This window comes from Pseudomonas mandelii, assembly GCF_900106065.1.
GTDB classification, from domain to species: domain Bacteria; phylum Pseudomonadota; class Gammaproteobacteria; order Pseudomonadales; family Pseudomonadaceae; genus Aquipseudomonas; species Aquipseudomonas mandelii.
This window is the reverse complement of the sequence record NZ_LT629796.1, coordinates 3,753,651-3,810,539: the sequence shown is the minus strand read 5'-3', so window position 1 is coordinate 3,810,539 and position 56,889 is coordinate 3,753,651. Positions and strand designations below refer to the sequence as shown.

General features: G+C 60.6%; 51 protein-coding genes and 3 pseudogenes (2 of these 54 running past the window's edge). 31 read left to right on the top strand and 23 right to left on the bottom strand.

What is annotated here, in order from left to right; all coding sequences use genetic code 11:
- A protein-coding gene (gene sbcB, locus BLU63_RS17575) for an exodeoxyribonuclease I (RefSeq protein WP_010457539.1) crosses the window boundary here: on the bottom strand, positions 1-834 show its 5' portion. The gene continues 597 nt to the left of window position 1, outside the view; only the first 834 of its 1,431 coding nucleotides appear in the window; its start codon is at positions 832-834; its stop codon lies off the left edge, out of view.
- A 182-nt stretch (positions 835-1,016) separates the two neighbouring features.
- Between sbcB and BLU63_RS17570 the strand changes: the two genes are divergently transcribed.
- The 7 genes from BLU63_RS17570 to BLU63_RS17540 all read left to right on the top strand — a co-directional run bounded on the left by BLU63_RS17570 (position 1,017) and on the right by BLU63_RS17540 (position 8,058).
- Positions 1,017-1,742, top strand: coding sequence for an RDD family protein (locus tag BLU63_RS17570; protein WP_010457542.1), 726 nt, complete (start codon positions 1,017-1,019; stop codon positions 1,740-1,742).
- Positions 1,739-2,716 (top strand): stage II sporulation protein M, encoded by a 978-nt coding sequence (locus BLU63_RS17565; RefSeq protein WP_083375880.1) that lies wholly within the window; start codon positions 1,739-1,741, stop codon positions 2,714-2,716. Before BLU63_RS17570 ends, BLU63_RS17565 begins: the two co-directional genes overlap by 4 nt.
- Positions 2,703-4,247 carry a DUF4129 domain-containing protein gene (locus BLU63_RS17560; protein ID WP_083375879.1) on the top strand — a complete coding sequence of 515 codons (1,545 nt, stop codon included), beginning with the start codon at positions 2,703-2,705 and terminating at the stop codon, positions 4,245-4,247. Before BLU63_RS17565 ends, BLU63_RS17560 begins: the two co-directional genes overlap by 14 nt.
- Complete coding sequence (locus tag BLU63_RS17555; RefSeq protein ID WP_010457547.1) at positions 4,244-5,407, top strand: DUF4350 domain-containing protein; 1,164 nt, start codon at positions 4,244-4,246, stop codon at positions 5,405-5,407. Before BLU63_RS17560 ends, BLU63_RS17555 begins: the two co-directional genes overlap by 4 nt.
- The gene (locus tag BLU63_RS17550; RefSeq protein WP_010457549.1) at positions 5,404-6,405 is read left to right on the top strand and encodes an AAA family ATPase; all 1,002 of its coding nucleotides are present in this window, start codon (positions 5,404-5,406) and stop codon (positions 6,403-6,405) included. Before BLU63_RS17555 ends, BLU63_RS17550 begins: the two co-directional genes overlap by 4 nt.
- Entirely contained in the window at positions 6,402-7,733 is a 1,332-nt protein-coding gene (locus BLU63_RS17545) for a DUF58 domain-containing protein (protein ID WP_010457551.1), read from the top strand. Before BLU63_RS17550 ends, BLU63_RS17545 begins: the two co-directional genes overlap by 4 nt.
- 106 nt (positions 7,734-7,839) lie before the next feature.
- Positions 7,840-8,058, top strand: a complete 219-nt coding sequence (locus tag BLU63_RS17540) for a hypothetical protein (protein ID WP_010457552.1) — start codon at positions 7,840-7,842, stop codon at positions 8,056-8,058.
- Positions 8,059-8,311: 253 nt separating this feature from the next.
- On the opposite strand, the gene BLU63_RS17535 is transcribed toward BLU63_RS17540, so the two are convergent.
- The gene (locus BLU63_RS17535) at positions 8,312-9,613 is read right to left on the bottom strand and encodes an ISL3-like element IS1411 family transposase (RefSeq protein ID WP_011920678.1); all 1,302 of its coding nucleotides are present in this window, start codon (positions 9,611-9,613) and stop codon (positions 8,312-8,314) included.
- A gap of 137 nt (positions 9,614-9,750) precedes the next feature.
- On the opposite strand from BLU63_RS17535, the gene BLU63_RS33040 reads away from it, so the two are divergent.
- Entirely contained in the window at positions 9,751-10,134 is a 384-nt protein-coding gene (locus BLU63_RS33040; protein WP_010457553.1) for a DUF6124 family protein, read from the top strand.
- Positions 10,135-10,281: 147 nt separating this feature from the next.
- Here the strand turns inward: BLU63_RS33040 and BLU63_RS17525 are convergent, their stop codons facing one another.
- Together BLU63_RS17525 and BLU63_RS17520 are read right to left on the bottom strand one after the other, a co-directional pair.
- Positions 10,282-10,641, bottom strand: coding sequence for a PilZ domain-containing protein (locus tag BLU63_RS17525; RefSeq protein WP_010457554.1), 360 nt, complete (start codon positions 10,639-10,641; stop codon positions 10,282-10,284).
- A 244-nt stretch (positions 10,642-10,885) separates the two neighbouring features.
- The gene (locus tag BLU63_RS17520; protein ID WP_010457555.1) at positions 10,886-11,263 is read right to left on the bottom strand and encodes a tetratricopeptide repeat protein; all 378 of its coding nucleotides are present in this window, start codon (positions 11,261-11,263) and stop codon (positions 10,886-10,888) included.
- A gap of 157 nt (positions 11,264-11,420) precedes the next feature.
- Here BLU63_RS17520 and pyk point away from each other — a divergent pair, with 157 nt between their 5' ends.
- Complete coding sequence (gene pyk / locus BLU63_RS17515; RefSeq protein WP_010457556.1) at positions 11,421-12,872, top strand: pyruvate kinase; 1,452 nt, start codon at positions 11,421-11,423, stop codon at positions 12,870-12,872.
- Between the two features lie 91 nt (positions 12,873-12,963).
- On the opposite strand, the gene BLU63_RS17510 is transcribed toward pyk, so the two are convergent.
- The 3 genes from BLU63_RS17510 to BLU63_RS17500 are packed head-to-tail and all read right to left on the bottom strand — an operon-like array spanning position 12,964 to position 15,779.
- Positions 12,964-13,713 (bottom strand): enoyl-CoA hydratase-related protein, encoded by a 750-nt coding sequence (locus BLU63_RS17510; protein ID WP_010457557.1) that lies wholly within the window; start codon positions 13,711-13,713, stop codon positions 12,964-12,966.
- Positions 13,714-13,744: 31 nt separating this feature from the next.
- Complete coding sequence (locus BLU63_RS17505; protein ID WP_010457558.1) at positions 13,745-14,680, bottom strand: iron-sulfur-binding ferredoxin reductase; 936 nt, start codon at positions 14,678-14,680, stop codon at positions 13,745-13,747.
- A complete protein-coding gene (locus BLU63_RS17500; protein ID WP_010457559.1) occupies positions 14,673-15,779 on the bottom strand; it encodes a GGDEF domain-containing protein in 1,107 nt (368 codons plus the stop codon). The genes BLU63_RS17505 and BLU63_RS17500 overlap by 8 nt, the downstream gene beginning before the upstream one ends.
- Positions 15,780-16,349: 570 nt before the next feature.
- On the opposite strand from BLU63_RS17500, the gene BLU63_RS17495 reads away from it, so the two are divergent.
- From BLU63_RS17495 to BLU63_RS17460, 8 genes and pseudogenes are all read left to right on the top strand, one after another.
- On the top strand, positions 16,350-17,873 hold the full coding sequence (locus BLU63_RS17495; RefSeq protein WP_010457560.1) for a fumarate hydratase: 1,524 nt from the start codon (positions 16,350-16,352) through the stop codon (positions 17,871-17,873).
- A 162-nt stretch (positions 17,874-18,035) separates the two neighbouring features.
- Complete coding sequence (locus tag BLU63_RS17490) at positions 18,036-19,802, top strand: sensor histidine kinase (RefSeq protein WP_083375878.1); 1,767 nt, start codon at positions 18,036-18,038, stop codon at positions 19,800-19,802.
- On the top strand, positions 19,796-21,121 hold the full coding sequence (locus tag BLU63_RS17485; RefSeq protein ID WP_083375877.1) for a sigma-54-dependent transcriptional regulator: 1,326 nt from the start codon (positions 19,796-19,798) through the stop codon (positions 21,119-21,121). Before BLU63_RS17490 ends, BLU63_RS17485 begins: the two co-directional genes overlap by 7 nt.
- Before the next feature lie 121 nt (positions 21,122-21,242).
- A pseudogene (locus BLU63_RS17480) lies at positions 21,243-21,443 on the top strand (helix-turn-helix domain-containing protein); the annotation flags it as partial.
- Positions 21,444-21,564: 121 nt separating this feature from the next.
- Positions 21,565-21,765, top strand: a pseudogene (locus tag BLU63_RS17475) (helix-turn-helix domain-containing protein); the annotation flags it as partial.
- Between the two features lie 121 nt (positions 21,766-21,886).
- Positions 21,887-22,087, top strand: a pseudogene (locus BLU63_RS17470) (helix-turn-helix domain-containing protein); the annotation flags it as partial.
- A 311-nt stretch (positions 22,088-22,398) separates the two neighbouring features.
- On the top strand, positions 22,399-23,718 hold the full coding sequence (locus tag BLU63_RS17465; protein WP_010457563.1) for an MFS transporter: 1,320 nt from the start codon (positions 22,399-22,401) through the stop codon (positions 23,716-23,718).
- Between the two features lie 241 nt (positions 23,719-23,959).
- A complete protein-coding gene (locus BLU63_RS17460) occupies positions 23,960-24,589 on the top strand; it encodes a flavin reductase family protein (RefSeq protein ID WP_010457564.1) in 630 nt (209 codons plus the stop codon).
- Here BLU63_RS17460 and BLU63_RS17455 read toward each other — a convergent pair whose 3' ends face one another.
- Both BLU63_RS17455 and BLU63_RS17450 read right to left on the bottom strand, forming a co-directional pair.
- Positions 24,590-24,820: a hypothetical protein gene (locus BLU63_RS17455; RefSeq protein WP_083375873.1), complete on the bottom strand. Its 231-nt coding sequence runs from the start codon at positions 24,818-24,820 to the stop codon at positions 24,590-24,592.
- A 41-nt stretch (positions 24,821-24,861) separates the two neighbouring features.
- Positions 24,862-25,215 carry a putative quinol monooxygenase gene (locus BLU63_RS17450; RefSeq protein ID WP_010457568.1) on the bottom strand — a complete coding sequence of 118 codons (354 nt, stop codon included), beginning with the start codon at positions 25,213-25,215 and terminating at the stop codon, positions 24,862-24,864.
- Between the two features lie 335 nt (positions 25,216-25,550).
- Here BLU63_RS17450 and BLU63_RS17445 point away from each other — a divergent pair, with 335 nt between their 5' ends.
- Complete coding sequence (locus BLU63_RS17445; protein WP_010457570.1) at positions 25,551-26,480, top strand: AraC family transcriptional regulator; 930 nt, start codon at positions 25,551-25,553, stop codon at positions 26,478-26,480.
- 153 nt (positions 26,481-26,633) lie between these two features.
- On the opposite strand, the gene BLU63_RS17440 is transcribed toward BLU63_RS17445, so the two are convergent.
- The 6 genes from BLU63_RS17440 to BLU63_RS17415 form a co-directional block, all read right to left on the bottom strand.
- Entirely contained in the window at positions 26,634-27,689 is a 1,056-nt protein-coding gene (locus tag BLU63_RS17440; protein ID WP_010457573.1) for an ABC transporter ATP-binding protein, read from the bottom strand.
- A gap of 15 nt (positions 27,690-27,704) precedes the next feature.
- The gene (locus tag BLU63_RS17435; RefSeq protein ID WP_010457574.1) at positions 27,705-28,553 is read right to left on the bottom strand and encodes an ABC transporter permease; all 849 of its coding nucleotides are present in this window, start codon (positions 28,551-28,553) and stop codon (positions 27,705-27,707) included.
- A complete protein-coding gene (locus tag BLU63_RS17430) occupies positions 28,550-29,458 on the bottom strand; it encodes an ABC transporter permease (protein ID WP_010457577.1) in 909 nt (302 codons plus the stop codon). Before BLU63_RS17430 ends, BLU63_RS17435 begins: the two co-directional genes overlap by 4 nt.
- A 194-nt stretch (positions 29,459-29,652) precedes the next feature.
- Positions 29,653-30,756 carry an extracellular solute-binding protein gene (locus BLU63_RS17425; protein WP_010457579.1) on the bottom strand — a complete coding sequence of 368 codons (1,104 nt, stop codon included), beginning with the start codon at positions 30,754-30,756 and terminating at the stop codon, positions 29,653-29,655.
- Positions 30,757-30,973: 217 nt separating this feature from the next.
- Positions 30,974-32,422 (bottom strand): aldehyde dehydrogenase family protein, encoded by a 1,449-nt coding sequence (locus BLU63_RS17420; RefSeq protein ID WP_083375872.1) that lies wholly within the window; start codon positions 32,420-32,422, stop codon positions 30,974-30,976.
- Positions 32,419-34,056: a 5-guanidino-2-oxopentanoate decarboxylase gene (locus BLU63_RS17415; protein WP_083375871.1), complete on the bottom strand. Its 1,638-nt coding sequence runs from the start codon at positions 34,054-34,056 to the stop codon at positions 32,419-32,421. The genes BLU63_RS17420 and BLU63_RS17415 overlap by 4 nt, the downstream gene beginning before the upstream one ends.
- Positions 34,057-34,215: 159 nt before the next feature.
- Between BLU63_RS17415 and BLU63_RS17410 the strand changes: the two genes are divergently transcribed.
- Positions 34,216-35,097, top strand: a complete 882-nt coding sequence (locus BLU63_RS17410; RefSeq protein WP_010457585.1) for a LysR substrate-binding domain-containing protein — start codon at positions 34,216-34,218, stop codon at positions 35,095-35,097.
- A 129-nt stretch (positions 35,098-35,226) separates the two neighbouring features.
- On the opposite strand, the gene BLU63_RS17405 is transcribed toward BLU63_RS17410, so the two are convergent.
- Together BLU63_RS17405 and BLU63_RS17400 are read right to left on the bottom strand one after the other, a co-directional pair.
- On the bottom strand, positions 35,227-35,841 hold the full coding sequence (locus tag BLU63_RS17405; protein WP_083375870.1) for an NAD(P)-dependent oxidoreductase: 615 nt from the start codon (positions 35,839-35,841) through the stop codon (positions 35,227-35,229).
- Between the two features lie 212 nt (positions 35,842-36,053).
- Positions 36,054-36,941, bottom strand: a complete 888-nt coding sequence (locus tag BLU63_RS17400; RefSeq protein WP_083375869.1) for an MBL fold metallo-hydrolase — start codon at positions 36,939-36,941, stop codon at positions 36,054-36,056.
- A 115-nt stretch (positions 36,942-37,056) separates the two neighbouring features.
- Between BLU63_RS17400 and BLU63_RS17395 the strand changes: the two genes are divergently transcribed.
- Both BLU63_RS17395 and BLU63_RS33035 read left to right on the top strand, forming a co-directional pair.
- Positions 37,057-37,962 (top strand): LysR family transcriptional regulator, encoded by a 906-nt coding sequence (locus BLU63_RS17395; RefSeq protein ID WP_202979502.1) that lies wholly within the window; start codon positions 37,057-37,059, stop codon positions 37,960-37,962.
- Positions 37,963-38,724: 762 nt separating this feature from the next.
- Positions 38,725-38,901, top strand: a complete 177-nt coding sequence (locus BLU63_RS33035) for a hypothetical protein (RefSeq protein WP_010457594.1) — start codon at positions 38,725-38,727, stop codon at positions 38,899-38,901.
- Between the two features lie 9 nt (positions 38,902-38,910).
- On the opposite strand, the gene BLU63_RS17385 is transcribed toward BLU63_RS33035, so the two are convergent.
- Positions 38,911-39,807: a helix-turn-helix domain-containing protein gene (locus BLU63_RS17385; RefSeq protein ID WP_083375868.1), complete on the bottom strand. Its 897-nt coding sequence runs from the start codon at positions 39,805-39,807 to the stop codon at positions 38,911-38,913.
- A 188-nt stretch (positions 39,808-39,995) separates the two neighbouring features.
- Here BLU63_RS17385 and pobA point away from each other — a divergent pair, with 188 nt between their 5' ends.
- Entirely contained in the window at positions 39,996-41,180 is a 1,185-nt protein-coding gene (gene pobA, locus BLU63_RS17380) for a 4-hydroxybenzoate 3-monooxygenase (RefSeq protein ID WP_174604248.1), read from the top strand.
- 79 nt (positions 41,181-41,259) lie between these two features.
- Entirely contained in the window at positions 41,260-42,777 is a 1,518-nt protein-coding gene (locus tag BLU63_RS17375; protein ID WP_083375866.1) for an MDR family MFS transporter, read from the top strand.
- A 136-nt stretch (positions 42,778-42,913) separates the two neighbouring features.
- On the opposite strand, the gene BLU63_RS17370 is transcribed toward BLU63_RS17375, so the two are convergent.
- The 4 genes from BLU63_RS17370 to BLU63_RS17355 form a co-directional block, all read right to left on the bottom strand.
- On the bottom strand, positions 42,914-43,762 hold the full coding sequence (locus tag BLU63_RS17370; protein WP_077750482.1) for a cache domain-containing protein: 849 nt from the start codon (positions 43,760-43,762) through the stop codon (positions 42,914-42,916).
- 93 nt (positions 43,763-43,855) lie between these two features.
- The gene (locus BLU63_RS17365; RefSeq protein ID WP_010457604.1) at positions 43,856-44,731 is read right to left on the bottom strand and encodes an ATPase; all 876 of its coding nucleotides are present in this window, start codon (positions 44,729-44,731) and stop codon (positions 43,856-43,858) included.
- A 121-nt stretch (positions 44,732-44,852) separates the two neighbouring features.
- The gene (locus BLU63_RS17360; protein WP_010457606.1) at positions 44,853-45,845 is read right to left on the bottom strand and encodes an NAD-dependent epimerase/dehydratase family protein; all 993 of its coding nucleotides are present in this window, start codon (positions 45,843-45,845) and stop codon (positions 44,853-44,855) included.
- 96 nt (positions 45,846-45,941) lie between these two features.
- Entirely contained in the window at positions 45,942-46,841 is a 900-nt protein-coding gene (locus tag BLU63_RS17355) for a LysR family transcriptional regulator ArgP (RefSeq protein WP_083375865.1), read from the bottom strand.
- A 95-nt stretch (positions 46,842-46,936) separates the two neighbouring features.
- Between BLU63_RS17355 and BLU63_RS17350 the strand changes: the two genes are divergently transcribed.
- The 3 genes from BLU63_RS17350 (at position 46,937) to BLU63_RS17340 (ending at position 48,720) form a co-directional block, all read left to right on the top strand.
- On the top strand, positions 46,937-47,338 hold the full coding sequence (locus BLU63_RS17350) for an ACT domain-containing protein (protein WP_010457610.1): 402 nt from the start codon (positions 46,937-46,939) through the stop codon (positions 47,336-47,338).
- Positions 47,339-47,344: 6 nt separating this feature from the next.
- Entirely contained in the window at positions 47,345-47,947 is a 603-nt protein-coding gene (locus BLU63_RS17345) for a LysE/ArgO family amino acid transporter (RefSeq protein WP_010457612.1), read from the top strand.
- A gap of 176 nt (positions 47,948-48,123) precedes the next feature.
- Complete coding sequence (locus BLU63_RS17340) at positions 48,124-48,720, top strand: superoxide dismutase (protein ID WP_010457614.1); 597 nt, start codon at positions 48,124-48,126, stop codon at positions 48,718-48,720.
- Between the two features lie 216 nt (positions 48,721-48,936).
- Here BLU63_RS17340 and BLU63_RS17335 read toward each other — a convergent pair whose 3' ends face one another.
- Complete coding sequence (locus tag BLU63_RS17335; protein ID WP_083375864.1) at positions 48,937-49,293, bottom strand: DUF6124 family protein; 357 nt, start codon at positions 49,291-49,293, stop codon at positions 48,937-48,939.
- A 1,302-nt stretch (positions 49,294-50,595) separates the two neighbouring features.
- Between BLU63_RS17335 and BLU63_RS32790 the strand changes: the two genes are divergently transcribed.
- The 5 genes from BLU63_RS32790 to BLU63_RS17310 form a co-directional block, all read left to right on the top strand.
- On the top strand, positions 50,596-50,958 hold the full coding sequence (locus BLU63_RS32790; RefSeq protein ID WP_144443421.1) for a hypothetical protein: 363 nt from the start codon (positions 50,596-50,598) through the stop codon (positions 50,956-50,958).
- A 4-nt stretch (positions 50,959-50,962) separates the two neighbouring features.
- Positions 50,963-53,014, top strand: a complete 2,052-nt coding sequence (locus BLU63_RS17325; protein WP_010457618.1) for a putative bifunctional diguanylate cyclase/phosphodiesterase — start codon at positions 50,963-50,965, stop codon at positions 53,012-53,014.
- Positions 53,015-53,247: 233 nt separating this feature from the next.
- Positions 53,248-54,591, top strand: coding sequence for an imelysin family protein (locus BLU63_RS17320; RefSeq protein WP_010457619.1), 1,344 nt, complete (start codon positions 53,248-53,250; stop codon positions 54,589-54,591).
- Positions 54,592-55,342: 751 nt separating this feature from the next.
- Positions 55,343-56,770 carry a di-heme oxidoreductase family protein gene (locus tag BLU63_RS17315; RefSeq protein ID WP_083375862.1) on the top strand — a complete coding sequence of 476 codons (1,428 nt, stop codon included), beginning with the start codon at positions 55,343-55,345 and terminating at the stop codon, positions 56,768-56,770.
- 26 nt (positions 56,771-56,796) lie between these two features.
- A protein-coding gene (locus tag BLU63_RS17310; RefSeq protein ID WP_010457623.1) for an imelysin family protein crosses the window boundary here: on the top strand, positions 56,797-56,889 show its 5' portion. Its footprint extends 972 nt past the window's final position; the window shows 93 of its 1,065 coding nt (coding positions 1-93); the start codon lies at positions 56,797-56,799; the stop codon falls past the right edge of the window.

The window sequence follows — 56,889 nt, the reverse complement described above, 5'->3', positions numbered from 1 at the left end:
ACGGCGGGTATACAGGCGCTGACGCAAGGTTTCTGCGTCCAGATCAAGCAACCCCTGGGGATCCAGATGCAGGTCACAGACAATCAGGGCGTTCTTGTTGCGTGGATGCCAGGCCAGTGGCAACACCACACCGACATAACTGCGAGCCGCCGAGAATCGTCCGGAAATGTGCACCATCGGCTGTAACAGCCGAATCTGATCCATCACCTTTTGTTTGCCGCGCAACTGGAACAACCAGTCATACAACTTCGGCTGCTTCTCGCGAATAAGCCGAGCCAGGGCGATGGTGGCGCGAACGTCCGACAGCGCCTCGTGGGCATTGCCGTGGTCAATGCCATTGGCGGCGGTCAGCCGTTCGAGTTTAAGCGTCACCCGCCCTTCATCATCGGTTGGCCAGACAAGGCCATCGGGGCGCAAGGCGTAGGCCGCACGTACCACATCAATCAGGTCCCAGCGGCTGTTGCCGCCCTGCCACTCGCGCGCATACGGGTCGAAAAAGTTTCGGTACAGGCTGTAACGGGTCATCTCGTCATCGAAGCGCAACGTGTTGTAACCCGCGCCGCAGGTCCCCGGTGCCGCCAGTTGAGCGTGCACCCGGGTCATGAAGTCGGCTTCGCTCAAACCGTGTTCGGCCAGCTGGCTGGGCGTAATACCGGTGATCGCGCAGGCTGCTGGATGCGGCAGGATGTCGTCGCTGGGCTGACAGAAGAGGTTGACCGGCTCGTCTATTTCATTGAGATCGAAGTCGGTGCGAATCCCCGCCACCTGGAGGGGGCGGTCGCATCGGGGATTGATGCCGGTGGTTTCGTAGTCGTACCAGAAGATCGAGGTCACGGGCTGTTCCTGAACTGAAGATCGGCAAAGTCTAGGCGTTCACATCCCGCCCCGGCCAGTAACTTGTCATTCAATCACTTCTGGTTTCGCAACGTGCAATACATAGTTATGTCGTTTTCCCCCGAGAGGCTGCTAGCATCGGACAGACATCGAATCCCGAACAGGCCACATCAAGGTTGCCCATGCTCGAGACCACAGCACTGCCAAGGAATGCGACGCTGCCCCCACCACTGGACACGCGGTATCAAGTCGAAACGCCCGAAGGCATCGACTTGCCACTGCGCCCGGCCGGGTTGATGGTTCGTGCGCTGGCGTTCTCCATCGACCTCGGGTTGCGCGGGCTGATACTCGGCGTGCTGTTTATCGTGTTGGCGTTTCTGGGAAAACTCGGTGCCGGGCTGGGCTCGATTCTGCTGTTCGGGGTCAGCTGGTGGTACATGGTGCTGTTCGAGGTCCTCAATCAGGGCCGTTCGCCGGGCAAACAATGGATGGGGTTGCGCGTGGTACATGACGACGGCACCCCGATCGGATGGTCCGCCTCGCTGTTGCGTAACCTGTTGCGATTCGTCGACCTGTTGCCGTTTGGCTACTTCCTCGGCGCCATCAGTTGCCTGCAACACCCCTCCTTCAAACGCCTCGGTGACCTGGCCGCCGGCACGCTGGTGATCTACCGCGAACAGCCATTGACCCGACCGCAACTGCCCGACGTCCAGCCTCGGCGCCCGGCCTTTGCCCTGACGCTACCCGAGCAACGTGCCGTCCTCGGGTTTGCCGAGCGCCAGGGCGAACTTTCCGAGGCGCGCAGCCATGAACTCGCGTCCATCCTTGCCCAACCCTTGCAGGTTCCCGCGCCACGCGCCGTGGCGGAACTTAACGCCATCGCTCGTGGTTTGTTGGGGCCCGCATGAAGCAAAGCCTTTTCGAAAATCGCCACAAGGCCGAATGGGCGCGGTTTTCCCTGGTGCTCGAACAGCTGGAGCGCGGCAAGGACGCTTCCGGTATCGCCAGTTTCCCGAAAGACTATCGACGGCTCTGCCAACAACTGGCACTGGCTCAGGAACGGGGCTACAGCAGTTTCCTGATCGACTCGTTGCAGCAACAAGTGCTGCGCGGGCATCAACAGCTTTACCGGCATCGCAGTCGACTGGGCACCAACATACTGAGCTTTATCCTTGCCGGCTTCCCGCGGCTGGTGCGCGAACAATGGCGCTTTGTGCTCGCCGCCAGCCTGATGTTTTTTGGCAGTCTGATCGGCTTTGCGCTGCTGGTGTATCTGTTCCCGGACCTGGTCTACAGCCTGATCCCAGCCGAGCAGGTCAGTGAGATGCAAAGCATGTATGACCCGGTCGCCGGCCACTTGGGCCGCTCGGCGGAACGCGCCGCCAGCGAAGACTGGGTGATGTTCGGTTACTACATCATGCACAACATCGGCATCGCCTTTCAGACCTTCGCCAGCGGGTTGCTGTTTGGTCTGGGCAGCGCATTTTTCCTGCTGTTCAATGGCTTGATGATCGGCGCGGTGGCGGGACACTTGACGCACATCGGTTTCGGGCAAACCTTCTGGTCCTTCGTGATTGGTCACGGCGCGTTCGAACTGAGCGCCATCGCCCTGGCCGGTGCCGCCGGCCTGCAACTGGGCTGGGCGTTGATCGCGCCGGGACGCCTGCCCCGCGCCGAAGCGTTGCGACTGGCAGCGCGCAAAAGCGTGTTGCTGATCTGCGGCGTCATGCTGTTTCTGCTGATTGCCGCGTTTATCGAAGCCTACTGGTCGTCGATGACCGCGCCGACCCCCATGACCAAATACCTGGTCGGCGCGGCGCTCTGGTTGTTGGTGGCGACTTACTTGCTGTTTGCCGGACGGAACCGCCATGCGCCTGAGTGATGCCACGGTCGTCATCCGCCCGCGCAACTCCTGGGAAGCCATGGACCTGGGCGTGCTGCTGAGCCAGCGCCATCGACGGTTGCTGATGACCAGTTGGGCCATCATCACCTTGCCGATCTTCGCGCTGCTCAGCTTTTTCCTGTGGGATTCACCCTCCCTCGCCGTGTTTATCTTTTGGTGGTTGAAACCGGCATTCGAGCGCTTGCCGCTGTATATCCTGTCCAAAGCCATGTTCGGCGAAACGCCCACCTTGAAACAGGCGCTGCGCCAATGGCCGAACCTGCTCAAGCCACAACTGTTGGCCAGCCTGACCTGGCGACGCCTGAGCCTGAGCCGCAGCTTTCTGATGCCGGTGGTGCAACTCGAAGGCCTGGCGGGTGATGAACGACAGCAGCGCTTGCGGGTGTTGCTGCAGCGCAACGCCGGTGCAGCGCAGTGGTTGACGATCATTGGCGTGCACCTGGAAAGCGCGCTGTGGATTGGCCTGATGGTGCTGTTCTATATGTTCCTGCCACAGCAGGTTGAACTCGACTGGAGCTGGCAGACCTTGATCGACGTGGCCAGCCAGGACTGGCGCTGGCTGGAACACCTGACGAATTTCTTTTACGTGCTGGTGCTGATTGTCTGGGAACCGATCTACGTGGCCTGCGGTTTCAGCCTTTATCTGAATCGACGCACGGTGCTGGAAGCCTGGGACATCGAACTGGTGTTCCGCCGATTGCGCCAACGCCTCAGCACTACGGCGGTCACTCTGCTGCTGGCAGCGATAATGCTGGTGCCGACCACGCAAAACGTCTGGGCCGCCGAGCCGGTCATTACCCCGGACAGCCCACGTCTGCTGGACCAACCACTGACCAGCCAGGCCTCGAGGGACACCATCAAGACAATCCTCGATCAGCCCCCGTTCACGAACAAGGAAATGGTGACCCGCTATCGATTTGGCGAAGACAAACCCGACACCAAAACCCCGGAGGACGGGAAAACACCCGAATGGCTGAAGGCTTTGGCCAGTCTGCTCGACAGCCAGCGTTTCGGCTTTATTGCCAACCTGATTGAAGTTCTGCTCTGGGCCGCCGTAATGAGCGCCATCGGCGTGTTGATCTGGCGTTACCGCGACTGGTTGCAGGCATTCGTCAGTCGTCGGCCGGTGTTGAACCGACGAGCCGCGCGTCCGTTACCGCAGCAAGCATTCGGCCTGGACCTGAGCCGCGAAACCCTGCCCGCCGACATTGCCGCCAGCGCTGAAAGTCTCTGGCAAACCAACCCGCGCGCGGCCCTCGGGTTGCTCTATCGCGCCCTGCTCAGCCATTTGTTGCACGACCACAACATGGTACTGAAACCCGCCGACACCGAAGGCGAGGTGCTGCAACGCGTCGAACAACTGCACCAACCGGCCTTGCTCGCTTTCAGCAAAACCTTGACCGGGCACTGGCAAAACATGGCCTACGGGCATCGATTGCCACCCGCGCATTTGCAACAGGAACTGTGTGACGGCTGGCGAACCTTGTTCGGCCCGGGAGCCGTCCGTTGAACCGGCGCTGGTGGCTTTCGGTCGGCGTGTTCATCACCGTACTGGTGGGCGCGCTGAGTGTTTATCTGTACCTGAAAGCCACGCCGTATCAGGCCGAAATCGATCACGGCCCCACGCCCGAAGCCCAGGCCAATCCCTATCTGGCCGCCGAGCATTTCCTGCGCAAACAGGGTCTGACCGTCGGCCATGCCAACAGTCTCGATGTGCTGCCCAGCCTCGATCCGCATCAGCACAGCCTGTTGTTGCTCGGTGATCGCTACAACATGACCCCACGCCAGATTGATCAAGTGATGAACTGGACCCGGGCCGGCGGGCGCCTGTTGTTTGTCGCCCAGTCGCTGTGGGATGAAAAGACCGGCCAGAGCAATGACCTGCTGCTCGATCGCGTGCAGGTGCATCAGTCGCTGAGCAAAGACCTCAAGGAGCCTCCACCGGACATCCTTGACGACCCGTTCCCCAAACTGACCAAACTGTACCTGGAAGACGAGAACGCGCCGGCCTACGCCAGTTTCGATACGGCGTTCCACCTCGAAGACCCGAATAACCTCGCGCAAGCCTGGGCCAACAGCGGCAAGGCCACGCACATGATGCAGTTGAAACACGGGCTCGGCTCGATCATCGTGGTCACCGACGCCGACCTGTGGAAAACCCCGGCCATTGCCCAATACGACAATGCCTGGCTGCTCTGGTACCTGACCGCCGACACGCGCGTGACCCTGCTGTTCAATACCGACCACGACAGTCTGCTGACCTTGCTGCTGCGCAACTTCCCTCAGGCGTTGATCGCCCTCATCGCCCTGATCGGTCTTGCGCTCTGGCATGTCGGGGTACGCAAGGGTCCGCTGCTGGCACCGGCGTCGAAAGGTCGCCGGCAACTTCAGGAACACCTGCGCGCCAGCGCAGATTTCATGCTGCGCCGCAGCGGTCAGCACAGCCTGTTGCAAGCCTTGCAGCAAGACATCCTGCGCCGTGTCCGCCACCGACACCCCGGCTTTGAACAACTCGGCGTCGCCGAACAATGGCTGGTGCTCGCGCGCCTGACCGGCCAGCCCACACGCGCCATCAGCCAGGCGATGAGCCCGCGACCGAAACAGCGGCTGTCCAGCGCTGAGTTCAGTCGACAGGTCGCCCACCTGCAAACCTTGAGGAACACGCTATGAGTCAACAGATCGAGCCCGGCAGCGCGACCCACGCCGCCCAGCAACGCCAGCGCGCCAGTCAGTTGGCCCAGGCCGTGCGCAATGAGTTGCAAAAAGCCGTGATCGGACAGAACAGCGTGATTGACGACGTTCTCACTGCACTGATCGCCGGCGGCCACGTGTTGCTCGAAGGAGTGCCGGGGTTGGGCAAAACATTGCTGGTGCGTGCCCTCGCCCGCTGCTTCGGCGGCGAGTTTGCGCGCATCCAGTTCACCCCGGACCTGATGCCCAGCGACGTCACCGGGCACGCGGTCTACGACCTGAACACCGAGCAGTTCAAACTGCGCAAGGGTCCGATATTCACTAACTTGCTGCTGGCTGACGAGATCAACCGTGCGCCGGCGAAAACCCAGGCCGCGTTACTTGAGGCCATGCAGGAACGCCAGGTCACTCTGGAAGGACGCGCCTTGGCCATCGTGCAACCGTTCATGGTGCTCGCCACGCAAAACCCGATCGAACAGGAAGGCACGTATCCACTGCCCGAAGCTGAACTCGACCGTTTCATGCTCAAGGTGCGCATGGATTACCCCGACGCCGATCAAGAGCTGAACATGGTCCGCCAGGTCAGCCGCTCGACCCGCGCCGACATGCTCGACGTGCAACCGCTGCGCACCGTGTTGCAAGCCAAGGACGTGATGGCCTTGCAGCGCATCGCCAGCGACCTGCCGCTGGACGATCAAGTCCTCGATTACGCCGTGCGCCTGGCCCGCACTACTCGCACCTGGCCAGGCCTGACCCTCGGCGCCGGGCCACGCGCGTCCATTGCCCTGGTGCGTTGCGCCCGCGCCCGCGCGCTGCTGCGTGGCGGCGACTTCGTGATCCCGGATGACATCAAGGGTTGCGCCTTGTCGGTGCTGCGCCATCGCGTCCGGATCGCCCCCGAGTTCGACATCGAGGGGCTGGATGTCGATCAGGTGCTCAAGCAGTTGCTCGATCAAGTGCCGGCGCCGCGTCTGTGAAACCGTCGCGCCTGTTGCTGATCTGGCTCGCCATCTTGCTCGCCATCGGCATCGTGCTGGGCATGTTGCGGACACTGGACATCGACATGCCCTCAACCCTGTTGTCGATCAACTGGGGATTGTTGCTGGCGCTGCTGGCCCTGGCCGTTCTCGACGCCGTTCGCCTCAAGCGTTTGCCCTCGCCACGCCTCCAACGCCAGATGCCCGGCAGCCTTGCACTCGGCCGTTGGAGCGAAGTGCGGCTGGAGGTCGAGCATGACTTTGATCAACCACTGAACATCCAGATCTTCGACCATGTTCCGGAAGGCCTGAGCTTCGAAAACCTCCCGCTGCTGGGAGCACTGCAACCCGGTCAACAGAGCCTTGTGGGCTATCGATTGCGTCCCCTCAAGCGCGGCCACTTCACCTTCGAACACTGCGAAATCAACCTGCCGAGTCCAATGGGCCTGTGGTCCGGCAAACGCCTGCTGAACGTGACCGACAGCACCCGCGTCTACCCCGACTTCGCCCGTCTCTATGGCGGTGAACTGCTGGCGGTGGACAACTGGCTCAGCCAGCTCGGCGTGCGCCAGCGCCAGCGTCGTGGCCTGGGCCTGGAATTCCATCAACTGCGCGAATTCCGTGAAGGCGACAGCCTGCGCCAGATCGACTGGAAAGCCACCGCCCGCCAACGTACACCGATCGCCCGTGAGTACCAGGACGAGCGCGACCAGCAAATCATCTTCATGCTCGATTGCGGCCGCCGGATGCGCAGCCAGGACGGCGAACTCGCCCATTTCGATCACGCACTCAATGCCTGCCTGTTGCTCAGCTACATCGCCCTGCGCCAGGGTGATGCCGTGGGCCTGAGCACGTTCGCCAGTGATCGCGCGCACTACCTCGCCCCGGTCAAAGGCACGGGGCAGCTCAATGTGTTGCTCAACACCGTCTATGACCTCGACAGCACCCAACGCCCCGCCGACTACCACGCTGCCGCCACCCAGCTACTGGCCCGCCAGAAACGCCGGGCGCTGGTGGTGCTGGTCACCAACCTGCGTGACGAAGACGACGACGAACTGCTCACCGCCGTCAAACGCCTGAGCAAACTGCATCGGGTGCTGGTGGCGAGTCTGCGCGAAGACGTGCTCGACGATTTGCGGCACGCGCCAGTGCAAACCTTGCCGGAGGCGCTGGCCTATTGCGGGACGGTGGATTACCTGAATGACCGGGCGCAACTCCATGAGCAGTTGAGTGCTCATGGAGTGCCGGTGGTGGATGCCCGGCCCTCAGAGTTGGGGGCCGGGTTGGTGACGCGGTATTTGGGGTGGAAGAAAGAAGGTGCTATGTAATAGCGATAAAAAAGGTGGCGATGTCCGGTCTCAGCAATGCAGCAAAGCTGAAGTTAATAATTTCAATGACAATCCGAAATACCAAATAGCTAGCAAGGAATAAATCATGGACGATAAATATCTATTCGCGTCAGTGCTAATCAAGATCAACCAGAACCAACTAGCGTTGGGTGCGGCTATGGATGAGCTCACTATCTGGGCTGAGAAGCAAGGTGCGAGCGATGTCGCTGGCCACATAAGAGATGCACTAGAAACGCTGGATCAAAATCAAGAGTTTATCTCGTTGGCTCTTCTCTCTGTGTCAACTGACTTCAAAGGAGAATAGGTATCCCCGCTTTATAGTCCCTTTACCCGAAGCGAAGAGTGACGGAGTGGAGAGACTCGCTTTGCTGTGGCCAATGGTCATGACCATTGGCCAAGCCTGCATTCACCCTGGTCCTACACGTATATACAAGAAGCCGTACAACGGCTACATAATCAGTTGCTTCTGCCTACAACCTGCGGTGCCCCCGACTGACTTCGGGCGAGAGTCACCCCGATTAAGGTTCTCCTATCGCTACTTATCAGGCTCTTCGCATTTAAGGGTGTAGCTGATTTCTAAACCCTCCTGACTTCAGCAAGCACCTGGCTATGTAATTGGTTAAATTTCTAAAGCCCAAGGCGGTACCTCGTAAGTGCTCAAGTCGCCCGTTGATAGCTTCTGTTGGACCGTTGCTGGTTCCTGGCCGGTCGAAGTAGGCAAGGATGCTCTCAGCGTATTTTTTCAGCGTTTCCCCCAAGCCTTTCACCTCGATGAGCGCTTTGGGCAAGTCGCTGGCTGTAATGATATTTATGACCTCTTCCATGAGTTTTTTACCACGTTTTCGATCCGGCTCGTTGTAGGCGCTGACCACCCGTTGGTACATGCTCCAGGTGCAATCCACTTCGAGGTGGTGCTCATCTGCAAACAGCTGGAACAGTTGCTTTTTGTTGGCGTCAGACAGGTAGCTGATCCGAGTCAGTAGCGTTCGACGGCTTTTGTAGAGCGGGTCATTTTTACGCCCTCTGCGGCCCAGGATGTCGTGTTGCACACGCCGGCGGCATTCATCCAGCATGTTGCTTGCCCAGCGCACGACATGGAAAGGATCCAGCACGGTTTGGGCTTGAGGCAGGGCTTCTTGCGCTGCAGATTTAAACCCCGTAAAACCGTCCATGGCAATGCTTTCGATCTGGTCACGCCACGATTTGGGGCGACTCTGTAGCCATTGCTTAAAGGCTTGTTTGGAGCGGCCTTCCAGCACATCGAGCAAGCGGGCCGGCCCGTTTTTGTTACGCACGGGCGTAAGGTCAACCACGATGGTGACGTACTTGTCACCACAGCGTGTATGTCGCCAAACATGCTCATCCACGCCCAGCACGGTCACACCGTCAAAACGTGTCGAGTCATTAAAAAGCAGGCGCCGTCCTTCGTTGATAATGGCATTATTAGCGGTGTGCCATGCAACATCAAGCTGGCTCGCAACACGAGATACCGACAGATGATCCAGCACGATGGCAGCTAATGCCCAGCGTATCGCCCCATATGAAAGCTTTGAACGTGGAGGTGCTGCACTGTTTGTATCTTCATGCCAGAAACAGCCGCAAGCACAACGCCAGCGACGGATACGCAGCAGCAATCTGGTTGGTCGTTGTCCGTAAGGTGTGTGAGCAAGATGCCTATCGACAGTACCGCGTGAAACACCAGCAGCCCCGCACTTGGGGCATGGCTCGGGTGCTTTGGTTAAACGACATTCGATGACGGCGCGCTCTGCACAAAGATGTTGTCCAGTGGCAGTCAGGCCGAGGTTATTCAGTTGGCAAAAGCTGGAAAGATCAGGGCTAGAAAAGGTAAGATTGTTCACGTCGGGGGCTTAGTTTTTGTTGGTGTGAGAGCTTACATTTTCTAAGATCCTCGACTCCTTTTCCAGCCGGTCAGATTTTTTCTACACCCTTAAATGCGAAGAGCCACTTATCAGCGATCCAATAAGGAGTTAACCCCATGTCGAAGGCTACACCTGCCCCTTCCGAGCCTACGTGCTCAGCCTATGCCACTTTCGATCCAAAAAAACTTCATACCGCCGCCCAAAAAGCGCTGAACCACCATCTCGCTCAAAAAAAAACCAAATCGTGCTTTGCTAACGAACGCACCACCGAGGAACGCGCCATGAAGATGTTCACCGTTGTCCCTGATGCCAACCCCGAAGCCTTGACCATCGAGACCTACGAAACATTCTCGACGGTCAGCATTCTGCTACTCGACCTGGCGGAAAGTCTGGACGACAAGCCGCGGCATCTGGCGATGGCGATTTATCGGATGAGTGAGTTGGGGTTGATGCTGGTGGAGCGGTCGCTGGATAACGAAAAGGCGATCAAGACGACCTGAGCTTGATTATCAGGCGCCTGAGCTGACGTCATCGCGAGCAGGCTCGCTCCTACAGGGGATTTTCAGTGACCACAAAATTTATGGACAGCCGATACCCCTGTGGGAGCGAGCCTGCTCGCGATGGCCATTGCCGATGCATCACAACACTCAGGCAGACGCCGGCATCGGCTGAAAACTGAAGTACTGCGTCAACGCCTCCACCAATTGCCCATACTCCGGCGGTGCCCGTTGCAGGCTGAACCCGGCGTCGTAATGGTGGGGGGTTTCGTCTTCGTGGCACCACAAACAACAGGCCGTCAGGTCAATGACCTGTTGGCAACCGTCGCTGGCGGGGATTTTCAAACGCAGGTCAAAGTCGACGCCCACCATCATGGGCAACTGGCTGATGAGCATCAGCCCGTCGGCGGACACATTGCCCAGAAAGCCGATGGGTTTGTCGGTGACGCTGTTGAATACTTTCAGAAAATACGGCAGTTGATGCCGCTCGATCCGGCGGTCGGTAAACATGCGCAGTTGGCCCAGCAAGGCCCTTAAGCAGGGCCGCACTAATGCTTCGGAACGTGCCGTTTTTGCTTTTGTTGAAAAGCCTGGCGCGCTCTCCCCGTTCCCGGTGCGTCAGTCCATGAATCCGCTGACGCTTACGGCTGCCGGTCACAGGTATGACCTCGGTCTAGAGACATGGCTCTAAAACCGATCCATTCGACTATAGCTCACCACCGCCGGGCGGCCAGCCTTTGCACGACAACGGCAATCAGAACCGCGTCGGGCGCACGGCGGCCGCGGCGCTGCGAGTCGGGTAATGTCCCAGGCTCTGCAAGGTTTCCAGACGGGCGCGGGCGCGGTAGGCGTATTCGCTTTGCGGGTAGGACGCCATGATGAACTGATAAGTCTGCGCCGCATCGATGAACAGCTTCTGCCGTTCCAGGCACTGGCCACGCATCATCGACACTTCCGGCCACACATAAGGCCGCGCACGGCTGGAGCGTTCGACTTTGGACAATTCGAGCATCACCTGCTCGCAATTGCCGCGATCGTAAGCGCTGTAGGCATTATTCAAATGATGGTTCATAGACCAACGGGCGCAACCCGTCACACTGAGGGCAAGGGCGGCAATGAGCACGAATCGCATGGGGGATCTCCTGTCTTGAGCTCTGTATCGACCCGTGAGCAGAAATCTTCAGGAATGTTCGGTTAAAGAAACAAACGAAAAAGTAGTGCAAACGAACAATGACTACACCCGCTGACCATAGTAGCCTCACTCAGCGCTTGAACTCAGGAGTCTTTGCATGTCCGTCCGTCGTACCAAAATCGTCGCTACCCTTGGCCCGGCCAGTAACTCGCCGGAAGTTCTCGAACAGCTGATTCTGGCTGGCCTGGACGTCGCCCGCCTGAACTTCTCCCACGGCACCCCCGACGAGCACAAGGCTCGCGCGAAGCTGGTGCGTGACCTCGCGGCCAAGCACGGTCGTTTCGTGGCCCTGCTGGGTGACCTGCAAGGCCCGAAAATCCGGATCGCCAAATTCGCCAACAAGAAGATCGAGCTGAAGATCGGTGATCAATTCACCTTCTCCACCAGCCATCCTCTGACCGAAGGCAACCAGCAAGTGGTCGGCATCGACTACCCGGATCTGGTCAAGGATTGCGGCGTGGGCGACGAGCTGCTGCTCGACGACGGCCGCGTGGTGATGCGCGTCGATACCGCCACCGCCACCGAACTGAACTGCACCGTACTGATCGGCGGCCCGCTGTCCGACCATAAAGGCATCAACCGTCGCGGCGGTGGCCTGACGGCGCCGGCCCTGACCGAGAAAGACAAGGCCGACATCAAGCTCGCCGCCGAGATGGAAGTGGACTACCTCGCCGTGTCCTTCCCGCGCGACGCTGCCGACATGGAATACGCCCGTCAACTGCGCGACGAGGCCGGCGGTACGGCCTGGCTGGTGGCGAAGATCGAACGCGCCGAAGCCGTGGCCGACGACGACACCCTCGATGCACTGATCAAAGCCTCCGACGCCGTCATGGTGGCCCGTGGTGACCTCGGTGTGGAAATCGGCGACGCCGAGCTGGTGGGCATTCAGAAGAAGATCATTCTGCACGCACGCCGCCACAACAAGGCTGTGATCGTGGCGACCCAGATGATGGAGTCGATGATCCAGAACCCGATGCCGACCCGCGCCGAAGTGTCCGACGTAGCCAACGCCGTGCTCGACTACACCGACGCCGTGATGCTCTCGGCGGAAAGTGCTGCCGGCCTGTACCCGCTGGAAGCCGTGCAAGCGATGGCGCGCATCTGCATCGGCGCGGAAAAGCATCCGACCAGCAAGACCTCCAGCCACCGCATCGGCAAAGTGTTCGAAAGCTGCGACCAGTCCATCGCCCTGGCGGCCATGTACACCGCCAACCACTTCCCGGGCGTGAAGGCGATCATCGCCCTGACCGAAAGTGGCTACACGCCGTTGATCATGTCGCGCATCCGTTCTTCGGTGCCGATCTACGCGTTCTCCCCGCACCGCGAAACCCAGGCCCGCGCGGCGATGTTCCGTGGCGTCTACACCGTTCCGTTCGACCCGGCATCGCTGCCGCCTGAGCAAGTCAGCCAGGCCGCGATCGACGAGTTGCTCAAGCGCGGCGTTGTCGAGAAAGGCGACTGGGTCATCCTGACCAAGGGCGACAGCTACCACACCATCGGCGGCACCAACGGGATGAAAATCCTGCACGTTGGCGATCCGATGGTCTGAGTGATCGGCTGCTGAAAAGCAAAAGCCCCGCCATGTGAATGGCGGGGCTTTTTGTTGATCGCTCCCACGATCTGCGTGGGAACGATCGATGTCAGTGTCGGCTGATAAAAGCCGACAATGCCGCCATCGCCTCAGGCGAGCGCAACCTTTGGGTGAACAACGCGCCCTCTTCTTCGATCACTGTGCGCAGCTGCTCCCGGTCCGGCGCTTTCATCAATTGCTTGCTGATCCGCACCGCTTCCGGTGGCAATGACTCAAACCGCAACGCCATCTCCCGCGCCTTGGCCAACGCCGCTTCGCCACTGCCCAACGCTTCGGTGGCAATGCCCCACGCCGCAGCCTGCTCACCGCTAAACCCTTCACCCAACAGCAACAGCTCCGCTGCTTTGGCATGCCCGAGCAATCGCGGCAGGATCAGGCTCGAACCAAACTCCGGGCACAACCCGAGGTTCACGAACGGCATGCGCAACCGCGCATCACGGCTGACATACACCAGATCGCAATGCAGCAACAGCGTCGTGCCGATCCCCACCGCCGCGCCCGCCACGGCGGCGATCACCGGTTTGCGGCATTCCAGCAGGTTGAGCATGAAGTGGAACACCGGGCTGTCGAGGTTGCTCGGCGGTTGCTGGATGAAATCGGCGATGTCGTTGCCGGCTGTGAAGCACTCGGCACTGCCGGTGATCAGCACGGCGTTGATGTCGGGGTCGGTGTCGGCCTGTTTCAGCGCGTCGGCCAAGTGGCTGTACATGGCGCGGGTCAGGGCGTTTTTCTTGTCGGGGCGGTTCAGGCGCAGGGTCAGCAGGCCGCGTTCGCGTTCAAGCTGGATGGCATCGGTCATGGCGAGTCTCGCGTCGTTAAACGATCAGCGCTCAACCACGGGGAACAAAGACATCCGCCAGCAGTTGGTTGCGCGGCAGTCCGGCCAGGTACAAACGCCGGGCAAAGGCGTCGACACTGTCGGGGGCTCCGCAGACTAAGGCCAGGGTTTGCCGGGAAACAAGCCGCAGTTGCGCCAACGCTTGCGGCAACTCGGCCGGGGTCCAGCATTCAATGCTGAGGTTTTCACGTACATCGGCCATGGCTTGCAGGGGCTTGGCCAGGTAATGCTCGCTGGCGTCATGGGCGAGGTGAATGACGCGGATGGCGCCTTGGTGATCTTGACGCAACGCTTCGCGCAACACACCGAACAACGGCCCCAGTCCCGTACCGGCCGCCATCAGCCACAGCGGTCGAGTGCTCCAGTCCGGGTCATATTGCAACGCTCCGCCACGCAGTTCGCCGAGGCGGATCGGGTCGCCGATTTTCAGCTGACGGGCCGCGTCGCTGAATTCACCCCGCTGCCGGCAATCGAGGTGGAACTCCAAAAAGCGGTCCTCTTCCGGCAGGCTCGCCAAGGAGTAGGGCCGTGCCACGTTGCCCGCCCACAACACCAGATGCTGCCCGGCGCTGTAGCGTAACGGTCGCTCGGTGGTCAGGCGCAACCGCAATACGCTGGTGCTCAACCAATCAACGGCGGCGACTTGCGCGGGGCGGCCGTCGACGTGTGGATCGAAGGCATGCACCTGCAAGTCCTCGACCACCTGGCACTGACACGCCAGACGCCAACCTTGCTGACGCTGTTCAGCGCTCAAGGCATCGGGACGGCTGTCGCTGGGCAAGCCTTGAACGCATTGCACCAGGCACGCATGGCAACTGCCGGCGCGACAACTGTAGGGCACGGCCACGCCGTTCTGATTCAGGGCATCGAGCAGGTTGCTGCCCGGGGCCACGGACCAATGGCGCTCGCCGACGCGCAACTCAGGCATCGACGTTCTCCCACGCCGCCGCGCAGCGATTGCGCCCGTCACGCTTGGCGCGGTAGAGCGCCTGGTCGGCGCGCTGCAAGGCGTCGTCGAGATCATCGCCCAACTCCAGCAACGTCATGCCGGCGGACAAACTGAGGTGGGCGACGTTGAGTCCGATCAACTCGACATCGGTAAAGGCGATGCGCAGCCGCTCGCAACAAGAGGTCAGGCGTTCGGCGTTGCAGTCGGGCAGCAACACCACGAACTCTTCGCCACCATAACGGGCCAACACATCGCCCTCTCGCAGGCAGGCGGTGGCCACGCCGGCAAAGGCTTGCAGCACCTGGTCGCCAGCAGCGTGGCCATGAACGTCATTGATGCGTTTGAAGTGGTCGAGGTCGATCAACGCCAGGCCGTGCACCACGCCCGCCTCCATCGCGTTCAGCTCGCGGGAAGCCAGGCGCAGGAAATGCCGGCGGTTGAACAGCCCGGTCAGTTCGTCGGTGGCGACCAGGTCTTCGAGCTGGCGCATCATCCCGCGCAGGGTGTCTTGGTGCGCCTGCAAGGCAAACCGTCGTTGGCGCATACGTTGACGCGAGGCCTGGACGTAACGGGCATAAAGCTCCAGCCACACCAACACGATAAACAGCACGCACACCTGCAACGCGGCCAGCGCCGGGTCGTGCAACTGGAAGTGGTAGCCCTCCCATAGCGTGATCGCACTGAAACTGAAAAACACCAACAGGGCACAGCGCACAAACGCACGGCGTGAAAGATGGAACAGCCCGAACAACATGATCAGCAGGTAGAACACCAGGAACGCGCCGCGCGCCTCATCCAGATTGGCAACCAGCCATGTCTGCCACCCCAGGCCCATCAATACTTGTGCTTCGGTCAGGCTCGGGTCGGAAAAGCGCAGGTTGCAGCCGCTGTAAAACACCGCGAACAACGTCCCCTGGGTGATCACCACCAGCGCGCTGCCGATGGCCACGCTGGTCAGCGGCTCATCGTAATGCCCGGTGAAAAACGCCATCCACAGCAAGACCAAAGCCAGGGCGTAGGTGCCGGCTGCGAGGGCGAAGCGTTTGAGCAAAAGCCGTTGGATGGCGTTATGGGTCAATCGTTGACTCACCGTGCGAAAGGAGGCTGATCGAGTGTCCTACTCTACAGACCGAATGCCACTTTAGTGGGGTGTCTGATAAATGACCATTCAATTTTCGGGGCAGAAAACTGGCGTCAAAAGCATGTCCCTGAATGACACAAAACCTGCGGCGAGGGAGCTTGCCTGTGGCGAGGGGATTTATCCCCGTTCGACTGCGAAGCAATCGCCCATCCGACACACGGGGTATACCTGTCTCACCGAGGTGTAGCTATCGGGGGCGGCTTCGCCACCCAACGGGGCGGGGCGACGTTTCGCTAAATCCCCACACCCCAGATAAATCCGCCTGCCGCAAGATTGACTTTCGGCGGGTGTGCCCGGAACCGAGGCGCGGTATACTGCCGCGCCTTTTTAGCGTCGCGCCAGCAGCCCCGGCGTGCCCTGACTCTTCGAGCCAGCTTCAAGTTGCAAGCTCCAAGCAGCAAGCTCAAAGCAGTACACACACTGCCCTTACTTGCCGCTTGTAGCTCAAAGCTTGAAGCTGGCTCGAAGAGCTATTGAATGTTCCCGTCTTTTAGAGGAGCGCGACTCATGACCGTGATCAAGCAAGACGACCTGATTCAGAGCGTTGCCGACGCCCTGCAGTTCATTTCCTATTACCACCCCGTTGACTTCATCCAGGCGATGCACGAGGCCTACCTGCGCGAAGAATCGCCGGCAGCTCGTGATTCGATGGCGCAAATCCTGATCAACTCGCGCATGTGTGCCACCGGCCACCGCCCGATCTGCCAGGACACCGGCATCGTCACCGTCTTCGTCCGCGTGGGCATGGACGTGCGTTGGGATGGCGCCACCATGGGCCTGGACGACATGATCAACGAAGGCGTGCGCCGGGCTTACAACCTGCCGGAAAACGTCCTGCGTGCCTCGATCCTCGCCGACCCGGCGGGCGCTCGTAAAAACACCAAGGACAACACCCCGGCCGTTATCCACTACTCCATCGTTCCGGGTAACACCGTGGAAGTGGACGTGGCAGCCAAGGGCGGCGGCTCCGAGAACAAGTCGAAAATGGCCATGCTCAACCCGTCCGACTCGATCGTCGACTGGGTATTGAAGACCGTTCCGGAAATGGGCGCCGGCTGGTGCCCACCGGGCATGCTCGGCATCGGCATCGGCGGCACCGCCGAGAAAGCCGCCGTGATGGCCAAGGAAGTGTTGATGGAATCCATCGACATTCACGAGCTGAAAAAGCGCGGCCCATCCAATCGCATCGAAGAGATGCGCCTGGAACTGTTCGAGAAGGTCAACCAACTGGGCATCGGCGCCCAGGGCCTCGGTGGCCTGACCACCGTACTCGACGTGAAGATCATGGATTACCCGACCCACGCCGCTTCGCTGCCGGTGTGCATGATCCCGAACTGCGCCGCCACCCGTCACGCGCACTTCGTATTGGATGGCTCCGGCCCGGCGACCCTGGAAGCGCCACCGCTGGACGCCTACCCGGAAATCGTCTGGGAAGCCGGCCCGTCGGCCCGTCGCGTCAACCTCGACACCCTGACCCCGGAAGACGTGCAGAGCTGGAAGCCGGGCGAAACCGTCCTGCTCAACGGCAAGATGCTCACCGGTCGCGACGCCGCGCACAAGCGCATGGTCGAGATGCTGAACAAAGGTGAAACCCTGCCGGTCGATCTGAAAGGTCGCTTCATCTACTACGTCGGCCCGGTTGATCCGGTGCGCGAAGAAGTGGTGGGCCCTGCCGGTCCGACCACCGCCACGCGGATGGACAAGTTCACCCGTCAGATCCTCGAGCAAACCGGCCTGTTGGGCATGATCGGCAAATCCGAGCGCGGCCCGACCGCGATCGAAGCGATCAAGGACCACAAAGCCGTGTACCTGATGGCAGTGGGCGGCGCGGCTTACCTGGTGGCGCAAGCGATCAAGAAATCCCGTGTCGTGGCATTCGCCGAACTGGGCATGGAAGCGATCTACGAGTTCGACGTCAAAGACATGCCGGTGACTGTTGCAGTAGACAGCAAGGGCGAGTCGGTACACATCACCGGTCCTGCCATCTGGCAGAAAAAGATCAGTGAAAGCTTGGCGGTCGAAGTGCAATAAGCGCGTCGACGACGAAAAAAAAAGGCGACAGGAGCTATGCTCTTGCCGCCTTTTTTATTTGCTTTATATATCTATGTCAAAAGGCGGTGGATTTCAGCGTGGGAATGCTTAACACCGTCGTGATATGGTTCGCGCCCTCCGCACACTTGTGTAATCCCCGGCATGCTTGAGTCTTCTCGCTCTTTGCGCATAACTCTATACACCCTCCTTATCTTCGTCGGTGCCGCACTGGCGGCCGGAATTGCCCTGCGTCACACCGAACGCCAGGCGCTGGTCGAGGACGCTGCGCGGGCCAATCAGCAACTGGCGCTCTACGCCAATTCCCTGCACACCCTGATTGATCGCTACCGCGCCCTGCCCGCCGTGCTGGCGCTGGACCCGGAGTTGCGCGCTGCGCTCAACGGTCAGGTCACGGCGGAACAACAGGACGCGTTGAACCGCAAACTGGAAAAAATCAACGGCGCCGCGCAGTCCTCGACCCTGGAACTGCTCGACCGCACCGGCCTCGCCGTGGCGGCCAGCAATTGGCGCTTGCCCAGCAGTTACGTCGGCCACAACTATGGTTTCCGCCCCTACTTCAGCCAGACCCGCACCCAGGGCACCGGGCGTTTTTATGCGGTGGGGGTGACCAGCGGCATTCCGGGCTATTTCCTGTCCAGCGCGGTCACCAGCGACGCCGGCGAGTTCCTCGGCGCGATGGTGGTGAAGCTTGAGTTTCCGGAACTGGAGCGCGAATGGCGTCAGGGCAGCGACACGCTGCTGGTCAGCGACGCACGCGGCATTATCTTCATCGCCAACCAGCCGGGCTGGCGCTACCGCTCGTTGAAACCCTTGAGCGACAGCGATCACGCCGAGCTCAAGGCCACCCGCCAATACGACAAACAACCGCTGACCCCGCTGGACTACCAATCGCTGCAGCGCTTTGACGACAACAGCGATCTGGCGCGGGTCGTCGGTCCTGATGGCACGGCCAATTACCTCTGGGAATCACTGCCGCTGAGCACGGAAGGCTGGACTCTGCACCTGCTGCGCCGCCCGCACGTCGCCTTCGAAGACAGCCGCAACGCCGCACTCGCCGCTGCCGGGCTGTGGCTGGCGCTGGTGTTTCTGTTGCTGTTCCTCAACCAGCGCTGGCGCCTGGCGAAAATGCGCCAGCGCAGCCGTGAAGAACTCGAACAATTGGTCGAAGAGCGCACCCGCGACCTGCGCACGGCTCAGGACGGTCTGGTGCAATCGGCCAAACTCGCGGCCCTCGGCCAGATGTCCGCCGCCCTCGCCCATGAAATCAATCAGCCACTGACCGCCCAGCGCATGCAACTGGCCACCTTGCGTCTGCTGCTCGATCACGGTCGGGTCGACGATGCCTACAAGGCGTTGAAACCGGTGGACGACATGCTGACGCGCATGGCCGCCCTCACCGGCCACCTGAAAACCTTCGCCCGCAAAAGCCCCAGCGGCTTGCGCGAACGTCTGGACCTGGCAGCGGTGGTGGACCAATCGCTGCAATTGCTCGACGCGCGCCTGCGTGATGAGCAGGTCAGCACCGTGCTGCACCTGACGCGTCCGGCGTGGGTGCGCGGTGATGCGATTCGTCTGGAACAGGTGTTGATCAATCTGCTGCGCAATGCCTTGGACGCGATGCAGGACAAACCCTGCAAACGCCTGGAAATCCGCCTCGAAGCCGACGAGCAACTCTGGCGCCTGACCGTCACCGACAATGGCGGCGGCATCGCCGAAGAGCATCTGCCGAACGTGTTCGATCCGTTCTTCACCACCAAACCGGTGGGTGATGGCCTGGGCCTTGGCTTGGCGGTATCGTTTGCCATCGTGCACGAATCGGGCGGTCGCCTGAGCGCCGACAATCATGCCAACGGCGCCGTGTTCACCGTGACTTTACCCATCGACCTGGAGGCCCACAGTCCATGCTGAATTCCGTGATGGTGGTCGACGACGAAAGCAGCATTCGCAGCGCCGTCGAGCAATGGCTGAGCCTGTCGGGTTTCGAGGTGCAACTGTTCAGCCGCGCCGATGAGTGCCTGGCGCAATTGCCGGGGCACTTCCCGGGCGTGATCCTCAGCGACGTGCGCATGCCCGGCATGACCGGCCTTGAGTTGCTGGCCGAGGTTCAGCGTCGTGATGCCGACTTGCCGGTGATTCTGCTGACCGGCCATGGCGATGTGCCGATGGCGGTCGAAGCCATGCGCGATGGTGCCTACGACTTTCTTGAAAAACCCTTTAGCCCGGAAACCCTGCTGAGCAGCTTGCGCAGGGCGCTGGACAAGCGCCGGCTGGTGCTGGAAAACCGCGCGCTGCACGAGCTGGCGGACAACCGCGCCAAACTCGACGCGACGCTACTGGGCGTGTCACGCGGCTTGCAGACGTTGCGCCGACAGGTGCTGGATCTGGCGGCGTTGCCGGTCAACGTGTTGATCCGTGGTGAAACCGGCAGCGGCAAAGAGTTGGTTGCCCGCTGCCTGCACGACTTCGGGCCGCGCGCGGACAAACCCTTCGTGGCGCTCAATTGCGCGGCGATTCCCGAGCAGCTGTTCGAGGCGGAATTGTTCGGCCATGAGAGCGGCGCGTTCACCGGCGCCTCGGGTAAACGTATCGGCAAGCTTGAATACGCCGATGGCGGCACGCTGTTTCTCGATGAAATCGAAAGCATGCCCCTCGCCCAGCAGGTGAAATTGCTGCGGGTGTTGCAGGAGCAGAAGCTTGAGCGGTTGGGGTCGAATCAGAGCATTCGCGTGGATTTGCGGATCATCGCCGCGACCAAGCCTGATCTGCTGGACGAGGCACGGGCCGGGCGTTTTCGCGAGGACCTGGCGTATCGCTTGAACGTCGCTGAGTTGCGCCTGCCGCCCTTGCGCGAGCGACGTGAAGACATTCCGTTGTTGTTCGAATCGTTTGCGCAGAAGGCCGCCGAACGTTTGGGCCGCACGTTTCCACCGTTGAGCGGCCCGCAGTTGAGCCATCTGCTGAGCCACGACTGGCCGGGCAATGTGCGCGAATTGGCAAACGTGGCCGAACGTCAGGTGCTGGGGCTGGGCGAGCCGGAACCGGTCGGCATCGATCCCGGCCAGTCGCTGGCGGCGCAGGCCGAAGCGTTCGAAGCGCATTGCCTGCGCGCGGCGCTGACCCGGCACAAGGGCGACGTGAAAGCGGTACTTGAAGAACTGCAACTGCCGCGCCGGACCTTCAATGAAAAGATGCAGCGGCATGGGCTGACTCGGGAGATGTTCTCGTAGTGCCTGAACGGCCCTCTTCGCGGGCAAGCCTCGCTCCTACAGGGTTTGCGTCGTTTGCAATATTGTCGAGCGACACAAATACCGTAGGAGCGAGGCTTGCCCGCGAAGAGGCCACTGCAAGGGCGAGCCGGAACCGGTCGGCATCGATCCCGGCCAGTCGCTGGCGGCGCAGGCCGAAGCGTTCGAAGCGCATTGCCTGCGCGCGGCGTTGACCCGGCACAAGGGCGACGTGAAAGCTGTACTTGAAGAACTGCAACTGCCGCGCCGGACCTTCAATGAAAAGATGCAGCGGCATGGGCTGACTCGGGAGATGTTCTCGTAGTGCCTGAACGGCCCCCTTCGCGGGCAAGCCTCGCTCCTACAGGGTTTGCGTCGTTTGCAATATTGTCGAGCGACACAAATACCGTAGGAGCGAGGCTTGCCCGCGAAGAGGCCAATGCAAGGGCGAGCCGGAACCGGTCGGCATCGATCCCGGCCAGTCGCTGGCGGCGCAGGCCGAAGCGTTCGAAGCGCATTGCCTGCGCGCGGCGCTGACCCGGCACAAGGGCGACGTGAAAGCGGTACTTGAAGAACTGCAACTGCCGCGCCGGACCTTCAATGAAAAAATGCAGCGGCATGGGCTGAGTCGGGAGATGTTCTCGTAGTGCCTGAACGGCCCCCTTCGCGGGCAAGCCTCGCTCCTACAGGGTTTGCGTCGTTTGCAATATTGTCGAGCGACACAAATACCGTAGGAGCGAGGCTTGCCCGCGAAGGGGCCAATGCAAGGGCGAGCCGGAACCGGTCGGCATCGATCCCGGCCAGTCGCTGGCGGCGCAGGCCGAAGCGTTCGAAGCGCATTGCCTGCGCGCGGCGCTGACCCGGCACAAGGGCGACGTGAAAGCAGTACTTGAAGAACTGCAACTGCCGCGCCGGACCTTCAATGAAAAGATGCAGCGGCATGGGCTGACTCGGGAGATGTTCTCGTAGTGCCTGAACGGCCCCCTTCGCGGGCAAGCCTCGCTCCTACAGGGTTTGCGTCGTTTGCAATATTGTCGAGCGACACAAATACCGTAGGAGCGAGGCTTGCCCGCGAAGAGGCCAATGCAAACAACGCACATCCACGAGCCTGATAAGCAATTTTCCGCTCACGCCCAGCCCGGCATAAGCGGATTTCCGCTCACCCAATCCCCGCAACCCCTCTAAACCAGCCCTCCTTGATCTGGCACACCTCCTGCTATAGCCCATGCAGGCTGCGTTTCAACGCGCTCCACAAAAACAATTAAACGAAGGATCCTTCAATGGATAACTCCAACGCCCTGCCCCTTGGGTCGGCTGCCGTGCCCGCCAAAGAAAGAACCACCGCCAGTCGCATCAAGTCGATCTTCAGCGGCTCTGTCGGCAACATGGTCGAGTGGTACGACTGGTACGTCTACGCTGCCTTCTCCCTGTATTTCGCCAAGGCCTTTTTTCCCAAAGGCGACACCACCGCACAACTGCTCAACACCGCCGCGATCTTCGCCGTGGGCTTCCTGATGCGCCCGATCGGTGGCTGGCTGATGGGCCTGTACGCCGACAAGGCCGGTCGCAAGAAAGCATTGATGGCTTCGGTGTACCTGATGTGTTTCGGCTCGCTGCTGATTGCCCTGAGCCCCGGTTATGAAACCATCGGCATCGGCGCACCGATCCTGCTGATTTTCGCCCGCCTGCTGCAAGGCCTGTCGGTCGGTGGCGAGTACGGCACCTCGGCCACCTACCTCAGCGAGATGGCGACCAAGGATCGTCGCGGCTTCTACTCCAGCTTCCAGTACGTGACCCTGATTTCGGGTCAGCTCATCGCCTTGGCGGTGTTGATCGTGCTGCAACAAGTCCTGACCACCGAAGAGCTGTACGCCTGGGGCTGGCGCATCCCGTTCGCCATCGGCGCGCTGTGTGCCGTGGTCGCGCTGTACCTGCGTCGTGGCATGGAAGAAACCGAGTCGTTCACCAAGAAAGAAAAGGCCAAGGAAAGCGCAATGCGCACCTTGATGCGCCACCCCAAGGAACTGATGACCGTGGTCGGCCTGACCATGGGCGGCACCCTGGCGTTCTACACCTACACCACGTACATGCAGAAATACCTGGTGAACACCGTCGGCATGAGCATCTCCGACTCCACCACCATTTCCGCCGCCACGCTGTTCCTGTTCATGTGCCTGCAACCGATCATCGGCGGCTTGTCGGATAAAGTCGGTCGCCGTCCGATCCTGATCGCCTTCGGCGTGCTCGGGACGCTGTTCACCGTGCCGATCCTCACCACCCTGCACACCATTCAATCCTGGTGGGGCGCGTTCTTCCTGATCATGGCGGCGCTGATCATCGTCAGCGGCTACACCTCGATCAACGCGGTGGTGAAAGCCGAACTGTTCCCGACCGAAATCCGTGCACTGGGCGTCGGCCTACCGTATGCGCTGACCGTATCAATCTTCGGCGGCACCGCTGAATACATCGCACTGTGGTTCAAGAGCATCGGCATGGAAACCGGTTACTACTGGTACGTGACGGCGTGTATTGCCGTGTCGTTGCTGGTGTACATCACCATGAAAGACACCCGCAAGCATTCGCGGATCGAGACGGACTGAGTCAGCCCGCGCAATAAAAACAGGGGCAGACCTTAACGGGTCTGCCCCTTTTGTTTGCAACCGACACACAAAACCCTGTGGGAGCGAGCCTGCTCGCGATAGCGGCGTATCAGCTACACATTGGCTGACTGACACACCGCTACCGCGAGCAGGCTCGCTCCCATATTTGAATCTCATCGCTGGAAATTATCCGTTCGTCCTTGCACCATGACTGCCTCCCGAGCCTCCCGGAATATATGCCATGCCCGACGACATCCACTTCTACGAACCCGCCAACGGCCACGGCCTGCCGCATGACCCGTTCAACGCCATCGTCGGCCCGCGCCCTATCGGCTGGATTTCCTCCCAAGACGCCAACGGCCGCTTGAACCTGGCGCCTTACAGCTTCTTCAACGCCTTCAATTACATTCCGCCGATCATCGGGTTTTCCAGCGTCGGCCGTAAAGACAGCCTGAACAACATCGAGCAGACGGGCGAGTTCGCCTGGAACCTGGCCACCCGGCCACTGGCCGAGCAGATGAACCAGAGCTGCGCCATGGTCCCGCCCGAGGTCAACGAGTTCGAGCTGTCTGGCCTGACCCCGGTCGCCTCGAAAGTCATTCAAGTGCCACGGGTCGCCGAAAGCCCGGTGTCCTTCGAGTGCAAGGTCACGCAGATCATTCAGTTGCAGCGGGCGGACGGGAACGTGGTGCCGAGCTGGCTGATTCTGGGCGAAGTGGTCGCCGTGCATATCGCCAAGTGGCTGTTGAAAGACGGGGTGTACGACACCGCCGCGGCAGAACCGATTCTGCGCGGCGGCGGGCCAGCGGATTACTTTCAGCTGGGGCCAGAGGCATTGTTCAAAATGTGGCGCCCGGGGGCGGTCAAGTGATTACCAGAGCAGGTCGGCGTCTTCTTTGACGTCTTTGAGGCGGGTCAGCTCTTTGGCTGCGGCCAGATCAGCCTCGTTGGCCGTCTTGAAGATTTGCCCTTCAAGTACTTTGTGAAAACGTGGCGCTCCGGTGCCACCGATGGCTTTGACGGCGATCGCGGCGTGGTAACCCCCCTCGCCCGGTACTACAGCGGAAACAGCTTCGAAATGATCAAAGGCTTTACGTGCCATGTCGCGGATCCTGGCTGATTGAGAATGCAGCCATTAAACCCTCAACCCGCCATTTTGTGTACCCACGACCCGGACTGCCCCCGCGCCTGGTCGGCCGACACGTCCTTGAAGGTATGAAAATCCAGGCTGTTGACCACCAACTCCTGCACCAGCTCGGCGAAAATCTCCATCGCCGGGGTGCCGAAATAGGCCGTCATCGCTTGCTGATTCGCCCAGAAACCGGACACCAGCCACAACTCCGGATCGCATTGCGAATGCTGCAGGGAAAAACTCAGGCAACCCGGCGCGCTGCGGGACGGCTCGATCAAGGCGCTCAGGCGCGCACCGAGTTCTGCCGAACGCCCGGCGCGGGCACGAACAAAAGCCATGTGACTGACGGGGATCTGCGTAGACATGTTCAACCCTCCCAGGGAGTCGAGTGGCAGCCGGGGGACGGGCTGCGACAGGATCAAAGGTTAAGCGCGCAGGGGGAAGCGCGGTTAGTCGATTCCTGCCGGCTTGTTGCACAATCCTGCGCGGCGTTTCGATAAACCTGTAACAACCTGTAAAAGCGTTCGTACCAACAAAACTCGGCTTTCAAGCAAGTTTCCCTGAGTTGCAGCAGCCATAGAGGCACCGCTGATCCACTCGATGCAGAATCAGGCAAGCTTGAGGCAGGATGTGTCTACCGCTCTGTCTTGCACAAACTTAAGCTGGCCTCATTACCAACGCCTCAACGAGGATGCCCGGCATGTCGTCGTTCGATCACTTTCAAGCCCCGCTGGATGCCGACATGGAGAAACAGCGCGCTGAACTGGCCACTATCATCCGGCGCAACACCACGGATGATGGCACTTATGCCACTGCCGTCGGCTCGCTGTTCATGTCCAAACACTGCAAGTCCCATGAATTTGCCCCAGTGCTGGCCCAACCCGCGCTGTGCATCATGGCGCAGGGGCGAAAAGAGGTCAGGCTGGCCGACGAATACTTTAATTACGACCCGCTGAATTACCTGGTGGTGTCGGTTTCGATGCCGTTGAGCGGGCGGGTGGTGAACGTCACGTCGCAAGAACCGATTCTCGCGGTGCGACTGGATATTGATCCGGCTGAAATCACCGCGCTGATTGCCGACGCCGGCCCTTTGGGCGTACCGACCCGTCCCACCGGACGCGGCTTATATGTCGAACGGATCGATACGGCGATGCTCGACGCGGTGTTGCGTCTGGCGCGTTTGCTCGATACCCCGAAAGACATCGCCATGCTCGCACCGCTGATTCGCCGGGAGATTCTTTATCGGTTGTTGCGCAGTCAGCAGGGCCATCGGCTGTATGAGATTGCGATTGCTAATAGCCAGAGCCACCGCATCAGCCAGGCGATCAAGTGGCTTAACGGCAACTATGAGCAACCGTTGCGCATCGATGATCTGGCGAAGGAAGTGAACCTGAGCGTCTCGACGTTGCATCACCGGTTCAAGGCGATGACAGCAATGAGTCCGCTGCAGTATCAGAAGCAACTGCGCTTGCAGGAAGCGCGGCGGTTGATGCTGGCCGAAGGGCTTGAGGCTTCGGCGGCGGGGTATCGGGTGGGGTATGAAAGCCCGTCGCAATTCAGCCGGGAATATAGCCGGTTGTTTGGGGCACCGCCGTTAAGGGATCTGGCGCGGTTGCGGTTGTCGGTTTGATCTGATTTTTGTGCTGGTTTTGCCGGCCCTATCGCGAGCAGGCTCGCTCCCACATTTGATCTGGGGTGTTCACAAATTCTGTGTTCACAGGAGATCCACTGTGGGAGCGAGCCTGCTCGCGATGGGGCCAGTACAGCCAACCCAATTCTAGTGTCAGGCGCCGAGTACGCGGCACGCCTCAGCCGGCAAGGTCACCGACACCGGGTTGCCAATGCTCAACCCAAACCCCTGACACGGCGTGCTCAGCGCCGTAAATGAAACCCCGGAACACTCCACCGTCGTTTCAATCGTCGCGCCGATATCGCGCACGAACGTCACCGTACCGAGCAACCGATTTCCCGCCGTGGCCTGCGGGTGCGACAGTTGCAGGTCTTCAGGACGAATCAGCATCTTCACCTTCTCCCCCACCACAATGCTGCTGCAAATCGGCACTTCCAGCGCGGCGCCTCCCGGCAACCCGACCTTGCCGTTGCCCAGCGCCGTGGCGGGGAAGATGTTGCCCGAGCCGATAAAGTCGGCGACAAATTCGTTGGCCGGGTGCCGGTAGATTTCAATCGGCGACCCCACCTGCTGCACCCGATGCTCACCCAGCACCACCACGATATCGGCCATGGTCATGGCTTCCCGCTGGTCGTGGGTCACCATGATCGTGGTGATGTTCAGGCGCTGTTGCAGCTGACGAATTTCCACCTGCATCGATTCGCGCAGCTTGGCGTCGAGCGCCGACAGCGGTTCATCCAGCAGGAGGATTTTCGGGTGGTTGGCAATCGCCCGGGCAATCGCCACGCGCTGGCGTTGACCGCCGGAGAGTTTGGCCACCGGGCGATCAATCATCTCGCTCAGCTGAATCAATTCCAGCAACTCCACCACCCGCGCCTGCTGATCAGCCTTGCTGACCCCGCGCAGTTTCAGCGGATAGGCGATGTTCTCCCCCACCGTCATGTGCGGGAACAGCGCCAGGGACTGGAACACCATGCCGAAGTTGCGCTGATGCGCCGGGGTGTGGCCGATGTCTTCACCGTCCAGGCGAATTTCGCCGCCGCTCAGGGTCTCAAGCCCGGCGATCATCCGCAGCAGGGTGGTTTTACCGCAGCCCGACGGGCCGAGGAAACACACCAGTTTGCCTTCCGGCAAATGCAGGTTTACATCCTTTACCGCGCAGGCCGAGCCGTAATGTTTCTCGACGTTTTCCAGAATCAGACCAGACATAAATCACCTCAAGAATCAGAACGAAACGCCACCTTCACCGACCAGCTTCTCCAGCGCCCAGATCAGGACGAAGTCGATCAGCACGATCAGCACGGCAAACGAAAATACGGTGGGGTCGAGCGACGACACGGTGCGGCTGTACATCCAGATCGGCACGGTCATCACATCGATGGTGTAGAGGAAATAGGTCACGGTGAATTCGTTGAACGAGACGATGAACGCCAGCAGCATGCCCGCCAGAATCCCCGACTTCATCAACGGCACCACCACATCGATAATCGCCCGCAGCGGTGAAGCGCCAAGCATTTGCGCGGCCTCTTCGACTTCGCTGCCGATGGAGAGCATCGCGGCGGTGCAGTTCTTCACCACGAACGGCAGGGCCAGGATCACGTGGGCAATCACCAGCCGCGAGGTGGTCATCTGGAACGGCAGGCTGTCGAACACCAGCAGCAATGCCAGGCCCAACACCACCATCGGAAACACCAGCGGCAGCGACATCAGTTGCAGCGCCACGGCCTTGCCACGGAACTCGCAACGGGTCAGCGCGTAAGCCGCCGGCACCGCCACAATGGTGGCGAAGACCATGGTCAGGCACGCCACCATCAGGCTGGTGGTCATGGCTTTGCCCAGGCTCAGCACATCGCTGGCATCGGGCGACACAAAGGTGTGCCAGGCCGCCTTGTACCATTGCAGGCTGTAACTGCTCGGCGGGAAGTCGAGGTTCGATGCGCCGCTGAACGACATGACGATCATGGTCAGGATCGGCAACACCGCCAGCAGCAGGATGAAGCCAGAGAGAATGCCGGCAAACTTGCCGGTCTCACCGGGCAGCAGCCCATAACGTTTCTTGGTCAACGTGCTCATTGGGAAGCCTCCAGCATGCGCCGACGACGGCCAGTGATGAATTCGGACAAGGTCATGATCGCCAGCGTGGTGACAATCAGCACCACACCGGCAGCGGACGCGGCGGGCCAGTTCATCAGCGGGGCGATCTGGTCATGCACCATCACCGCCAGCATCGGCACGCGCCGACCGCCGAGCAACAACGGCACCACAAAACTGCTGGCGTTGTAGGCAAACACCAACGTCGCGCCGGTGATGATCCCCGGCATGCTCATCGGCAGCACCACCTGGCGGAACACCTGGAAGCGACTTGCCCCCAGGGTGGCGGCGGCTTCTTCGTAAGTGCGGGCGACGCCGCGCATGGCGCTGGCAATCGGCAGCACGGCCAACGGGAACGCGGTTTGCACCAGGCCCATCAACACGCCGTTCTGGTTGTAGAGCAGCATGATCGGTCGCTTGATCAGGCCCAGGCCCATCAGTGCCTGATTGAGCATGCCGCCAGGGCCGAGAATCACCAGCCAGCCGTAGCTTTGCAGCAGCAGGTTGACCAGCAACGGCAGCAGCACCGCCGCGAGGAAGATCCGTCGCACGAACGGCGAGGTCAGGCGCGACATGGTGTAGGCCACCGGGATCGCCAGCAACACCGCAATCACCGCGCTGATCAGCGCCAGACGCAGGGTCAGCAGCAAGGATTTGAGGTAATAGGGTTCGAGCAATTGGGCATAACTGGCCAGGCTGAACCCGGTCCACTCTGCGCCTTTGGTGCCCACGCTCATGCGCAGTACCAGCAGGCTGGCGGCAATCAGCACGCCCAGAAACAGCATCGAGGGCGAGAGGAAAAACCACGCACGCGCCGTCGGCGAAACACCCCGATTGGCACGCACGGGAGCGGCGGCGACCGGATGAGTCAGAGGTTGGTGTTCCATAGCAAAGGTCTCGTCAATGGAAAGCAGCTGACAAACACAGCCCTCAAAACCACATCAGCCCCCTGTGGGAGCGAGCCTGCTCGCGAAAGCGATCCATCAGTCGACATCAATGGTGAATGTCAGACCGCATTCGCGAGCAGGCTCGCTCCCACAGGGGATCTTCAGTGGTTGAAGATCTTGTGTTCGCCACTCAATCAGGAAGAAAAGATTTCCGTGTAACGACGAATCCATTGGTCATGCACGGAGGCCAGGAAGGCGTTGTCGTGCATGATCGCCTTCTCGGCAATCTGCTCCGGCGTGAGGATGTAAGGGCTCTTGCGCGCTTCGGCGGAGATGATCGCCTTGGCGTTGACCGGGCCGTTGTAGATGTCCTCGGCCATCTTGCCCTGCACCAGCGGGTCCAGAGAGTGGTTGATGAAGGCGTAGGTCAGGTCGGTATCGCCCGGACGGTTCTTCGGCATCACCGAGAGCATCAGGTCGGTGTAGAAACCTTCCTTCATCCCGAACGTAGCGCCCAGGCCATAGGCCGGATCGCGGATCTGTTTCGGGAAGAACGCCGGTGCGTACAGGCCGCCCATGTCCAGGGAACCGGTGCGGAACAATTCGGCGATCTGGTTCGGGTTTTCACCCAGGGTGACCACACGGTCTTTCAGCTCGGCGAGTTTCTTGAAGCCCGGCTCAATGTTGTGCTCGTCACCCCCGGCCAGTTTGGCGGCGATGATGATCAGGTCCATCGCTTCGGTCCAGTTCGGCGGCGGCAGGAAGATGTTCGGCGACAGCTCGGCGTCCCACAGGGCGGCGTAACTGTCCGGTGCTTCCTTGATGGTGCGGGTGCTGTAGACGAGGCTGTTGCACCACAGCAGGTAACCGATGCCGTGACCGTTAGCGCCGGTACGGTATTTCTCCGGTACGTCGACCAGGTTGGGAATGCGGTTGAGGTCTGGTTTTTCCAGCAGATTGGCTGCTGCCAGACCTTCGGCGCCGACGCCGGCCAGGGTGATGATGTCGTACTGCGGACGATCACCGGCGGCCTTGAGTTTGGCGACCATTTCCGAGGTGCTGCCGGTGCGGTCAGCGATGACCTTGCAACCATATTTGTCTTCGAAGGTGGCCGCGATGTTACGCAGTGCAGCCAGGCCGGTGTCGTCGGACCAGGTCAACAGGCGCAGGGTCTTGCCCTGGAAGCGCGTGTCGCTGGCATTGGCCTTGACGAAGGGCAAACTCATGGCCGCCGCAGCTACGGACGCCACGCCCACGGTTTTGATGAATTGACGTCTGTTCAGATCATGTTCGCCCATTACGGACTCCCTTTGTTTTTGTAGGTATAAGGCAGGTCGAAACTGTTGCATCCGCGCAGCCGGATCAGCGTTTTCCCTCGTATTTTCGGGGGTTTGGCTGAACCAGTGAGTTCATCCTGAGGTCGTGCAAAACACCTGACTATCGATAAAAACTCATCGAAGCCATGACACCAGTGCATGCCTCGATACGAGGCATGCACTCACCTGTTTCGTGCCTTCAGACGGCGCGAATCACGTGTTTGATTTCCTGGAAAGCCTGCAAGCCCCACGGCCCCAATTCGCGGCCGATGCTGCTCTGTTTGTAGCCACCCCAAGCGGTCTGCGGGAAGATCACTTGCGGCGCGTTGATCCACACCAGCCCCGCCTGCAAGGCGTTGGCGACCCGATCCGCGGCTTCGTTGTCGCGAGTCACCACGCTGGCCACCAAACCAAACTGGCTGTCGTTGGCCAGGGCAATCGCTTCGGCTTCTGTGGCGAAACTGCGCACGCAGATCACCGGGCCGAAAATCTCTTCACACCACAACGCACTGCCCTGGGGCACTTCGGTGAAAATCGTCGGCTGCAAAAAATAGCCGCGGGGCAGGTCTGCAGGGCGATTACCGCCGCTAACCAGCTTGGCCCCGGCGCTCAAACCGCGATCGATGTGGCCCAGCACACGCTGGTATTGCGCCTGATTGACCAGCGCGCCCATTTCCACGTTCGGGTCGAACGGGTCGGCGACGCGAATGGCTTCGGCGCGGGCCTTCAATCGGATGAGGAACTCATCTGCCAATTCATCAGCGACCAGCACGCGGCTGGTGGCGGAGCACATTTGCCCGGCGTTGAAGAAACCGCCGCCACAGGCCACTTCAACCGCCAGTTCGATGTCGGCGTCAGCGAGCACCAGCAGCGAAGATTTGCCGCCCAGTTCCAGGCTCACGCCTTTGACAGTTTCCGCCGCACGTTGCATGACCTGTACACCGACCGCATTGCTGCCGGTGAAGGAGATTTTGGCGATGCGCGGGTCGGCCGACAGCGGCGCGCCGACGGCCAGGCCCGTGCCGCAGACCAGGTTGAACACGCCATCCGGCAAGCCGGCCTCAGCGACGATCGCCGCCAGTTCCAGCTCGGGCAACGGCGTGACTTCGGACGGTTTGAGCACCACGCAGCAACCGGCCGCCAGGGCTGGGGCGAGTTTCCAGGCCGTGGTGACCATCGGGAAATTCCACGGCACGATCAGGCCGACCACGCCGCACGGTTCACGGCGCACGCGAGCGCTGAAATCGTCGGTGGGCAGCTCGACGTTGCTGTCTTGTCTGGCATCGAGGCCTTCGGCGAGACCGGCGTAGTACTCGAACGTCGCGATCACGTCATCGACGTCGATGGCGGCTTCGAACAGCGGCTTGCCGTTGTTGCTCGACTGCAACTTCATCAAGTGGTCGCGCCCGGCCTGCACGCCGGCGGCGATTCTGCGCAGGATCGCGCCGCGTTCGGCACCGGTGGTTTTCGACCATTCGCCGAACGCCTGGGTGGCGGCGGTGACCGCTTGATCGACGGCTTTTTCATCGCCGCCATTCACGGTGGTCAACAGGGCTTCGGTCGCCGGGTTGATCACGCGCAGATGTTCGTTGCCAGCCGACCATTGGCCGTTGATGTACAGGCCGTCCAGAGTGGTAGGGAAACTCATTTCGACACCGCCTTCATCCACTGGGTCTGATCGATTTCAATCAGGGTCGGGCCCTGACGGTCGGCGGCGCTGCGCAAGGCGCTGCGCAGTTGTTCAACACCGTTGACCGCTTCCGCCACACAGCCCAGCGCCTTGGCCACACCGATGAAGTCCGGGGTGTAGATGTCCACGCCCACCGGTTCGATGGCGCGGTTGACCATGTATTTCTTGATCTCTTCGTAGCCCTGGTTATTCCACAGCAGGACGATCACCGGGGTGCGCGCTTCAACGGCGCTGGCCAGTTCCGGCAGGGTGAATTGCAGGCCGCCGTCACCGATCAGGCATACCACCGGAGGACGCGCACCGTTTTCAAGGCTGCCACCGAGCCAGGCACCGATTGCCGCCGGCAAGGCGTAACCGAGGGTGCCGTAACCGGTGGACGAATTGAACCAGCGACGCGGGCGTTCCGGGTTGAAGGTCAGGTTGCCGGTGTACACCGGTTGGGTCGAATCGCCGACGAACACTGCGTCCGGCAATTCGTGCAACACGGTTTCGAGGAAGCGGGTCTGGGCCAGGGTCGGGGCGTCCCAGGTGGCGGCGAGGTCGTCACGCAGACGGGCAGCGCGGACTTGTCCCCAATCGTTGCGACGCTCGGCCAGCGAGTGCTTGGACAGTTCACTGAGCAAGGCTTGCGCGGCGTTACGCGAGTCCGCCACCAGGGCGACTTTCGGCGGGTAATTGCGCACGGTCTGGTCGGGGTCGATGTCCACGCGCAGCAGCACGCCGGGAATCTCGAAACCGCCGGCAAACGTGACGTCGTAATCGGTCTCGGCCAGTTCGGTGCCGATGGCCAGCACTACGTCGGCCTCGGCGACCAAGGCACGGGTCGCAACCAGGCTCTGGGTCGAACCGATCAGCAGCGGGTGACTGGATTCGAGCATGCCTTTGGCATTGATGGTCAGGGCCACGGGTGCGTCCAGCCGTTCGGCCAACTCGGTCAACTCGGCGGCGGCATCAATGGCACCGCCACCCGCGAGAATCAGTGGGCGCTTGGCGCCGGCCAGCAGCGCGGTCATGCGGCTGATGGCGCTTGGCGAGGCGCCAGCACGGTCGATGTTCACTGGCAGGCTGGCGAGCAGGTCGTCGGCGTCTTCAACTAAAACGTCCAGCGGAATTTCGATGTGAACCGGGCGTGGACGGCCGGCCTGGAACAGAGCAAAGGCGCGGGCCAATACGCGAGGCAGTTCCGCCGCCGACATCAAGGTGTGGGAGAACGCCGCCACGCCGCCGACCAAGGCGCTCTGGTTCGGCAGCTCGTGGAGCTTGCCGCGACCACCGCCCAACTGGCTGCGCGATTGCACGCTGGAAATCACCAGCATCGGGATCGAATCGGCGTAGGCCTGGCCCATGGCGGTGGTGATGTTGGTCATGCCCGGGCCGGTAATGATGAAGCACACACCCGGTTTGCCACTGGTGCGCGCATAACCGTCGGCCATGAAACCGGCGCCCTGTTCGTGACGCGGCGTGACGTGGTTGATGCTCGAACGGGCCAGCCCGCGATACAGCTCCACGGTATGAACCCCGGGAATGCCGAACACCTGCTCGACCCCGTAATCTTCGAGTAACTTGACCAATACTTCGCCGCACGTCGCCATGTCTTTGCCCTTTTTGTTCGTTTGAGACGCCGGGCCTGCGCAGTGTTTATGATGCGTGGGCAGGTCCAGGGATGGCCTCATTGGAACGGGCGACACGTAGCCGCAACAATGGATAAAAAGTCATACTAGCCATGTCCTCACGTCATACCTTGGATCCAAATGAAACGATTGCCTCCCCTGCCGGCGCTGCACACTTTTCTGATTACCGCGCAGTGCTGCAACTTCACTCGGGCCGCCGAACAGCTCTACATCACCCAAGGCGCGGTGAGCCGGCAGATCGCCGGGCTGGAAGAACATCTGGGTTATGAGTTGTTTATCCGCCAGGCCCGGGGCTTGAGCCTGACCGCTGAAGGACGCGAGTGGCTGCCACGGGTGCAGCAGATTTTCGGCTTGATCGACGAGGCGGTGGAACAGATCGGCGAGAAGCGTGAAACCCTGCAACTCAAGGCCCCGACGTGCGTGATGCGCTGGTTGTTGCCGCGCCTGGTGCAGTGGCAAAGGGAGCGCCCGGACGTGCCGGTCGAACTGACCACCACGGTGAAACACGGCGTGGATTTTCATCGCGAGCAGTTCGATGCGGCGGTGATCTATGGCGTACCGCCGGAGACATCACTGGCGTCCCATCGGCTGTTCGATGAGCAACTGACGCCAGTCTGCTCCCGGCCCTACCTCGAGGGGCCGGTGCCGTTGCAAGCGCCGGAGGATCTGGAACAACACATGCTATTGCACCCGACCCGCGATGAACGCGACTGGAAAGCCTGGCTGGCCAGCGCCGATATTCGCTTGAGCAATGTCGGCAAGGGCCAGCATTTCGAAACCCTGGACCTGGCGATGTCGATGGCGTCCCAAGGAACTGGCGTGGCGATTGGGGACTGGTCGTTGATTGGCGACGACCTGAGCGCTGGGCGACTGGTCATGCCGTTTGAATTGAAGGTGAAGACAGGGTTGGCGTATTACCTGGTGTTCCCGGAAAAACCCGGGCCTTCGCCGAAGTTGCGCGAGTTGTTGGGGTGGTTGGTGGAGCAGGCTCAGTCACGCTGAGCCCCGAAGACTTGGCGCATAACCCTGTGGGAGCGAGCCTGCTCGCGATAGCAGTGGGTCAGTCGGCATATTTGTTGAATGACCCACCGCTATCGCGAGCAGGCTCGCTCCCACAGGTTTTTCAGTGACTCAATAACCGACGGTGAACCGCTGCCGCGAATGCTTCGGCGCTTCCACTTCATCGATCAGCGCAATCGCGTAATCGGCGAACGAAATCCAGCTCCGCCCTTCGCTGCTCACCAGCAAATCATCCTTGCCCACCCGAAACGCCCCGGTGCGCTCACCTTCGACGAATTCCGCCGACGGGGACAGAAAGGTCCAGTCCAGATCCTGTTCCTCACGCAGGTTTTCCAGAAACAAAGCCCCGGCGCTCGCCTCAGCCTTGTACTCCTCAGGAAAGCCCTTGCTGTCGATCACGCGAGTGCCGTCCGGCAGCAACAACGAACCTGCACCGCCCACCACCAAAAGTCGTTTCACCCCGGCCTTTTTCACCGGCCCGATCACCGCGCTGGCGGGAAGGGTCGCGAAGTGCGCCGCGCTGATGACCACGTCATGACCAGCGACGGCCGCCTGCAACGCTTGGGCATCAAGGGCATCGACGTTCCTGGTAACCACACCGGCACGCGGGCTGATCTTCGAGGTGTCGCGGGCAATGGCCGTGACGCTATGACCCCGACGCAGGGCTTCTTCCAGCAATTGGCTGCCGGCACGGCCGGTGGCACCGATGATTGCGATTTTGCTCATGACGTTCTCCAGTTGGCTTGAGTACACGCGTATTCGTTTGGCATCCAACATTGTGGCGAGGGAGCTTGCTCCCGTTCGGCTGCGCAGCAGTCGTAAAACCTGAGAGTGCGCTGTGGCTCAAACACTGCGGGCGAGCGCTTCGCACAGGAGCGCCAGCCCGGTCCAGCGGGAGCAAGCTCCCTCGCCACAGTTAATCCACTCGCCACATAAACTCATTCACCCCACTTCATCTCGCCCTTGGCGACTTTCGCGCTCAGCTCCAGCGAGCTGTCTTCGCCCAAAGTCGGGAAGCGTTTTTTCATGGCGGCGATCAGCGTAGCGGCGTCTTTGGCCTTTGGGGTTTCTTCGTCGAAGGCCTTGATGTAATCGGCAGTAAACTGCACGGCGGCCAGCGAACGGGCGCTCTCACCGAGGTAATGCCCCGGCACGATGGTTTTCGGTTTCAAGGTTTCGATGGCATGTAGCGTAGCCAACCAATCGGTGTGGGATTGCGCGGTCTGGGTGTCGGCCATCCACACGTGGATGTTTTCGGCGACGACCACGCCACCGACCACGGCCTTGATCGACGGGATCCACACAAAGGTCCGGTCCGGCTGCTTGCCGTCCAGGCCCACCACCTGCAACTTCTGCCCTTCAAGCATCAGGCTGTCACCCTTGAGTACGCCCGGCACGATGGTTTTGGCCGGCACGTCGGCGCCCATTTTCGGGCCCCAGAACGCCAGTTTGCCGTCGACGGTGTGCTTGATGTGATCCACGGTCGGCTGCGAGGCCAGCACTTTGGCGTTCGGGAAGGCGGCGGTCAGGGTGTCGAGGCCGAAGTAGTAATCCGGGTCACCGTGGCTGATGTAGATGGTGGTCAGTTGCTTGCCGCTGGCGCGGATTTTCTCGACCACCTGTTCGGCCTGGGACTTGCCGAATTGCGCGTCGACCAGAATCGCTTCTTTCTCACCGCTGACCAGAACCGAGGTCACCGGGAAGATTGCCTTGTCGCCCGGGTTGTAAACGTCCAGGGTCAGGGTCGATGCCGCAGCCGCGTGGGCCGCGAAGCCGAGGGTGGCGGTGGCCAGCAAAAAGCGCTTGAGAGAGGTGAAGCCGATCATCTGTTGCTCCGTTGTCCAAATGCCGTGTCTGGCGATGGGGACAGAGCTTAGTTGCATGACTCAGTACAAAAAATGCGATGCTTGAACATAGTTTGTTTCTGAAAGCGGGCAAATCATGGATCGTCTACAAGCAATGCGAGTGTTCGTCTCAGTGGTCGACCTCGGCAGCCAGTCGGCCGCCGCCGATCATCTGGACCTGTCACGGCCGGTGGTATCGCGTTATCTGGCCGAGCTGGAAGATTGGGTCGGCGCGCGTTTGATGCACCGCACCACGCGCAAATTGAGCCTGACCGCCGCCGGCAGCGAGATTCTGCCCCGGTGTCGGCAGATGCTCGACCTGTCCACCGACATGCAAGCCGCTGTCAGCGAGCCGGACGAGGCGCCACGTGGCCTGCTGCGCATCAGCGTCAGCACCTCGTTCGGCCAGGCGCAATTGGCGGATGCCATGGCGGCTTACGTCAAAAGGTACCCCGGTGTCAGCATCGACATGCAGATGCTCGACCGCACGGTGAACCTGGTGGATGAACGCATCGACCTGGCGATCCGCACCAGCAACGACCTTGACCCGAACCTGATCGCCCGGCGGCTGACCGTCTGCCGCTCGGTGATCTGCGCCTCCCCTGCTTACCTGAGCGAACACCCGACACCGCAGCGGGTCGAGGACTTGAGCCAGCACAACTGCCTGACCCACTCCTACTTCGGCAAAAGCCTCTGGCATTTCGAGGAGAACGGCGAGCCGGTGTCGGTGCCCGTGCAGGGCAACATCAGCGCCAACGAAGCCAGCACATTGCTGCGCGCAACCATGGCGGGTGCGGGGGTGGCAATGCTGCCCAGTTATCAGGCGGGTGTGCATATCCACAGCGGCGAGCTGATCCGCCTGCTGCCACACGCCGAGCCCCGGCAGATGAACGTGTACGCGGTATACGCCTCACGCAAGCACATGCCGGCGGCGCTGCGCAGCATGCTGGATTTTCTGGTGCTCAGGTTTCCCGAAGAGCCGGCATGGGATATCGGCCTGTAACCGAATCCCCTTGTAGGAGCGAGCCTGCTCGCGATGACGGTCTGAAATCTGACATCTTTGTTGCCTGACACTCCGCTATCGCGAGCAGGCTCGCTCCCACAGTTTGATTGGTGATACCGCAGTCTTTGCCCTCGACTCCACTCCCCTTGTGGGAGTGAGCCTGCTCGCGATGACGGTCCGACATTCAACATCTTTGTTGCCTGGCACTTCCGCTATCGCGAGCAGGCTCGCTCCCACAGTTTGATTGGTGATACCGCAGCCTTTGCGCTCGACTCCACTCCCCTTGTGGGAGCGAGCCTGCTCGCGATGACGGTCCGACATTCAACATCTTTGTTGCCTGACACTCCGCTATCGCGAGAAGGCTCGCTACCACAGTTTGATTGGTGATACCGCAGCCTTTGCGCTCGACTCCACTCCCCTTGTGGGAGCGAGCCTGCTCGCGATGACGGTCCGACATTCAACATCTTTGTTGCCTGGCACTCCGCTATCGCGAGCAGGCTCGCTCCCACAGTTTGATTGGTGATACCGCAGCCTTTGCGCTCGACTCCACTCCCCTGTGGGAGCGAGCCTGCTCGCGATGACGGTCTGACATTCAACATCTTTGTTGCCTGGCACTCCGCTATCGCGAGCAGGCGCACTCCCACAGGGGGTATCAGTGTTCTGAATGTCGGGGTACATACAAAAGCCCTGTCACTGGCAACTCACTCCCGCTGACCTATGCTCAAAGTAATACCGGAGGGTATTCGTTCAGAGGTCAACGCCATGAACACCAAAACAAGAAGATACCTCGCCATTTTCGTCACCTGCGCGGCGACGCTGGCGCTGTATGGCACCGCCGCCTGGCGTGTCGAGCAGTTGCGACAACTGCCCCGCGACTACGCGAGTTGTAACTTCGAGCGCTGCATTCCCCACAACGCGACCCTCAATGCCCTTCGGTAACGAAGGCGGTCAGGCCTCGTTGTCCTGATCGGCCTTCAAGCGGTCGCGAAAAGCCTTGGGCGAGATCCCTACCCGACGCCGGAACAGGCGTGTGAAGTTGGTCGGATCGGAAAACCCCAACACGTCGGACATTTCGTAAATGGTCATGCTGGTGTAGGTCAGCAAGCGCTTGGCTTCCAGCAACTGTCGCTCGTGCATGATCTGCAACGCCGGTTGCCCCGCCAGCTCACGACAGGTGCCGTTGAGGTGCGACACGGAGATCCCCAGCCGATGCGCCAGGTCCTCGACCTTGACGTGCTGACGGTAGGTCTCTTCCACCAGCTGGATAAAACCGTTGAGGTACTCCCGGGCACGGTGCGGACGCTGACTGGCAGCGCGGCGCGAAATCACCTGGCGGCTGACCCACACCATGATCACGCTGACCAGCGAATGCATGAGCATTTCACGCGCAGGCTGGTGCCCGGTGTATTCCTCTTGCAGCGCTGAAAACAGGCTGTTGAGGTAGTCGCTGTCCTTGCCCGCCGGGTAACTTTCGGCTTGGGCCAGCGCGTTCACCGAGTTGCCCAGTTGCGCCTGAAGATGGGTAATCAATGGCGCGGCCAGGGTCACGACGAACCCTTCGACGTCCTCGGAAAACCGGTAACCATGCACCGATAACGGCGGCAGGATCAGGATCGTCGGTTCGGTCAGCTCCGTGTGTTTGCCTTCGATTTCAAGCTCTGCCTGACCTTTGAATACGAAGAGCAACTGGCACAAATCAGCGTGACGATGGGGTTTGATTTCCCATTGATGTTCGCGGCTGCGTTTGGAAATGGTTTCACAGTGCAGCAAGTCGGGGGTCGGCCAGTCCAGGCTTTCACCGTAGAGCTTGAACACTGGAATCGAAGGTAGGTCAGGCTTGTTCATCACTTCAATCCAGGCCTCAGAGGGTTACGGGCGATAATCGCACCGATTGGCAGAATGTACAGGTATCGGCTCAGTTTTCACCTTCAATTGACAGACCCGCAAGGGAAAAATGCAAGCACTCGATCCATAAAAATCATTCACCGGCCGTGGTCGCGTGAAGCTTGCGAGTCATAAAAACAATGAAAACGCTGAAAACCCAAATCGCCATCATTGGCGCCGGCCCCTCCGGTTTGCTGCTCGGCCAATTGCTGCATAACGCCGGAATCGACACCCTGATCCTTGAACGACAGCCCCCCGACTATGTGCTCGGCCGAATCCGCGCCGGTGTCCTCGAACAAGGCATGGTAGAGCTTTTGCGTCAGGCCGGGGTGGGTCAGCGCATGGATGCCGAAGGGCTGGTCCATGGCGGTTTCAAGTTGGCCCTCGACGGACGCCGGGTACACATCGATCTGCAAGCCCTGACCGGTGGCAAAACCGTGATGATCTACGGTCAGACCGAAGTCACCCGGGACCTGATGGCCGCTCGTCGGGAGGCTGGCGCGCAGACGATTTACCAGGCCGACAACGTCGTACCGCACGCAATGAAAACCGCAGAACCGTTCGTGACGTTTGAGAAGGATGGCGAGACCTGGCGCCTTGATTGCGACTACATCGCCGGGTGCGACGGTTTCCATGGCGTGGCGCGACAGTCGATTCCTGCCGAATGCCTGAAGGTCTTCGAGCGGGTCTATCCATTCGGCTGGCTCGGGATTCTCGCTGATACGCCGCCGGTCCATGACGAACTGGTCTACGCCCGCCACGAACGCGGTTTTGCCTTGTGCAGCATGCGTTCGGCAACCCGCACGCGTTACTACCTTCAGGTGCCGGCCGACGAGAAGGTCGAGGCCTGGTCGGATGAGCGTTTTTGGGAGGAGCTCAAATCGCGCCTGCCTGCGGCGCTGGCCGATTCTCTTGTGACCGGGCCGTCCATCGAAAAAAGCATCGCGCCCCTGCGCAGTTTTGTGGTCGAACCGATGCAGTACGGGCGGATGTTCCTGGTCGGCGACGCCGCGCACATCGTCCCGCCCACCGGTGCCAAAGGCCTGAACCTGGCGGCCAGCGACGTCAGCACCTTGTTCACCATTTTGCAAAAGGTGTACACCGAGGGGCGCCTCGATCTGCTGGAGAAATACTCTGAGATCTGCCTGCGCCGGGTCTGGAAAGCCGAACGGTTTTCCTGGTGGATGACGTCGATGCTGCACCGCTTCGATGATCACGACGCCTTCAGCCAGCGCATCAACGAGTCGGAGCTGGACTACTTCGTACACTCCGAAGCCGGTCGAAAAACCATTGCAGAAAATTACGTCGGGCTTCCTTATGAGGCTATCGAATAGCCTCCTACCGACTTACACTGGCGAGCATCCCCGCTCGCCATTGCCTCGTGCGGGACACTCACTGCCCGCAGGTTCCACCGTGACCAATCTCAACCAGCCTGAAACGCCTAAACCGGCTATTCGCAGCGTGTTGATCGCCCTGATGCTGGCGATCTTTCTCGGCGCACTGGACCAGACCATCGTCGCCGTTTCCATGCCGGCCATCTCCGCGCAATTCAAGGACGTCAGCCTGCTGGCCTGGGTGATTTCCGGCTACATGGTGGCGATGACCGTGGCGGTGCCGATCTACGGCAAGCTCGGCGACCTGTACGGCCGACGCAAGTTAATGCTGTTCGGAATGGGGCTGTTCACCCTCGCCTCGCTGTTCTGCGGCATGGCCCAAAGCATGGAACAACTGGTGCTGGCGCGAATCATCCAGGGCATCGGTGCGGGCGGAATGATTTCGGTCAGCCAGGCGATCATCGGGGATATCGTCCCGCCCCGGGAGCGCGGTCGTTATCAGGGTTATTTCAGCAGCATGTACGCCGTGGCGAGTGTTGCCGGCCCGGTGCTCGGCGGTTACATGACCGAATACCTGTCGTGGCGCTGGGTATTTCTGATCAACCTGCCGCTGGGCATCGGGGCCTGGCTGGTGGCCAATCGCACACTGGTGGGTTTGCCCGTGCCACAACGCCAACCGATCATCGATTACCTCGGCACGTTGCTGATGATTATCGGTTTGACCGCCTTGCTGCTGGGCATCACGCAAGTCGGTCAGGGCCACTCATGGCGCAGCGCCGAAGTGCTGGGCCTGCTCGGGGGCGCGGTGCTGGTGCTGGCGCTGTTCGTCTGGCATGAGCGCCGGGCGCGGGAGCCGTTGCTGCCGATGCACCTGTTTGCCAACCGCAACGCGATCCTGTGCTGGTGCACGATTTTCTTCACCAGTTTCCAGGCCATCTCGCTGATCGTGCTGATGCCGCTGCGCTTCCAGAGCGTCACCGGCGCCGGGGCCGACAGCGCCGCGCTGCACCTGTTGCCGCTGGCCATGGGCTTGCCAATCGGGGCTTATTTCGCCGGACGCCGCACCTCGGTAACAGGGCGCTACAAACCGATGATCCTGGCAGGGGCGGTGCTGATGCCGATCTCGATTCTCGGCATGGCTTTCAGTCCGCCCCAGGCGTTCTTGCTCAGCAGTCTGTTTATGTTGCTCAGCGGCATTGCCAGCGGCATGCAATTCCCGACGTCATTGGTCGGGACGCAGAACTCGGTGGAACAGCGGGACATCGGCGTCGCCACCAGCACCACCAACCTGTTCCGCTCGCTGGGCGGCGCGGTGGGGGTGGCATTGATGTCGGCGCTGTTGCTGGCGCTGCTGCAGGATTCGAGCTTCGCCCACCTGGCCGGTTCGTCGATGATTGCCGAGGGCCGTTCAGGGAATGTGTTGCTGGACGGTTTGAACGCTGCACCGGGGGAGGCGCAGAACGCCTTGCGCGCCGAGTTGGCGCTGACGTTCAGGCATTTGCTGATGGTCAGTGCGGCGGTGTCGTTGCTGGGGTTGGCGGCGGCGGTTGCGATGCCGAACAGGGTGTTGCGGGGGCGTGAGGATAAAGTCCGATAGATAGACCGAGTCGCCCGCCATCGCGAGCAGGCTCGCTCCCACAATGGATCTTTGTCGTCCACAAATGCTGTGAACACTGGAGATCTACTGTGGGAGCGAGCCCGCTCGCGAAGGCGTCCTCACAGACACCGATGAATCAAGGGCTGTAATACCCGACCGCCACCAGAAAATGCCCGACCTTTTTCAGGTAGGCATGCTTGTCTTCAACCTTGCTGGTGACCGGGTTTTTCCAGCGGTATTCGTATTCGCCGTAATCCTGCTTGGCAATCAACGCCAGGATCGGCTCGCCCACCGGTTTGCCTTCCGGGTCCTTGATCTTGCCGAAGTCGGTATTGATCAACCGCAGGTTGGTGCCGTGGGCCACGTAACGCTGGGTGTTGAGGTCAACGACGAACACGTACAGGTCATCCTGCAAGTAGCCGCCCTTGAGGGAGTTGATCGCAGTCAGCGTGCCCTTTTCGTCTTTGGCCAGATCCGTCGCCGCTTTGTTCAGCAAGGCCATCGCCTGTTCCGCCGACGCCCGTGGCAGGTAGTAACCCACGGCCAGAATCCGCTGGCCAACGCGCTGATAGAACACATGCTTGCGCTCGACCTTGCCGTCGGACCAGTTCTGCCAGCGGTATTCAGCCTGCTGGATCCCATTGCCCTCCGGCACTTTCAAGGCGTCCTTGAAGGCCTTCTGCAAATCCGGTCCCAGGGTTTCGGTCACATCACGCCCGATCAAGGCCGAAGACGGCCCGCCACTGGCAAGCATCACGCCCTTGGTATCGACCACGAAGACGTAACGATCCTTGTCGACAAACTCGCCCTGACGGCTGAACGCCGCGAACGCCTTGTCGCCGTTGTCGTGGTAGTAGGCCAGGGCTTTTTCCAGCAAGGCTTTGGCCGCCTGGCTGTCATCCTTTTCCGCCGTAGCCGCCTGAACCTGCCCCAGACACAACAACAGCATCCACCCCAACACGGCCCACTTGTGCAGAACCCCCATAGCGCATCCCCTCGTTCTTGTCGGTGTTTCAAGAGCGTAGACGGCTATGGGATATGTACGAATTTTCAGGCCCTTGTAGCAGCTGCCGAAGGTTTACTGCCTTGCGCGGAGTTGCTGCTGCAGATTCTGGATCTGCGCCTGAAGGGTGTTGATGTTGCGGGTGGTCTGGCCGCGGAAGGCATCGAACTCGGCGGTATTGGTGACGCCTTGCGCTGCTGCAGGGCGGTTGTCCTGCTGGCTTTTGAGCACGATCATGTCTTGTTCCAGTCGCTCGATGGCGGCGCTCGGGTTGCCCTGTTTTTTCAGCGCGACGATGTCGGCGCCGAGGCTTTTGAGCTGGGCGTCGAATTTGCTGGTGTCGTCCGGGGCGCTTTTCAGCGCAGCCAACTCGGTGCTCAAGGCTTTGACCTGCGCCTGCAATTGCGTGTTGGCGGCCTGGTGTTCGGTGCTCTGGGCGGTCATCTGCGCCAGGCGCTTGTCCAGATCGGCGGTTTGTGCGGTCATTTGTGCCAGACGCTTGTCCAGGTCGCTGGTCTGACCGACCACACCTTGCTGCTGCTTGCTTTGGTCCTGCAACTGGTTTTCCAGCTGCTTGATTTGCAACTTCAGGGCTTCGCTGTCGCTAGTGACGTTGGTCTGGCTGGCGACCACCTTGCCGGAAATGTCCTGCAAGCGTCCCGCCGCATCCTCACTGATCCGCGCGAAACTTTCCTGGGTGGCCACCAGTTGCTGTTCCATCAGCGAAATCTGTTGAAAGCTCCACCAGGCAAGGCCGGCGAATGCGAAGAACAAAGCCCCGACCAGTGCCCACAGAGGCCCGGTGCTGGCGCTTTTGACTTTGACCACCGGCGCCGTGCGCGAATGCACGGAGGTGCGTTTCGAGGTCGGAAAATCATCGTCATCGGGGACGTCGGCGCGCAGGCTTGGAACATCATCGAAGTCGTCGTTGGCATCGTTACGCATGGACATTGAGTCAACCTTTGTGGAACGCGGTGATGGCTATAGGCAGCGAGTATAAACCCCACGGCCGCAGCGATTGACCCTCAACGCCAAACTCGGTTCAGTGCTGGCAGGTTTGTCACTGCAAAAGTCAGCGAATGTCCTGGGCTTTCCACCAGCCGCAGAATTCATCGAGGGCCGTCCAGAGACTGACTTTCGGATCGTAGTCCAGATAATGCCGGGCGCGGCTGATGTCCAGGGTGAAATTTTTGTTCATCACCTGCATGCCCAGCCGTGACAACGTCGGCTCGGGACGGCCCGGCCACAATTTGCACACCCCTTCGTTGAGCGCGGCAACGCTGTAGGCCAGGCCGTAGGAACGGTAGCGCGTCACTTGTGGGACTTCCATCTTGCGCATGACGTAATTGACCACGTCCCACAACGGCACAGGCGTGCCATTGCTGATGTTGTAGGCCTTGCCCAAGGCCGAGTCGCTGGCCAGCAAGCTGCTGAGCAATGCTTCATTGAGGTTTTGCACACTGGTGAAGTCGACCTTGTTCAGGCCGTTGCCGATGATCGCCAGGCGTCCCTTGCGCTGCATGTTCAGGAGCCGCGGGAAGATACTCATATCACCCGCCCCGGTGACGAAACGCGGGCGCAGGGCCAGGGTTTCGAGACCGAACTCCTGTGCGCCAAAGACCTTTTGCTCGGCGAGGAATTTGGTGGCGGCGTAGGGATGCTTGAAACGTTTAGGCACCTGTTCTTCGGTCAGCCCCAGATGATCACGGCCATCGAAGTAGATCGACGGTGACGACAAATGCACCAGGCGTCGGACCCGCTGTTTCAGGCAGGCCTCGACCACGTTTTCAGTGACCTGCACGTTGCCTTGATGAAAGTCCTGATAACGTCCCCACAAACCGACCGCGCCGGCGCAATGCACCACCGCTTCGACATCGGAACACAGCTCGCGCGCCAGTTCCGGGTCGCTCAAGTCGCCCGGGATAAACTCGGCGCCACGGCGCACCAGGTGTTCGACGCTTTCGGCCCGGCGACCATTGACCCGCACGTCCAGGCCCTGCTCCAGGGCGAAACGCGCAAAGCGTCCGCCAATGAAGCCGCTTGCGCCGGTAACCAGAATTTTCATGTAGAGCTCCAACAAATGCAGCGGTGAGCATCAAGCTACACGCAGCAAGTTAAAAACGGTCTGCAAGCGCTTCACTTGCGGCTTGCAGCTTGACGCTTATGGCTGCTTCCAGGGCACCAGCCATTGCTTCGACGAACGCACCAATTGATCGGTCAGCAACCCCAGCAGCTGACCGCCATTGCGCCAATGATGCCAGTACAGCGGCACATCGATGGGCTTATCTGGCAAAAGCTCCACCAATACACCGCGTTCCAGTTGCTCGCGCACCTGCAATTCGGGCACCAGGCCCCAGCCAAGCCCGGCTTCGGTCAGGCGGATAAAGCCTTCAGACGATGGGCATAAATGGTGTTCGAAACCGCCATCGACCCCGAGGGACGCGAGGTAGCGATGCTGCAGGAAATCGTCCGGGCCGAAGACCAGCGCCGGGGTTTTTGCCAGCAGGTCAGCACGCACGCCTTCAGGAAAATGCCGGGCGATAAACGCCGGGCTGGCCAACGCGCGATAACGCATGGCGCCCAATAACACGCTACGTGCGCCAGCCACCGGGCGCTCGCTGGCGCAGATGCACGCGGCCACTTCGCCAGCGCGCATGCGTTTGAGGCCGACGGTCTGGTCTTCGACGACCAGGTCCAGCAGCAGGTGTTGCTCAGCGCAGAAATCACTGACGGCTGCGGCCCACCAAGTCGCCAGGCTGTCGGCGTTCAGGGCGATGCGCAGACGTTCCGGCAGACCTTCTTCGTCCAGCGCCGGTACCAGCGTCTGTAGATCCCGTTCCAGCAAACGCACCTGCTGGACATGGTTGAGCAGCCGCCGACCAATCTCGGTAGGCGCCGGTGGCGTGACCCGCACCAACACCGGCTGGCCGACCCGCGCCTCCAGCAACTTGATGCGCTGGGAAATCGCCGATTGCGACAAGCCCAGAACCTGCGCGGCACGTTCAAACCCGGCCTGCTCGACCACGGCGGCCAGGGCAGACAGCAATTTATAGTCGAACATCAGTTTTCCTAATGAGCGATCAGCATGATTGGTTTTTCTTATACCGCGTTGCACCGGAGAATAGCCAGTAAGCACTCTTGAACAGGATCACCGACATGGCTGGCGAAACTTCATTGGCAACCCTGCTGCGCAGCATGAGCCCGCACCTCAATGAGGGCGAATATGTATTTTGCACCCTGCGCGACGGCCAATTGCCCGCCGGCCTCGCGATCGTCGGCAGCTTTCGCGAGCAGGAGGGGCTGACCGTCATTCTCGAACGCTCCCTCGCCGAGCAGGCCGGTTTCAGCTTCGACTACGTCGCGGCCTGGATCACCTTGAACGTGCACTCAGCCCTCGAAGCCGTCGGCCTCACCGCCGCCTTCGCCACGGCATTGGGCCAGGCCGGCATCAGTTGCAACGTGATCGCCGGTTACTACCACGACCATTTATTCGTCGGTCAGGCCGATGCCCAACGCGCAATGCACGTGTTGCGCGACCTGGCAGCCAACGCGGAGTAAACCCTTATGTGGCAAAGCTATGTGAACGGCCTGCTGGTGGCCGCCGGGCTGATCATGGCGATCGGCACTCAGAACGCGTTTGTGCTGGCGCAGAGCCTTCGACGTGAACATCACCTGCCGGTGGCGGCGCTGTGCGTCACCTGCGACGCCTTGCTGGTGGCCGCCGGGGTATTCGGGCTGGCGACGGTGCTGGCGCAAAACCCGACCTTGTTGGCGGTCGCCCGCTGGGGTGGCGCGGTATTTCTGATTTGGTATGGCAGTCAGGCGCTGCGTCGGGCGTGCTCGAAACAAAGCCTGCAACAAGGTGAAAACCAGACGGTGCGCTCGCTACGTGCGGTGATGCTCAGCGCGTTGGCCGTCACCTTGCTCAACCCGCACGTTTATCTGGATACCGTGTTGTTGATCGGCTCCCTCGGCGCGCAGCAAACCGAGCCCGGCGCTTATGTCGTGGGGGCGGCCAGTGCGTCGTTGTTGTGGTTTTTCACCCTGGCACTCGGCGCGGCATGGTTGGCACCCTGGCTGGCACGGCCCAGCACCTGGCGAATTCTCGATCTGCTGGTGGCGGTGATGATGTTTGCCGTGGCGTTTCAATTAATCGTCGCCAGCTGATTATTCCAAAAGGCTCTGGAACCTCTATCCCACACAGTTGTTGCGTGGTTATGCCGCACCCCCGGTGCTATGATCCGATCCGATGCGCCGCAAAGAGTACAAACTCCCCGGCGCTTGTCTGGCCGCCCGTGATCGGCCTTGCGCTCACCGCAACTGACCTGATTAGGAGAATCATCATGGCTTTCGAATTGCCGCCGCTGCCTTACGCACACGATGCCCTGCAGCCGCACATTTCCAAGGAAACTCTGGAATACCACCACGACAAGCACCACAACACCTACGTCGTGAACCTGAACAACCTGGTGCCAGGCACCGAGTTCGAAGGCAAGACCCTGGAAGAAATCGTCAAGTCTTCCTCGGGCGGCATCTTCAACAACGCCGCTCAAGTCTGGAACCACACTTTCTACTGGAACTGCCTGGCGCCAAACGCCGGCGGTCAACCAACCGGCGCACTGGCTGAAGCCATCAACGCTTCTTTCGGTTCGTTCGACAAGTTCAAAGAAGAATTCAGCAAAACCTCCATCGGCACCTTCGGTTCCGGTTGGGGCTGGCTGGTGAAAAAGGCTGACGGTTCCCTGGCCCTGGCCAGCACCATCGGCGCCGGCAACCCGCTGACCAGCGGCGACACCCCGCTGCTGACCTGCGACGTCTGGGAACACGCTTACTACATCGACTACCGCAACGTTCGTCCGAAATACGTCGAAGCGTTCTGGAACCTGGTCAACTGGAAATTCGTGGCTGAGCAATTTGAAGGCAAAACCTTCAAGGCTTAAGCTCGACGCCAGACAAGAAACCCGGCTTTTATGCCGGGTTTTTTTTATGGACTTTGGAAGTATTCACTGCCGTGTGTCGCTCAAACATCGAATCAACTACCCGGCCGCCTTCGCGAGCAGGCTCGCTCCACAGTGAACACACCCTTTATAAAACCCGCTCGATCTCCTGCGGGAGCGAGCCTGCTCGCGAAGAACGATGACGCGGTCTCTGGAATGCTATGCCGGATCGACGTTATCAAGCGCCCGGTTCACGGCCAGTTCTGCCAGCATGATGATCTGCTGGATTGCCAGCACGGTGTTGCGCTGCGGGCCGATCAGGTTCGAGGCGAAATCGCTGGCCATGACGCTGGCCGAAGCCAGTGACTCGCAGGCTTGGGCCAGGAGGCTTTCAGTGTCCATGTCGGGGGCGATCATGAACATCGTGCTGGGGCGACGGGGTTTTTCGAGGTATTGGTTTGGCGGGTCGAGGTAGTAGTCGAGGGCGCGTTTTATGGCTTCGTGGTCTTTGAGGAGCGTTTCGGCTTCGGTGGTGGGTGCAGTGTTGACGGGTGGGTCGGGGATTAATTTGTCCATTGAATTTCTCCAGCGTTGGAGCCTCCACTTGCCGCTTCTCACACGGCGAAGAGGTGGCAGCTATGTGCGAGGTGAGAAGACCGGTTATGGACACCCGGCCGGACCGAAGTCCGCCCGCACACAGCCGCCATAACGCAAATACTGGCAGCGAATAAGCTGGCGGCGATTATGCGTGTACAGACACTGGATGACCATAAGTTGCCGGGCTCTCACACCCGGTCGCTGAGTTTTCAGCGACAGCCAGAGGTTAGAGAACACGCTTCCTACCCGGCAACCTGAAAAATGCGTGGGAAAACGCTGAGTTTTTTACACATCGTTCAACACACAAAAATGGAACGCGGAGCGTCCCGGGCGACATTCCCACGCGGAGCATGGGAACGATCAATCGGGAGGCATCAGGAAGAGATTGGTTGGCTGTCAGGCTGCCTTCGCGGGCAAGCCTCGCTCCTACAGTGGAATGTGGGTACCTGCAAAGAGATTGGTCGGCTGTCAGGCCGCCTTCGCGGGCAAGCCTCGCTCCTACAGTGGAATGTGGGTACCTGCAAAGAGATTGGTCGGCTGTCAGGCCGCCTTCGCGGGCAAGCCTCGCTCCTACAGTGGAATGGGTGTACCTGCAAGAGATTGGTTGGCTGTCAGGCTGCCTTCGCGGGCAAGCCTCGCTCCTACAGTGGAATGTGGGTACCTGCAAAGAGATTGGTCGGCTGTCAGGCCGCCTTCGCGGGCAAGCCTCGCTCCTACAGTGGAATGTGGGTACCTGCAAAGAGATTGGTTGGCTGTCAGGCCGCCTTCGCGGGCAAGCCTCGCTCCTACAGTGGAATGGGGGTACCTGCAAAGAGATTGGTCGGCTGTCAGGCCGCCTTCGCGGGCAAGCCTCGCACCTACAGTGGAATGGGTGTACCTGCAAGAGATTGGTTGGCTGTCAGGCCGCCTTCGCGGGCAAGCCTCGCTCCTACAAGAACTCAGCGTACAGCCTTTGATTCTCACCACTCATCAGGCCGAGCGTTAGCTCGCCTTCAGCTCTTGATCTTGATCTACCCGCCCCTTTCGGGAGGCTGAGTGGAGGTGTTCATCCGGGGAGTGGCGCGCAGCGCCGTTCGACGCAGTCGAACACGCTGCATGTAGGTCGTCGCGAAGCAGACCGGAGGGCAGTGTCCCCGGATGGATACCGGAGCGAAGGTACGCCGAGCCTTAGCGAGGGGCCGGACGCTTGGGGCGAGACTTTTTGGTTCCTTTTGTGGCGTTTGACAAAAGGGACTCGCCGTAAGGGCGAAACCGCCAGCCGCCGTTACCGCAGAAACGGATATGTACCCGGTCAACCACAACATGGTCGGCCCGAAGGCCGCCATCGCGAGCAGCCTCACTCCCACAGTTGAAATGTGGACACCAGCAGAACCCAAGCCAATCTCCGACAATGAAACCAGCATTCAGCCCCTTGCCCCCCCGCCACAGCAGGCTAACATCAACAAAAGGAAAAATAGTCCCAATCCCCCTCAAGTTGAAGGACCCAACTACCGACACAGTACTAATAGGGCAAATACTCAAAACAACAGCATTTCTGCCAAGCTGCAGGCAAAAAACCATGAGATTGAATGTCCCTTTGACTGCCATCACGGGATTGCCAATACTCATGGCAACTTGATGCTACCCGCACGGAACAAGGAATAACCCTTTGAAGCTGGAACTCAAGAACAGCTTGTCGGTGAAGTTGCTCCGGGTCGTGCTCCTGTCGGCATTGATCGTCGGCGTAGTCTTGAGCTGCGCGCAGATCGTTTTCGATGCCTATAAAACACGCCAGGCCGTGGCCAACGATGCACAACGCATCCTCGACATGTTCCGCGACCCCTCCACCCAGGCCGTCTACAGCCTGGATCGGGAAATGGGCATGCAGGTCATCGAAGGCCTGTTCCAGGACGAAGCCGTGCGCCAGGCCTCCATCGGCCATCCCAACGAAGCCATGCTCGCGCAAAAATCTCGTGAGTTGCACCATTCAAACAGCCGCTGGCTGACCGATCTCATTCTCGGCAAGGAACGCACCTTCACCACCCAACTGGTCGGCCGCGGCCCCTACAGCGAGTATTACGGCGATCTGAGCATCACCCTCGACACCGCCACCTACGGGCAGGGTTTCATCGTCAACTCGGTGATCATCTTCATTTCCGGCGTATTGCGCGCCCTCGCCATGGGCCTGGTGTTGTACCTGGTCTACCACTGGCTGCTGACCAAACCTCTGTCGCGCATCATCGAACACCTGACCGAAATCAATCCGGACCGCCCCAGCGAACACAAGATCCCACTGCTCAAGGGTCACGAAAAGAACGAACTGGGGATCTGGATCAACACCGCCAACCAGTTGCTCGAATCCATCGAACGCAACACCCACCTGCGCCACGAAGCGGAAAACAGCCTGCTGCGCATGGCCCAGTACGACTTCCTAACCGGTCTGCCGAACCGTCAGCAATTGCAGCAACAACTGGACAAAATCCTGGTCGACGCCGGCAAGTTGCAACGTCGGGTTGCGGTGCTGGTGGTGGGCCTGGACGACTTCAAAGGCATCAACGAACAGTTCAGCTATCAGACCGGCGACCAATTGCTGCTGGCCCTGGCCGATCGTCTGCGCGCTCACAGCGGTCGCCTCGGCGCCCTCGCTCGTCTCGGTGGTGACCAGTTCGCCCTGGTCCAGGCCGATATCGAACAACCTTACGAAGCCGCCGAACTGGCGCAAAGCATTCTCGATGATCTGGAAGCGGCGTTTGCCCTCGATCATCAGGAAATCCGCCTGCGCGCGACCATCGGCATCACCCTGTTTCCCGAGGATGGCGACAGCACCGAGAAACTGCTGCAAAAAGCCGAGCAGACCATGACGCTGGCGAAAACCCGCTCGCGCAACCGTTATCAGTTTTACATCGCCAGCGTCGACACCGAGATGCGTCGCCGTCGGGAACTGGAAAAAGACCTGCGTGACGCCCTGCGGCGGGACCAGTTCTACCTCGTCTACCAACCGCAGATCAGCTACCGCGATCACCGGGTGGTGGGTGTCGAGGCACTGATTCGCTGGCAGCATCCCGAACACGGTCTGGTGCCGCCGGACCTGTTCATCCCGCTCGCCGAGCAGAACGGCACCATCATCGCCATTGGCGAATGGGTACTGGATCAAGCCTGCAAGCAATTGCGCGAATGGCACGATCAGGGTTTCCCGGATCTGCGCATGGCGGTGAACCTGTCGACCGTGCAACTGCACCACGCCGAATTGCCGCGAGTGGTCAACAACCTGCTGCAGATGTACCGCCTTCCCCCTCGCAGCCTGGAGCTGGAAGTCACCGAAACCGGCCTGATGGAAGACATCAGCACCGCCGCCCAGCATCTGTTGAGCCTGCGCCGCTCCGGCGCATTGATTGCGATCGACGATTTCGGCACGGGTTATTCGTCCTTGAGCTACCTGAAAAGCCTGCCGCTGGACAAGATCAAGATCGACAAGAGCTTCGTGCAGGACCTGCTCGATGACGACGACGATGCCACCATCGTTCGGGCGATCATCCAGCTGGGCAAGAGCCTGGGCATGCAGGTGATTGCCGAAGGCGTGGAAACCGCCGAGCAAGAGGCCTACATCATCTCCGAAGGCTGCCACGAAGGTCAGGGCTACCACTACAGCAAACCGCTGCCGGCACGGGAATTGAGCGCCTACCTGAAACAGGCGCAGCGCAGTAACGCAGCCATTTTGTAGAGATCAAACAATCGCAGCCTCGTTCCACTCAACAGCTGCTACGGGTCCGTGTGCTTGTAGCCGCTGTCGAGTGAAACGGGGCTGCGATGTTTTTTGATCCACGACACAACGCTTGTACGAATAAGAAATATTTCCAGCTACAACCCTTTACAGATAATGCGAAAGATTTGCATTATGTCGCAGTTTTGCGCACCCGCTGCGCCATACCCCCCTCTCGAAGCAGGATGTTCGCCATGATTCGTATGCCTCTGGCTACCGCCAGTCTGTTGGCCATCGCTATTTCCCTCGCCGGTTGTGGCGAAGGCAAAGACAAGAACGCCGCTACGCCGACGCCGGCCGCCAGCACCGCTGCGGCTCCAGCTGCCGCCCCGGCCGCTACCAGCAAAGTCGACGAAGCCGCCGCCAAAGCCGTTGTCGCGCACTACGCCGACATCGTCTACGCCGTTTACAGCGATGCCGAATCCACCGCGAAAACCCTGCAAACCGCCGTCGACGCCTTCCTCGCCAAGCCGAACGCCGACACCCTGAAAGCCGCCAAGGCTGCCTGGGTGGCTGCCCGCGTTCCTTACCTGCAGAGCGAAGTGTTCCGCTTCGGCAACACCATCATCGACGATTGGGAAGGTCAGGTGAACGCCTGGCCACTGGACGAAGGCCTGATCGACTACGTCGACAAATCCTACGAGCACGCACTGGGTAACCCGGGCGCCACAGCCAACATCATCGCCAACACTCAGGTGCAGGTCGGCGAAGACAAGATCGACGTCAAAGACATCACCCCGGAAAAACTCGCCAGCCTGAACGAACTGGGCGGTTCGGAGGCCAACGTCGCCACCGGCTACCACGCTATCGAATTCCTGCTTTGGGGCCAGGACCTGAACGGCACCGGCCCTGGCGCCGGCAACCGTCCAGCCTCCGACTACCTGGAAGGCAAAGGCGCCACCGGCGGTCACAACGATCGTCGCCGCGCTTACCTGAAGTCCGTGACCCAGCTGCTGGTCAGCGACCTGGAAGAAATGGTCGGTAACTGGAAGCCGAACGTGGCCGACAACTACCGCGCCACCCTGGAAGCGGAACCGGTTGATTCGGGCCTGCGCAAAATGCTGTTCGGCATGGGCAGCCTGTCCCTGGGCGAACTGGCGGGCGAGCGCATGAAGGTTTCCCTGGAAGCCAACTCCCCTGAAGACGAACACGATTGCTTCAGCGACAACACCCATAACTCGCAGTTCTACGATGCCAAGGGTATCCGCAACGTGTACCTGGGCGAATACACTCGCGCAGACGGCACCAAAATGACCGGCGCCAGCCTGTCGTCCCTGGTGGCCAAAGCCGACCCGGCTGCCGACACCGCGCTGAAAGCCGACCTGGCTGCAACCGAAGCCAAGATGCAGGTCATCGTCGATCACGCCAACAAGGGTGAGCACTACGACCAGCTGATCGCCGCCGGTAACACCGCTGGCAACCAGATCGTGCGCGACGCCATCGCCGCCCTGGTCAAGCAGACCGGTTCGATCGAAGCCGCCGCTGGCAAACTGGGTATCAGCGACCTGAACCCGGACAACGCTGATCACGAATTCTGATCAACGCTGGCTGAGTGACTAAAGAGGCGACCTTCGGGTCGCCTTTTTCATGCCTGCCTGACACTGACCACTGTAGGAGCGAGCCTGCTTGTGATGGCGCCGTGTCAGTCACCATCAATGTTGAATTCAATACCGCCTTCGCGGGCAAGCCTCGCTCCTACAGGGTCTGCGCTGAACCTGTGGGAGCGAGCCTGCTCGCGAAGGCGCCGTGTCAGTACCATCCATGTTGAATTCAATACCGCCTTCGCGGGCAAGCCTCGCTCCTACAGGGGCTGCGCTGAACCCGTGGGAGTGAGCCTGCTTGTGATGGCGCCGTGTCAGTACCATCCATGTTGAATTCAATACCGCCTTCGCGGGCAAGCCTCGCTCCTACAGGGTCTGCGCTGGACCCGTGGGAGCGAGCCTGCTTGCGAAGGCGCCGTGTCAGTCACCCTCCATGTTGAATTCAATACCGACTTCGCGGGCAAGCCTCGCTCCTACAGGGGCTGCGCTGAACCCGTGGGAGCGAGGCTGCTTGCGAAGGCGCCGTGTCAGTCACCCTCCATGTTGAATTCAATACCGCCTTCGCGGGCAAGCCTCGCTCCTACAGGGTCTGCGCCGAACCCGTGGGAGCGAGGCTGATTGCGATGGCGGCGCCTCGGTCCCCTGTGAAAACCTGCCCCACATCAACCAAACGATAATTCCTCTTATTCAAACTCCCTTGCCCTGTTAGACTTTGCGCCCTTGTTTTGCTCGTCTTGCAGGATGTCTGATGCCCTCGCTGCTTCTTCGCTTGTCCGCACTGTTTCTGGCCCTGGGCCTGAGTGCCTGCGATGACGCCCCGCGTTTTACCAAGGCCGAACCCGGTGAAGCCCGGTCCGGTGGCGCGGCGACTGTGCGCAAGACCGATCAAAATGCGTTCTCCCTGCCCTCCGCGAACCTGTCGCCGTCACGGCGCGTGGATTTCAGCGTCGGCAACAGTTTCTTCCGCAACCCTTGGGTGATCGCCCCTTCGACCACCACCGCCCGGGACGGCCTCGGTCCGCTGTTCAATACCAACGCCTGTCAGGGCTGTCACATCAAGGACGGTCGCGGTCATCCGCCGACGCCCGATGCGGCGAACGCGGTATCGATGCTGGTGCGCCTGTCGATCCCGAATGCACCGGCCTATGCCAACGTCATCGAGCAGCTCGGCGTGGTCCCGGAGCCGGTCTACGGCGGCCAGTTCCAGGACATGGCCATACCCGGCGTGACCCCGGAGGGCAAAGTGCGGGTCGATTACACCCCCGTTCCGGTCCGCTTCAAGGACGGCACCGAAATCGAGTTGCGCAAGCCCAGCCTGAACATCACTCAACTGGGTTACGGCCCGATGCACCCCGACACCCGTTTCTCGGCACGCGTTGCCCCGCCGATGATTGGCCTGGGCTTGCTCGAAGCCATCCCCGACGAAGCGATCCTGGCCAACGTCGAGGCTCAGGCCAAGGACAAAAACGGCATCGCCGGGCGACCGAACCGGGTCTGGGACGACGTGCAACAGAAGACCGTTCTCGGCCGCTTTGGCTGGAAGGCCGGGCAACCGAACCTCAATCAGCAGAACGTTCACGCGTTCTCCGGTGACATGGGCCTGACCACCAGCCTGCGCCCCTTCGACGACTGCACCGAGGCGCAAACAGCCTGCAAACAGGCGCCGACCGGCAACGGCCCGAATGGCGAGCCGGAAGTCAGCGATAACATCCTGCGCCTGGTGCTGTTCTACAGCCGCAACCTGGCTGTACCGGCTCGTCGCGACGTCAATGCACCTGAAGTGCTGGCCGGCAAGAACCTGTTTTTCCAGGCCGGATGCCAGTCCTGTCACACACCGAAATACACCACCGCCGCCAACGCCGCCGAACCTGAACTGGCCAATCAAGTGATTCGCCCTTACAGCGATCTGCTGCTGCACGACATGGGCGACGGCCTGGCCGACAACCGCAGCGAATTCCAGGCCAGTGGCCGCGACTGGCGCACCCCGCCGTTGTGGGGCATCGGCCTGACACAAGCGGTCAGTGGCCACACCCAGTTCTTGCATGACGGCCGCGCGCGCAATCTGCTCGAAGCTGTGCTCTGGCATGGCGGCGAAGCGAAAGCGGCCCAGCAACAGGTTTTGTCTTTCAATGCCGAGCAGCGCGCTGCGTTGCTGGCGTTTTTGAATTCCCTTTAATACGTATTCCATAGCGGGAGCCCGACATGTTCCGTCCCAAATTGTTGTTCACCAGCCTCGCAGCACTCGCCCTCGGCGCTTGCTCGCCACAGGACCCGCAAGCCGTCACCTCGGCCGCC

Excerpts from the sequence above, each read along its gene's own strand:
- BLU63_RS17365 (WP_010457604.1), bottom strand. The coding sequence starts at position 44,731 with ATGTCCATGCGTAACGATGCCAACGACGACTTCGATGATGTTCCAAGC.
- BLU63_RS17385 (WP_083375868.1), bottom strand. The coding sequence starts at position 39,807 with ATGAACAAGCCTGACCTACCTTCGATTCCAGTGTTCAAGCTCTACGGT.
- BLU63_RS17510 (WP_010457557.1), bottom strand. The coding sequence starts at position 13,713 with ATGACCGATGCCATCCAGCTTGAACGCGAACGCGGCCTGCTGACCCTG.
- BLU63_RS17425 (WP_010457579.1), bottom strand. The coding sequence starts at position 30,756 with ATGGGCGAACATGATCTGAACAGACGTCAATTCATCAAAACCGTGGGC.
- BLU63_RS17415 (WP_083375871.1), bottom strand. The coding sequence starts at position 34,056 with ATGGCGACGTGCGGCGAAGTATTGGTCAAGTTACTCGAAGATTACGGG.
- BLU63_RS17350 (WP_010457610.1), top strand. The coding sequence starts at position 46,937 with ATGGCTGGCGAAACTTCATTGGCAACCCTGCTGCGCAGCATGAGCCCG.
- BLU63_RS17550 (WP_010457549.1), top strand. The coding sequence starts at position 5,404 with ATGAGTCAACAGATCGAGCCCGGCAGCGCGACCCACGCCGCCCAGCAA.
- BLU63_RS17355 (WP_083375865.1), bottom strand. The coding sequence starts at position 46,841 with ATGTTCGACTATAAATTGCTGTCTGCCCTGGCCGCCGTGGTCGAGCAG.
- BLU63_RS17565 (WP_083375880.1), top strand. The coding sequence starts at position 1,739 with ATGAAGCAAAGCCTTTTCGAAAATCGCCACAAGGCCGAATGGGCGCGG.
- BLU63_RS17345 (WP_010457612.1), top strand. The coding sequence starts at position 47,345 with ATGTGGCAAAGCTATGTGAACGGCCTGCTGGTGGCCGCCGGGCTGATC.
- BLU63_RS17410 (WP_010457585.1), top strand. The coding sequence starts at position 34,216 with ATGAAACGATTGCCTCCCCTGCCGGCGCTGCACACTTTTCTGATTACC.
- BLU63_RS17455 (WP_083375873.1), bottom strand. The coding sequence starts at position 24,820 with ATGGCACGTAAAGCCTTTGATCATTTCGAAGCTGTTTCCGCTGTAGTA.
- BLU63_RS17490 (WP_083375878.1), top strand. The coding sequence starts at position 18,036 with ATGCTTGAGTCTTCTCGCTCTTTGCGCATAACTCTATACACCCTCCTT.
- pyk (WP_010457556.1), top strand. The coding sequence starts at position 11,421 with ATGTCCGTCCGTCGTACCAAAATCGTCGCTACCCTTGGCCCGGCCAGT.
- BLU63_RS33035 (WP_010457594.1), top strand. The coding sequence starts at position 38,725 with ATGAACACCAAAACAAGAAGATACCTCGCCATTTTCGTCACCTGCGCG.
- BLU63_RS17435 (WP_010457574.1), bottom strand. The coding sequence starts at position 28,553 with ATGAGCACGTTGACCAAGAAACGTTATGGGCTGCTGCCCGGTGAGACC.
- BLU63_RS17320 (WP_010457619.1), top strand. The coding sequence starts at position 53,248 with ATGATTCGTATGCCTCTGGCTACCGCCAGTCTGTTGGCCATCGCTATT.
- BLU63_RS17570 (WP_010457542.1), top strand. The coding sequence starts at position 1,017 with ATGCTCGAGACCACAGCACTGCCAAGGAATGCGACGCTGCCCCCACCA.
- BLU63_RS17450 (WP_010457568.1), bottom strand. The coding sequence starts at position 25,215 with ATGTCTACGCAGATCCCCGTCAGTCACATGGCTTTTGTTCGTGCCCGC.
- BLU63_RS17440 (WP_010457573.1), bottom strand. The coding sequence starts at position 27,689 with ATGTCTGGTCTGATTCTGGAAAACGTCGAGAAACATTACGGCTCGGCC.
- BLU63_RS17525 (WP_010457554.1), bottom strand. The coding sequence starts at position 10,641 with ATGTTTACCGACCGCCGGATCGAGCGGCATCAACTGCCGTATTTTCTG.
- BLU63_RS17495 (WP_010457560.1), top strand. The coding sequence starts at position 16,350 with ATGACCGTGATCAAGCAAGACGACCTGATTCAGAGCGTTGCCGACGCC.
- BLU63_RS17395 (WP_202979502.1), top strand. The coding sequence starts at position 37,057 with ATGGATCGTCTACAAGCAATGCGAGTGTTCGTCTCAGTGGTCGACCTC.
- BLU63_RS17370 (WP_077750482.1), bottom strand. The coding sequence starts at position 43,762 with ATGGGGGTTCTGCACAAGTGGGCCGTGTTGGGGTGGATGCTGTTGTTG.
- BLU63_RS17505 (WP_010457558.1), bottom strand. The coding sequence starts at position 14,680 with ATGCCTGAGTTGCGCGTCGGCGAGCGCCATTGGTCCGTGGCCCCGGGC.
- BLU63_RS17445 (WP_010457570.1), top strand. The coding sequence starts at position 25,551 with ATGTCGTCGTTCGATCACTTTCAAGCCCCGCTGGATGCCGACATGGAG.
- BLU63_RS17340 (WP_010457614.1), top strand. The coding sequence starts at position 48,124 with ATGGCTTTCGAATTGCCGCCGCTGCCTTACGCACACGATGCCCTGCAG.
- BLU63_RS17560 (WP_083375879.1), top strand. The coding sequence starts at position 2,703 with ATGCGCCTGAGTGATGCCACGGTCGTCATCCGCCCGCGCAACTCCTGG.
- BLU63_RS17315 (WP_083375862.1), top strand. The coding sequence starts at position 55,343 with ATGCCCTCGCTGCTTCTTCGCTTGTCCGCACTGTTTCTGGCCCTGGGC.
- BLU63_RS17405 (WP_083375870.1), bottom strand. The coding sequence starts at position 35,841 with ATGAGCAAAATCGCAATCATCGGTGCCACCGGCCGTGCCGGCAGCCAA.
- BLU63_RS17465 (WP_010457563.1), top strand. The coding sequence starts at position 22,399 with ATGGATAACTCCAACGCCCTGCCCCTTGGGTCGGCTGCCGTGCCCGCC.
- BLU63_RS17485 (WP_083375877.1), top strand. The coding sequence starts at position 19,796 with ATGCTGAATTCCGTGATGGTGGTCGACGACGAAAGCAGCATTCGCAGC.
- BLU63_RS17520 (WP_010457555.1), bottom strand. The coding sequence starts at position 11,263 with ATGCGATTCGTGCTCATTGCCGCCCTTGCCCTCAGTGTGACGGGTTGC.
- BLU63_RS17430 (WP_010457577.1), bottom strand. The coding sequence starts at position 29,458 with ATGGAACACCAACCTCTGACTCATCCGGTCGCCGCCGCTCCCGTGCGT.
- BLU63_RS17360 (WP_010457606.1), bottom strand. The coding sequence starts at position 45,845 with ATGAAAATTCTGGTTACCGGCGCAAGCGGCTTCATTGGCGGACGCTTT.
- BLU63_RS17540 (WP_010457552.1), top strand. The coding sequence starts at position 7,840 with ATGGACGATAAATATCTATTCGCGTCAGTGCTAATCAAGATCAACCAG.
- BLU63_RS17400 (WP_083375869.1), bottom strand. The coding sequence starts at position 36,941 with ATGATCGGCTTCACCTCTCTCAAGCGCTTTTTGCTGGCCACCGCCACC.
- BLU63_RS17420 (WP_083375872.1), bottom strand. The coding sequence starts at position 32,422 with ATGAGTTTCCCTACCACTCTGGACGGCCTGTACATCAACGGCCAATGG.
- BLU63_RS17335 (WP_083375864.1), bottom strand. The coding sequence starts at position 49,293 with ATGGACAAATTAATCCCCGACCCACCCGTCAACACTGCACCCACCACC.
- BLU63_RS32790 (WP_144443421.1), top strand. The coding sequence starts at position 50,596 with ATGTACCCGGTCAACCACAACATGGTCGGCCCGAAGGCCGCCATCGCG.
- BLU63_RS17460 (WP_010457564.1), top strand. The coding sequence starts at position 23,960 with ATGCCCGACGACATCCACTTCTACGAACCCGCCAACGGCCACGGCCTG.
- BLU63_RS33040 (WP_010457553.1), top strand. The coding sequence starts at position 9,751 with ATGTCGAAGGCTACACCTGCCCCTTCCGAGCCTACGTGCTCAGCCTAT.